Origin of the sequence: Vibrio pelagius, from assembly GCF_024347575.1 — a bacterium.
Taxonomy (GTDB): Bacteria; Pseudomonadota; Gammaproteobacteria; order Enterobacterales; family Vibrionaceae; genus Vibrio; species Vibrio pelagius.
Map to the genome: position 1 here is coordinate 980416 of NZ_AP025504.1, position 57671 is coordinate 1038086.

Here is a 57671-nt window from a genome sequence, read left to right on the forward strand (position 1 = left end):
CACAAGTAGCACCATCTAGTAGATCCCAGGTTTGCGTACCAAACTGCGTGATGTAGCGAAGCAGTAGACCTTTTGAAGCCCAAGGATACTTAGAATTCATCATCTCAGCTAGCTGCTCACGACTGCAGCTAAAGTTACCGCCTGGTAGCGTATCGGTTGCAGTCCATGCTGGCCCCATATTCGGTAGGAATGGCTCTAGCTTTTTCAATGCTGCTTCACCGAGCTTACGGTAAGTCGTGAGCTTGCCACCAAATACTGAAAGCAGTGGCGCTTGATCAAGTTCAGCATCAAGCTCTAGCGTGTAGTCACGCGTGATCGCTTGTGGTGAGTCAGACTCGTCATCACAAAGTGGTCTCACACCGCTGTATGTCCAAACCACATCTTCGGTAGTTAGCTGCTGAACAAAGTGCTGGTTAACAATATCGATTAGGTAATCGACTTCATCATCTGAGATTGCAACTTCGCGAGGATCACCTTTGTATTCAACATCTGTTGTCCCGATGATCGAGAACTTGTCTAGATAAGGGATCATGAAGACGATTCGATTATCTTTGTTTTGAAGAATGTACGCTTGAGGCTCGTCGTGAATACGTGGCACAACAATGTGTGATCCCTTGATTAGGCGAATATTACGCGGTGATTCCTGTTCAAGACCATCATCAAAGAACTGTTTTACCCAAGGGCCAGCGGCATTCACTAGGGCTTTGGCTTTGCGTTCAAATGTTTGATTTGTCATCACGTCGCGAATCGTTACTACCCATACGCCGCCTTCTCTGCGTGCTGCTTCTACGCGACAGTAGTTACGAGTTTCTGCGCCATTTTCTTTCGCGGCAAGCACATTCAATAGAACCATTCGAGCATCATCTACCCAGCAGTCTGAGTATTCGAACCCGACTTTCATTTCGGGTTTTAGTAGACCTGATTGCGCTAAGTTAACTGTCTTACTTGCTGGAAGTGTGGTTCGTTTACCCAAGTTATCGTAAAGGAATAGGCCACAGCGAATCATCCACGCTGGGCGCAAGAATGGGCGATGCGGTAAACGAAAACGCATTGGTCGCGCGATGTGTGGCGCTTTTCTTAACAGAACTTCACGTTCTGCTAGCGCTTCTGATACTAAACGAAACTCGTAGTGTTCTAGGTAGCGTAGACCACCGTGAATGAGTTTTGAACTTGCTGATGACGTGGCTGATGCGTAGTCGCTCGCTTCGTACAAGCCTACCGTTAGACCACGTCCTGCTGCATCTGCTGCGATACCTGCGCCATTAATTCCACCACCGATAACGATCAAATCTAAAGTGGAGGATGAACCATTATTTGTATTATGTTGTTGAGCACTCATGATTTTGACCTCTTGGTGAGCGAACGAGCATTTTTGAAACTCATTTAATCCTACTTTAACTTTCGTTTTTGGTCACTATTTATTTTCGTTTATGAGCGTTTAATGTGATTTGAACATAAAAAAACCTCTATTCGATATTGAATAGAGGTTTTTATTAACAATTGATTAAAGTATAGATTGGTTTTTTGCGTAAGCGAACATATCTGAGTGCAAATGATAGGTTCGCGAAATCAAAACCTATGATGACGGTGTTGAGCGTGTTTCAATTACTTCCAGTGGGATTTCAGCTTCTTTGAGAATAGTGTGGATCTCTTCTGGCGGCTGTTGGTTGGTGAAAACCATGTGTGCTTGGTTAATATTGCCTAATTTCACCATCGCGTTACGACCAAACTTTGAGTGGTCGACAGCAATGAAAATGCTACGACTATTCTCGATGATGGCCTGTTTTACTCGCACTTCATGGTAGTCAAAATCGAGCAGTGAGCCGTCGAAGTCGATGCCACTGATACCTAAGATACCGAAGTCTAAGCGGAACTGCTTCACGAAATCGAGCGTTGCTTCACCCATGATTCCACCATCTTTATTGCGCACTTCTCCGCCAGCGAGGATTACCTTGATTTCAGGGTTTGCCAGCAAGATGGTCGCGACATTGATGTTGTTTGTAACAACACGCAGCTGTTTGTGGTTTTTATTGAGGGCGCGGGCGACGGCTTCCGGTGTCGTTCCGATATCAATAAATAGAGTGGCGCCATCTGGAATGTGTTTGACCACCTCGTCAGCAATGACGTCTTTTTCATTGAAGTTGAGTGTCTTACGCGTGTTGTAAGAGGTATTTTCAGAGCTTAAAGGGATAGTGGCACCACCGTGGTAGCGGCGGATTTTGTTGCTGTCTGCGAGCTCATTAAGGTCGCGTCGAATGGTTTGTGGGCTTACATCAAACTTCTCAACCAGTTCGTCTGTGCTGACGTATCCCTGTGTTTTCACCAGATCGACAATCTGCTGGTGCCTTGGTATCTGCTTCACTTACTGCTCCCATGTGCCTAGATCTCGCTCTAGAACACCAATTTCGAAAATATATACTCGCTCTATTCTGCGCGAATTGGCGCAATGTGAGAAGTTTCTATGCTCAGTTATCGGGGCTAAAACGCAAAAAGAGCACGACAGGCGTGCTCTTTTGAGTTTCGTTTGGTGATTTTGGTTAAATCACACGCGATTTACAACGAATTAATCTTCGTTTTCTTCATCATCGTGAAGTTCAGACCATACTTGTGCACACTTGATTGCACGTTTCCAGCCTTTGTAACGACGGTTACGCTTCTCTTCGTCATGGTGCGGTTCGAATGTGCGATCAAGAACGGCTTTGTCTTGAAGCTCATCAATGTTGTTCCAGAAGCCAACGGCAAGGCCGGCAAGGTAAGCTGCACCTAGCGCTGTCACTTCGGTGACTTCAGGACGGTGAACTTCTGTATCCAGAACGTCAGATTGGAACTGCATTAAGAAGTTGTTCGCTACCGCACCGCCATCAACACGTAGGTTTGCTAGCTTGATGCCAGAATCTGCTTGCATTGCGTCTAGTACGTCGCGAGTCTGGTAAGCGATGCCTTCTAGCGTCGCACGAATGATGTGGTTAGAGTTAACACCGCGAGTTAGACCTACAATAGTACCGCGAGCGTAAGCATCCCAGTATGGTGCGCCTAGACCAGTAAATGCAGGAACAACGTAAACACCGTTCGATGTATCTACTTTTGTTGCGAAGTACTCAGAGTCTTTCGCATCAGCCAGTAGCTTCATTTCGTCACGTAGCCATTGAATTGATGCGCCACCCATGAATACCGCACCTTCTAGTGCGTAAGCAGGTTCGCCTTTCGGACCACATGCAAGTGTCGTTAGTAGGCCGTTTTTCGATGTTACTTTCTCTTGGCCTGTGTTCATCAGAAGGAAACAACCCGTGCCGTAAGTGTTCTTCGCTTGACCCGCTTCAACACACATTTGGCCGTATAGTGCCGCTTGTTGGTCACCCGCGATACCTGCGATTGGGATACGAGTACCACCTTTACCACCTAAGTTAGTTTGACCATAAACCTCAGAAGAGCGTTTCACTTCAGGCATCATTGATGCTGGGATACCCATCTCATCTAGTAGTTTTCCGTCCCAACATAGGTCGTTGATGTTAAACAGCATAGTACGTGATGCGTTAGTGTAATCAGTGACGTGAACACGGCCTTGAGTCATCTTCCACACTAGCCATGTATCAACAGTACCGAACAGTAGCTTGCCCGCTTCAGCGTCTTCGCGAGCGCCTTCAACGTTGTCTAGAATCCATTTAACTTTGGTACCTGAGAAGTACGGGTCAAGGACTAAACCTGTATTGTCACGTACGTAATCTTCTAGGCCACGTGCTTTTAGCTCTTCACAGATATCAGCAGTACGACGACATTGCCATACAATCGCGTTGTAAACTGGTTTACCGGTCTCTTTGTTCCAAACAATCGTTGTTTCACGTTGGTTGGTAATACCGATACCAGCGAGTTCGTCACTGCGGATGCCTGCTTTCGCTAGTGCTTCAACCAGAGTGGAACTTTGTGTTGCCCAAATCTCCATTGGATCGTGCTCTACCCAGCCTGCTTTTGGATAGATTTGAGTAAACTCTCGTTGAGAAGAGCTAACAATGTTCGCATCATGGTCGAGAATAACAGCGCGAGAGCTGGTTGTGCCTTGGTCTAGCGCCACAATGTATTTTTGCTCGGTCATGGTAAGAATCCTTTTTATTTCGTTATCTATATTTTAGTAAATGTTGGAAGGCTTAGGGATTAAGCGCGAGCTTGTTCAGCTTCTTCTTCTGTTTCACATTGATTTGGGATAGTACAACCTTGGCCCGTTGCAGGTAGGTATGCAGAAATGGCTTTCGGATATAACCAACCACCAAAACACGCGCCAGCAATAGGAGCCAGAATTGGAACAATAAAGTAAGGGATGTCACGAGCACCGCTCAGTGCGTAGTCCCAACCTGCAAAGTAAGCGAATAGCTTAGGACCGAAGTCACGTGCTGGGTTCATCGCGAAACCTGTTAGTGGACCTAAAGAGCCACCAATCACAGCAATCAGAATACCGATAAGCAGTGGGTTCATTGCACCGCGAGACGCGCCATTGTTTTCATCGCCAAGCGCAAGAATGGCAAACATTAGAACAGCGGTAATCACAAATTCCACAGCAAAAGCGCCAAAGAAAGAGAGGGAAGCGTGTGGGTAAGTTGAGAAAATACCAGCTGTTGCAAGAGCGTCTTGGCTGCTACGTACGAAGTTATTCGCGATTTCGTAGTCAGTAAACAAGTTGCTGTATAGCGTGTATACCAGCGCTGCTGAGCAAAATGCACCAAGTAGTTGAGAGATGATGTAAGGCACAACCTTCGCCTTATCAAATCCGTGGAACATAGCCAGTGCGATAGTCACCGCAGGGTTAATGTGTGCACCAGATACGCCAGCAGTACAGTAAATTGCGATGGTCACGCCGAAGCCCCATACAATACTGATCTCCCATTGGCCAAATGCTGCACCGGTTAGTACGAGTGCAGCTACACAGCCTACACCGAAGAAAATAAGTAGTCCTGTCCCTATAAACTCTGCTAAGCATTCGCCAAATAGAGAGGGGTGTTTTTTTATTGTCATTGTTCGAGTCCTTGTTAGTTTGCTTGTCTAGCACGTGTATTGTGCATATATTTGCGAACTCGAAAACAAACGAACATTAAAAATGAGCGTTTGAGCATGTATTTGTTAATAGAACGAGGTTTTATTGTTAATTAGCGCAACTTTGATCACAAATGAAGCTCATATGAAAGAAGGATGGTTATTTCGATGATTGTTTCGATAACAGTTTCGAATGTTCACTTTGCGGTAAAGCTACTCGTATGCGCGGTAATGCACAACTGGTACGACAAGCTGAGAGTTTGATTTTGTGACGTTACTGCCTTGATGATCGAAATATAATCAAACACCTGTTTAAATTGCATCCCAGGTTACCCTGGTAATGAACAGAATGTACTAAATTTCGTGCAGCCCAGTCCTAAATATAGTTAGAGCGTTGTTTGAAGAGCCTGCTAGATTAAATGTCTGTGCAGCTGTTGAATGATGTTCGGAAATTAAAAAGGCTCATACCTTTCGGAATGAGCCTTTGGTTTTTGTATCAACAGTGATTTAGTGCGCTCACACTAGTTAAGCGTTTTTACTATTTGACCTGAGTAATACTTGTCTTTCATTTTCAGAGCGACGTTTACTAGGTAAATCAGGACTGGTACTTCGATTAGTGGGCCAATAACGCCTGCGAATGCTTGGTCAGAGTTGATGCCGAACACCGCGATAGAGACTGCGATCGCCAATTCAAAGTTATTACCCGTTGCTGTGAAAGCGATCGATGCGTTCTTGTCGTAATCGATGCCCATCTTTTTACCGATAAAGAAGCTGATAAAGAACATCACTGTGAAGTAAATTGTCAGCGGAATCGCGATTAACAGGACATCCATTGGCAGTTCAACAATCATCTCACCTTTCAGGCTGAACATCAGAACAATGGTTGCTAGTAGTGCAATCAAAGTCATTGGAGAAATGCGTGGAATGAACACCTCTGTGTACCACTGTTCACCTTTCATCGAAACCAAGATCTTACGGCTTAGGAAACCTGCTAAGAACGGGATACCCAAGTAGATCAGTACACTATGGGCGATATCAATCATAGAGATATCAACCATCATACCTTCGTAACCAAACACAGGTGGCAACACGCTGATGAATAGCCAAGCCATAAAGCTGTAGCTCACAACTTGGAAAGCGCTGTTGAGAGCAACCAAAGCCGCACCGTACTCTTTGTTACCGCCACCGATGTCATTCCAAACCAACACCATTGCTACACAGCGAGCAAGGCCGATTAGGATAACGCCAACCATGTAACCTGGGTGGTCACCCAAGAATGTAATTGCGAGAACAAACATCAAGATTGGACCAACAATCCAGTTCATGATGAGTGACAGTTTGATCGCTTGTTTATCTTTAACCACGGTACCCAATAGGCTGTAGTTTACCTTAGCCAGTGGCGGATACATCATTAGGATCAGACCAATGGCCAATGGAATATTGGTGCTGCCTACTGACATCGATTCATTCCACTGTTCAATTTGTGGAAACATGATACCCAAAAGGACACCCAGTCCCATGGCGATGAAGATCCAGAGTGTTAAGTAGCGATCTAGAAAACTCAACTTCGGTTTCATACAATTCTCTCTATTTTATCGCTAATCGTCGAAAGACGATTAATTAAGGCAAAAAAACACACTAATGGAAACAGACTATATTTCGGCCTATCGCTTAGTGTGATCGTTGTTTTCTAGCCAATAATGGCTGTTACTTCAATATGTTATTAAAGATAGATTCAAAGCGCTGAATATTGTCGCGGTCAATGCGGTAACACATCTTAGGTGGGATGGATTCCGCTGTAATAAAACCGCTGGCTTTCAGAATTCTTAGGTGCTCAGAAACCGTCGATTGAGCCAGACCCAATTCGCTAACCAAGTCACTATTCAAACAACCACCGGCCTTCTCTAAAGCAGAGAGAATACTCAAAATACGTATTCTTGCAGGATGAGCAAGTGCTTTGGCTAGGGCTGCCATCTCTTGTTCCGCTTCACTGTTACCAGGTGGTAGCGTGCCGCAGTTACCCTTCGCTTCGCATTGTGCTGTCATGGTGATGTTTCGCTTACTACTAATCGTTAAAAGACGATTAATAGTAGGCCGATTTACTGGGTCGGTCAAATTTATCTTTCTGACTCGTACGCTAACCGTGATCTCATCGTGCTTTAAGCAACTAATCATGTGCTTATTGGTTTTTCTCACCAAGCCAATAAAGTGGCCATGATTGTTCTTCATTACTGTTGTTTAACAGAGCGCCAATAAAAACAAGCGCTAAACTGCCACTTAGCACCGGTGTGATCAGAAATGTCCAATCAATATTGGTGGTGCCAGCAAGTGCTATCACAATGGGATTCGCTCCCGCGGGTGGATGTACCGATCGGAAGTGCTGCATCAACATGATGGCAGTGCCTACTGCGATTGCCATGACGACGTATGAATCGCCAAACATAAACAGAGCCGATAACCCTACAGCGGCTGAAATCAAGTGGCCGAATACGATGTTTCTCGGCTGTGCAAGTGGCGAAGTGGGCACGGCAAAAAGCAGTACACACGTGGCCCCGAATGGTGCCATTAGCCAAGGTATCCCTGAATATTCCCCAAGCAGACACAACACTAAAATTCCCGCAGCTCCTCCGATAAACCCTCTTAATTTTTGCATTGCGCCAGCTTTGGGTGGCAGTGCGCCTCCACCTGATAGTCGATTTCTCATACTCATTTCCTTATTTTAAGTTAGTTAGATGTTTAAAGTGTACAGATCTGTACTGTTTGATTTGAATGATACAGATCTGTACACTTCTTGCAACGGCAGATTTCAAACTGTGTTTTTGAATGTATCTAACGAGTTGAAAGTTATGAGTAAAAAAGAACTAATTCTAGACGTGGCAGAGTCTCTCTTTAATCGGCTCGGTTACACTGCAGTGGGCGTCGATATGATCCGTGACGAAGCGGGTGTTTCAAAGACTTCGATGTATCGTCATTTTGGCTCCAAAACCAAGCTCATTGAGTCTGTATTAGAAAGACGTCATCAGAGGTTTGAAGAGAGTTTAGAGGACTGCATAGCGGTAGCTCATAGTTCGGACAATAAGCTATCTGCGCTGTTGGAGTGGCATTTTAACTGGTTCGCGCAAAACGATTTTAAGGGATGTATGTTCATGCATGCTCTGGCTGAGTTTAAGGAGTCAGAAAGCGAGGTTGTGCGCTTATCTCAACAGCACAAAACTTGGATAAAAAACCTACTTGATCAAGTGATTGGGACATCATCAAACGACGATGTTCGCTCAGAAATGATGATGGTGTTTTTAGAAGGTCTTATTGTTAGAAGCGAATTTGAAAGATTGGAAGCAGACAAAAAGCATTACCACAAAACTTGGTTGACGCTAGCAGGTTGCTGATTCTGTCATGAAAGAAAGACATGTTTAGGACAAGAAATTATTCTCTTGGCTAGCATAACCCAACCCACCATCCAAGACGAAAACGATTTGAGCGGCTACACAATTAATTGTCGTAGCCTTGTGCCTAAATCTCAGTGCAAAAAATTGCTAGGTGGGAGATTCCGTGTAAGCTTAGGAAGTTACAGTACTCAAGTAAATGAGACTTAAACTATGATCAAGCGTTGAATTAGCTTACAGATTAGCTAAGTTCTTTACCTGAATTTTTCAATTTCTCCCCCTTAACTTATCGATGTAAAGAGCATCGTCTGCTCTAGCTATAGCTTGAGATATAGATTCATAAGCTTCTAAATGAACTGCACCACAAGAAATTGACAATCCAATACCACCTATAGAGTGTTTGTTTACTTCCAATTTTACTTTGTCCATAAGTTCGATAGTTTTTGGTGAGCTGCACCCAGGTAAAATTGCGAGAAATTCATCACCGCCTAACCTAAACAAATAATCACTTTCTCTAAAAACAATCTTCAATGAGTTAGCCATGGTTTTTATTGCTTCATCACCAAAAGAGTGACCGAGCTGATCATTTATTTTTTTAATATGATTCCCATCAAATGCTATAATTGCTGTCCCTTCATTTGTATGAGTATCAATAAAGTCATTGTCATTTAATAGCTTTCTATTATTTAAACCTGTTAGCTCATCAGTTATAGCATTTACTTTTGCTTCGATAAGATCTTTCTTGTGTCGTAAAAAATCTAACCACTTGTAAGATAACAATAGTAAGAATAAAAAAACAAAAATGAACACAAAGTAATAATCTATATATTTGTTTGATTTTGAGATCATCAATTTTATTTCTGTTAAGTTATCTAAGTTGTAATAATACTCTTCATACACATCTAAGATTGAATTTTCAATTATAAGATTAACTTTTTTATTTTTATTCAAGTAACTAATGAAATCAAAATTAATAAATAATGGATTGTCTATCACCATATCCAATACAAAATCACCAATAATTTTTTTGGTTTTTTGATCTATTACCGGTGATGATAAAGATATTGTACAGTCTTGATCATCCTGGCATCCAAAAAACAGAGAGAAAACTACTCTATCTTGAATTTGCTCTGAGGTAGAATACAAAGTGCAAGATTCATGTATAGCGCAGTTGTCTACGTTTGAAATTAAACCACTATAGTCATTATTTTTGGTATCGTAGTGTAGAACTAATTTATTTTGATTTGATCTGTAATAAAACTTGGATTTATTACTAGCGAAAAGATCAGGCAAAAAATTAGCACTAAGTTTCATAATTCTAGATATTATTAACTCATCATCTGTAATGCTATAATTTTCATCACTTGAGTATTCGTATACATTAACATCAGTTATCTCATTTTTTGAAAAAACAGGCAAATGTATCTCAGTTTCTGCTAGTAAACTTAGTAATATCAACTTTTGTTTATTAGCTTCTAGTTGGTTTATTATTTCTTCAAATTGAAGAATTTTATTCTCTTTAACTCCTTCATAGTAACTATCTATTGTATAATAAAATACGAATGAAGTAAGACAAAATGACATTAATACTAATCTATATATACTTATCATTTACGAAACTCTATTTCTAATACAATCATTTATGACAGTGTTAAATGTATCTCTTATATTATCGTCAGTAGTTTTTATGGAAGAACTAACCTTTACTTTAACTTTATGATTTTCTATGGAGAATTCATATAGTTCCAATATCTCATTGAGATTATTTACTATAATTTTTGCACATTCCTCTTCTTTTGTTTGAGGGACGCAAATCATGAATAGCCCAGAGCCCAAGTAAATGCTTAAATCTGACTTTCTCATATTTTCTTTAAGAAAGTTAGAAAAGCAAGATAGTAATGTGTTAGTCGCTTCTACACCTAATTTATGATTGTAACTCTTTAGGTTTTTGATGTTTAAAATAACAATTTCAAAGATTGAACCATACCGTTCTATTTCATTTTGCTTTACTTCAAAGAAATCATCAATAGTTCTTATGTTTGGTAAACCAGTGATAAGATCAGTTTTTGATATATGTTCGACTTTGTCAAAATCAACTTTAAGATCTTTAATTGCTTCGTTGATACTCAGACACACACCATCAAACTCCGAAGGAAGATTGTGCGGAGTTGCATTATCATCTTTTTTGTTGATAACACTTTTTATCCAATAAGAAAATTCTTCAAAACTGATTTTTAAAGCATGTCTGAATTTAAAAATACTAATGCAAATAAATGTTAGTAAAGATAGCTCAATAAAACCGTTAAAGTACATCAAGTAATGTATTATTTTTTTAGTGTCACTAATCTCGGTAGCATGTCTTGCATTTATATAATTTTCAGCTGTCTCTCTTTGCTTGATGATTTTTAGCTTTGAGTAATTATATTTTTCATTTTGCAAGCCAATATTATCGTTAGGATTTTCAATTTTTGTGTTAAATGCTAATAACTCAATATTAGACAATTCCTTAGAATCATCTTTTGCTGAAAATAAAAAACTTATCTCAGGGTTGTCCTGTGAAAGATAATTAAAATATTCTTGAATATTTTGATTCTCTGATTGATAGTTATGGTTGTAATTTGGAATGCTTAACTTCTTTGATAAGAAGCTATGGTAGCCACTTGGTAGGTTTAACTCCCCATCTCTTATCTTGACTATCTCATCATATACGTATCTATATTTATCATCATTAGTCAATATGAACATATTAGATAAGTAGCTCAAGTCATCAGATATTTTCTGAACTATATTGTTTATATGAACGAATTCAAGTTGTTTGTTCTTTATTTCAGTTATGTTTGAGTATAGTAATCCAATAGATAATTGAATCATAAGACTTATTAATAATAAGGTTATCGTGACAATTATACTTGCCGAGATCGATTTAAAAATACTTTTTTTCATGTCATTTTATCAATGTATTGGGACTCATGAATGTACATTTATTCATGATTAATAGGAGATTATGCCATTTAAAATCTTTAGTTGTTGTAATACATTCGCACATTCATTTGTAGGGAAAATCCTATAATTTAATAAATGTTCCACGACGTTGTTGACTAAATTAAAGGAGTCCTCTTTCATTCCTACTATTTGAGCGGCCATACCCATTAATTGTTGTAGCCTCGGGTCTGGTAGATTTGTAACAACTTCATTTATTCACTCATAATTTGGGTGAGCACGTAGAGTTTAGTTGTTATAATTCAAACACTTATTTTAGGATGAAAAATGCCCTATGTAAGAAGAGGGTCCAAGCATGGAATTGCTCCCCTTGTTGGGATATGCTTTCGCTCTTGGCTCGCCTCGGCGGGTAGGTGACAATAATTTTAAGGTAAGTTTTGAAGATGCCACACCACAACATTAAATTTATCGCTGCTGATATGGACGGCACTTTACTTAACGAGCACGGTAAGCTCGATCCCGCATTTTTTGACCTGTATGAGAAGCTAGAAACGCAAGATATTATGTTTGCCGCGGCTTCTGGTCGTCAGTACTACAGCTTGATGGAGACCTTTGCTCCGATTAAAGATCGTATGATGTTTGTTGCTGAAAACGGCACACTCGTGATGCATAAAGGTGAAGAACTCTATAGCTGCACGATAGATAAAGCATCGATTCAAGCGATCATCAAAGAGGCGCGCAAAATTGACGGCGCTCATTTGGTTCTTTGCGGTAAGAAATCTGCGTATATCGAAACGCAAGACGAGCAAGCGACAACTGAATTCGCAAAATACTACCACCGTTGCGAGCTAGTGGATGATCTACTGGCGGTTGACGATGAATTCATCAAAGTTGCGATTTGTCATTTCGGTGGCTCGCAAGAATTTGTGAACCCTTCGATTAACGAGAAGTTTGGTCAAGATTTTCAAGTCGTGGTGAGTGCTAAAATCTGGCTGGATGTGATGAATGCGGAAGCGTCAAAAGGTGCGGCGATCAAACATCTTCAGAATACCTTGGACTTCACATACGAACAGACGATGAGCTTTGGTGATTACCTTAACGATTACGAGATGCTTAAACAGAGCTACCATTCGTATGCGATGGACAACGCACACCCACAATTGAAAGAGATTGCGCGTTTCATTGCGCCAAGCAATAAAGAAGCGGGTGTTTTCCAAGTGATTGAAAAGCTTCTTAGTTAATCAATCAAACTCCTCACTCATACGTCGAAAACCAGCTCCCTATATGAGCTGGTTTTTTTATTGCGTCTTCCTTGCAGACCTCAAACACACTGATTAGACAAGGTGCACTCTGGGCTAATCTGCTTAACGAGCTGTGTCATCCAAAATGCTGCGGCTAGTACGATGATGCCAACAATGACAAACCCGTACACAATCGCATCAGTTGAGGCTAAGAAGGCGATCAGCACGTAACTTAAGCTTTGCGTCATAGTGGCGAATAAGGTTAGGCCGCCATCAACGCGTCCTCGATGAGCCATATCCACGGAATGGTGCATCCAGTTAGTTCTTGCGATTCGATTGAGAGCGTTGAACGCCCCTAGTGCTAAGGTTAGCGCGATGATGTAAACCGGATCGCTGAGCTGGCCGATGGCGACTAAGGTTAAGCCTATGATCAGCATCGACAGTTGCATGATGGTTTGATGAGAAACCATGTTGAGTATTTTAGGTATCAACAAACCAATAACCAAAGCTCCTACTCCTAAAGCTATGTTGTAAAGGGCTAACCAATCGCCAGTGATGTCAATTTCAGAGAACCAGATTGGAACCAGACGACTTAGAAAAGTAAGTACCGGATAAGAGAGACACGACGCCATTAAAAAGGCAAAGAAAGAGGGCGATTGAATAACGAGTGTCCTTATCTCAATCAGTTGTTGTTTGAATGGTGTACGAACTGATGATTTTATGCGACGTTGGTAAGGGGTTAGCAGGTAACTAAAAGTGCCTAACAAAGAGGCGACACCTGCAAATAATCCAAACTCAATAATGCTCCACTGCTCCAGCAGAATCACGCCTAAAGCGCCAGCGCCTAGCGTCGTCGATTGCATCACAACTTCTTGATAGCTTGAGATCTTCGCATACTCTGTTTGGTCATAGTTTTCCTGAGTAAACGCATTATTGGTGTGCCAAGCTAAGTTGCTTGATACCCAAAAGATCAATTGCGCTACCCCTAGTACCCATAAGCTTCCCGAACCGATAAGGTAGATGAAAGCGACCAAAAATGCGGTCATAAATTGAATGACCTGCATCCATACCAAAATGTGTTTGCGTGAATGCCTGTCAATCAAGGCTGAGAAATAAGGTGTTGAACAGAAGGTTGTGAGGGTACAAGCCAATGCTGTGAGTGCGACAAACTCTCCTTGACCAGGCTGGCTAAGCATCAACCAGGGTAGCGCCAACATAAATAGACCGGAACTAATGCCATCAAAGAATCGTCCTGCAAGGTAGGGTGGGGTTTTACTTTTCATACTCTGTCCATGTAATTGTGTTCGTTTTGAGCTACTCTAAATCCTAAAGTTAGCTTGAGGTCAACGGCTTTTAGGAGAAAATTTATGCATATGACAGTAGGGCAAGTGGCGAAGCGAGCTGGTGTAAGTGTGCCAACGTTACACTTCTATGAGCAGAAAGGGCTTATTACCAGTACTCGAGATCAAGGGAATCGTCGCCAGTTTGATCGACAAATTCTAAGAAGAATTGCAGTAATCAAAGCAGCGCAAAATATCGGCTTGTCTCTACAAGAGATCATTGATGCGCTAGCAACGCTGCCCACTCATCGAGCACCTAAGAAAGAGGAGTGGGAGCAACTTGCTCTGGATTGGAACAAGCAGTTAGAAGCAAAGATTCAAAGCTTAAAAACACTGCAAAATGAGTTAAGTGGCTGTATCTATTGTGGTTGTTTATCGATGGAGAAATGCAAACTTTACAACCCTGATGATACTAAAGGTGTACATCAAACTGGAGGAAGTTTGATTCAAGGAAGGCCAGAAAGCGAAGAGTAGTTAAGGTGCTTTTCAAGGTAACTCGATGTATATAAGCTATAACTCATTTAAACTTGAACGACTGTTCATAATTATCTATATTGTCTCGACCAGCATAACTGTACGTAGAGTACTAAGTGAAAAACGATGAGTAATAAAATCCAGTTAGATGTAGTTTCCGATGTCATGTGCCCTTGGTGCGTAGTTGGTTACAAGAATTTGGAAAAGGCGATTCAAGAGCTTGGACTAGAACAGAAGGTTGGGCTTACTTGGCAGCCTTTTGAGCTAAACCCAGACATGCCACAAGAGGGTGAAAACCTTCGTGAGCACCTGATGCGTAAATACCAAATCAGTGCGGAGCAGAGTCAGCAAAATCGTCTAAATATCGCTGAACGTGGTAAAGAGGTTGGCTTTACATTCGACTTTTACGATGAAATGAGAATGGTCAACTCCCGTCATCTTCACGTATTGCTTGAATATGCGAATGAGCATGGAAAGCAAACCGACCTAAAACTGCGCTTCTTCACTGCACACTTTAGCGAACAGAAAGACCTTTCTGACCTCAATGTGGTGAAAGCCGAGTTAGAACAAGTTGGTTTAGACGCAGAAAAAGCGCTTGAGCGTTTGAATCAGGCATCTTACATCGAGCAAGTAGAGGCGCAAGAGTTCCAATGGCAAAGATTGGGTATCTCTTCTGTTCCTACGGTTGTGATCAATCGAACCAGCGCTGTGACTGGTGCACAAACGGTAGAAACGTATAAACAGATCTTACTCGAAGAGCTAGAACAAGAGTCATAACCATCTGCATAGCCTATTGAGAGTGTTTGCTGTTTTGTGACTACGTCGTTTTACAGCAAACATATGAATCGATAGGCTATTTTTATTCCCTTCATTACTCTCAGGATCTTTATGGATTCGCTGTCTCTTGCTCAAGCCCGAAAAATTATTCTGCATTCTCAACTGTTGCCACCTAAGCTGGTCAAACAGCCCTCGAAATCAGCCACTTTGTCAGCTATTGAACAGCTCGGTTATATCCAAATTGATACTATTTCAGTGATCCAGCGTGCTCATCACCATACGCTTTGGAATCGAAATGCTCGCTATCAACCTAAAGATCTTGATGTACTGCTCGAACAAAAGCAGATCTTTGAATATTGGTCGCACGCTGCCGCTTATTTACCAATGCGTGATTATCGCTACAGCCTGTATCGTAAAAACGGCTTTAAAACCGGACAGTTGAAACACTGGTATAAGAAAGATCAAAGCTTGATGGACAATGTACTCAAACGCATTGAGCAAGAAGGTCCGTTAATGGCTAAAGATTTTGAGGGTGAACGTGCCAACAAAGGTGGGTGGGGCGGCAAACCTGCTAAACAAGCGTTGGAAACCCTATTCATGCAGGGCGACTTGATGGTGCCCAAGCGAGTTAATTTTCACAAGGTGTATGATTTAACCGAGCGCGTCATTCCTAGCCACATTGATACCAGCGTGCCCAGCGATTTCGAATACGCTCGTTATCTGATCGTCCAATTCTTACAGGCGAATGGAGTGGGGCTTATTTCGGAAATGGGTTACTTACTGAAGAACGTTAAGCCGTTGATTAACCAAGTCTTACAGCAGATGTTGGAGGAGGGAGAAGTGATAGAGGTTGCCATTGATCAGCAAACTTACTATTTACTTCCACACTCAATCGACCTGCTCAAACGACCATTGAGCCGAGGTAAGCTCAAAATCTTATCGCCGTTTGACAATCTTCTGATTCAAAGAAAGCGAATGAATGCCCTGTTCAACTTTGATTATCTGATCGAATGTTATGTCCCAGAGGCCAAGCGTCAATATGGCTATTTTAGCTTGCCTTTGCTGTGGCAGGGCGAGTTGGTAGCGCGCATGGATTGCAAAGCTGACCGTAAACAAGGGTGCTTACACATCAATAATCTAGTGCTCGAAAGTAAGGTTAAACAGCTTGAGGTGTTTATTGAAGCCTTAGTACAAGAACTGCATCACTTCATGGTGTTTAATCAATGTTCACACTGTGTTGTTCATCAGTCTACGCCACTGGAGGTCCGTGATGTTTTAACGCTGCGTATGAAGGAACTATTAGGTTAGGTCTAACTCGTTCAGCAAAAAATCGACAAAAGTTCTGTTTTTCAAAGAGAGTTGCTTAGTTTTGTACAGCAGGTGAACCGGTTTCGGTTTGGGCGCGCATCCTGGCAAAATCTCTTTCAATGTTCCTTTTTCTAACTCCTCTTCAACCAAAATTCGAGGTTGAAGTAATACGCCTACCCCTTGCAAAGCCGCATAGCGAAGTACGTCACCATTATTTGAATGCAATCGAACGTGGTCTGAGGTTCCAGAGTGAATTGCAGTCTGCTTAGTTTGGCTATCACCGCGGCTAGAGTAACTGAAACCTAAAGATGGGTGGTTAGCTAAGTCATCGACCGAGTTAAACTTAGGATGGTTTTCTAAGTAGCAAGGTGACACGGCATAAATCATCTCATAATCGCCCAGATGACGAGCAACCAAACTAGAGTCGGTGAGCTTCCCAATACGCACAATCAAATCGATATCCGTAGAGTAAGGGTCAACCAGGTCATTGTTGAGCATCAGTTCAACGTTAATACTAGGATGCTGGCTCAAGAACTTGGCAATGATGGGAGCCAAAACCTTATTTCCATAGGTGATAGGGCTGTTAATTTTCACCGTTCCTTGGGGCTTGTTTTCGAGTGTCTGAATCAGATTTTCTGCGTTACTGATATCTTCCAATATTCGCTTACACTCGCGGTAATAGAGCTGGCCGGAGTCGGTTAAAGACTGTTTGCGTGTAGTGCGATGAAGTAGTTGGGTATTCAGGCCGGCTTCTAACGAGTGAATGTGTTTGCTGATCATGGTTGCTGAGAGGGAAAAGTGGTCTGCGGCGCGTCGGAAGCTGCCGTGCTCCACCACATAAGCGAACACTTTCATGCTAGTCAGTTTGTCCATGATAAAGCCTTATTAAACACTATTAGTTTACAAATAATAAACGAAACGTGAGTTTATCAATTATTAAGGGGTAATTATATTGGTGAGGATCTAAAACTGTGGAAAGATGAAAATGACGAATTCTATCTTCGTAACGGCTGAACTAAGAATAAAGCCAAACATTGAGCGTGCTGTAGCCATCGAAGCGATTGAGCAGTTCTGCCTAGACATGCAGAGTGAACCGGGTTGCTTACAAGCGATTGCAACCTATGATGAGAAGCAGAGTGATAGAGTTATCTTGCTTGAGCAGTACGCTGATCGTGAGGCGATCAATCAACACTTTGGTATGCCTCATACGCAGGCCTTTATTCAGACGGATATGACTGAACTGGTACAAGCATTTGAAACTCAGAAGCAGGAGAAGTAAGCGATGAAATGGGGAATTCTAGGGACGAGCTTTATTTCGGGTGTCATGGCAGATGCAATCAAAGGCGATGCTCAAAGTGAGTTGTACGCAGTTGCAGGGCGTACAGAGAAAACACTGAACGAGTTTGCTGCGCAATATCAGCCAACCGTCACTTTTAATAGCTATGACGCGCTAATCGAATATGAATCGGTTGATATAATCTATATCGCACTGCCAAATCATGTTCACCATGAGTACGTGATTAAAGCCGCTCAAAAAGGCAAAGCGATTCTGTGTGAGAAATCGCTGTCGGTTGATATGGAGAGAACAGACGCAGCGTTAGCGGCGGTTAAAGAAGCGGGTATCTTCTTTGCTGAAGGCTTGATGTATCTAAACCACCCACTTATCGCTTCGCTTCATAAAGAGTTAGCAAGTGGCGAAATTGGTGAAGTACGCTCGATTCAAGCGTCATACATCGCGGCGATTGATCAGTTTGTGAGTCCAGAAAGTAAAGGCGCATTGTACAACCTAGGTTGTTACCCGATGTCTCTGATTCACTCTGTCGCGCAACAGCAGTTTGGCGAGAGTGTGTTTGAAAACCTACAGATCTCTGCAATTGGTCGACGCGGTCACGATGGCAACATCTGTGAATCGTCAGCGATGATGCGTTTCAACGATAGTTTTACTGCGCAAATCCACACTGCAGAAGACCATGGACTAAAGCATGGTTTTACGATTCTAGGTAGCAAAGGCTGCATTACGCTCGATACCAACCCATGGTTACCGACTGAAGAAAATAAATTCACGGTTGAGATCTATGAAACGTCTAAGCGTGAAGTGAAAGTTGAAGCGCAAGGCGATGGCTTCCATTATCAAGTGCGCAATATCCGTCAAGCGGTTGAGCAAGGTAACAAGGAACTTGCAGCGCCAATGGCAACTCACCAAAACTCACGCGTAATCATGAAGTTGCTGACGGATTGGGAACAAGCCGCGAGCGCTTAACCCTCAGACTTGTATGTACGACTCATGCTTGATTACCTTGCTGTATAGCTCAGCTAATCAACGTGGGTCGTTCTTCCTCATATATTCCCCCAAATATTTTCCCTTTTGATTCCCTATAATTACTTTGCAATTCAAACCGCCGCAGTGTCCAATATGGCTTAACAAATTTTAGTTTTAAAAACCTTATATTTCAAGGTGTTAAATAGGAAGTGCTCTTCATGCGCAAATCGGATAAGAAAATTGACAACCAAATCAGAGACGTACTCACCGACGTTTGTGAAGATACGTTGAAAGGCTACGATGGTTTTCTGTGGGTGACTCATACGGTCAACTTCTCTTCTTTTCCCCAGAGCCTGAAAATTGTTGGTGTATTCGATACCAATCAAGACAGAACCCATTTCTTAGAGAGTGGAGGCCAACAGGAAGTCGCTACGGTCATTCAAAATGCATTCAATCAGGTTGGGATTAAACTAAAGAATGCGGATAAGCACATAAGTTACGACACTCAAGAAAACTGCGAACGTGACCACCAAGGTAAGTGGAATTTGAGACTCAGCTGATTAATATCGGATTATGGATATCCATGACCTATGTTGCTAGCTTAGTGACCTTCTTTGCGACTCGTATCGTGAAGGTGCTTCGAAGGGGCTAGAAGAGTACCCCAGCCCTTAATGCGAGTGATTCAATCAGTAAATAACTTCAATACCTTTATCGTTTAACTCTTCGATTACGCTCGCAGATAGATTGCTATCGGTAATAATTCCGTTGAGTTCTTCTAGATCGAGTGCGTGGAAGCTTGCGACTCGACCATACTTGGTTGAATCTGATATTAAGTAGTTAGTTTGTGCCGCGCGCACTATGGCTTGTTTGACCGAAACTTTATTCTCATTGGGGGTGGATAGCCCTTTTAGGTTCCAAGATGAGGAAGAGATGAAGGCCACATCGATGTTTACTCCGTTGAGAAACTCTGCAACTTTCCCTCCTACGCTCGATTGGTTTTCACGATCGATTTTGCCACCTGTATGGTAGATGTCACAACGGGTGTGATTCATTAAGTAAGCCGCGATTGAAAAATCATTTGTAATGATCAACAGATCGTTTCGACCTGCTAATTGATGAGCAATTTCTAGCGACGTTGTTCCTGCATCTAAGTAAATGGTGGCTTCCGATGAGATCAAGCTAGCCGCTACCTTACCTATCTGTATTTTCTCTAGCGCTTGTTGTTCAGCTTTTGCATCGTGTGAAAGTTCACTGTGAAGAGCTTGTGCAAGTTGAACACCACCAGACACAGAAATAACTTTTCCTGAAGACTCCAACTTTACGATATCTCGTCGAATTGTCATGTGTGAAACACCAAGGTGTTCTGTTAATTCAGAAATGCTGATCACTTCTTGATGTGATAAGAGCGATAAAATAGTGCGTTGGCGTTCTGCTGGAATCATGGATTTTCTTCTATGTCTTTGTTTTTCAAATATTCTATCAATCTTTGCTGGGTTTGTGAATATATGTGAATTTGTGTTCTGAATGTGGACATAGCTATGTGGTTTGACGTTTGGAGTCTAGATTTTGTGCATCAAAAGGGATGAATCAGCAAATAGGTGTTAATTTTTGTTAAAAGTGTGACTTATCACTAAGTAGGAAGTACCACCTTCACATATAATCACAAACATAAACAAGAATTAACAAAATCTACTCATTTTTTCCAAGAAGGCATTGTTGTTATGAATGAAGTTCGATCTGTCGGTGTTATCGGTTTAGGTTCCATGGGTATGGGCGCGGCAAAATCATGTGTGCGTGCAGGCCTTGATGTATATGGTTTCGACCTTAACCCGCAAGCTCTTGAAGAGCTGGGTTCATTTGGTGCGAAAGCAGTTTCTACCAATGCAGTTGAGTTCGCAGGCCAGCTAGATTCGGTTCTTGTTCTTGTTGTGAATGCAACTCAAGTTAACACAGTGTTGTTCAAAACGGGTCTCGCTGCGGCGCTCAAGGCAAATACGCCAGTCATGGTTTCTGCAACTATCTCAGCTGAAGATGCAAAACAAATCGAAGCGAAGCTAGCAGAGCACAATCTCGTCATGCTAGATGCACCGGTTTCTGGTGGTGCAGTGAAAGCGGAAGCAGGTGAGATGACCATCATGGCGTCTGGCGCGCAAAGTACGTTTGATGTACTTGAACCAGTACTGAACGCAACTGCCGCTAAGGTTTACAACATCGGTGAAGCGATTGGCCTTGGTGCAACGGTGAAAATTATCCACCAATTGCTAGCGGGCGTTCATATCGCAGCAGGTGCGGAAGCGATGGCACTGGCGGCACGTGCAAACATCCCTCTTGATATGATGTACGACGTGGTAACCAACGCAGCGGGTAACTCTTGGATGTTTGAGAACCGCATGAAGCATGTCGTAGATGGTGACTACTCACCAAAGTCTATGGTCGATATCTTTGTGAAAGATCTAAATCTCGTATCGGATACAGCTAAAGATCTGAAATTCCCACTTCCTCTATCAAGTGCAGCGCTCAACATGTTTGTAAGTGCAAGCAATGCAGGTTTTGGTCAGGAAGATGATAGCGCTGTTATCAAGATCTTTGATGGCATCGAGCTTCCAGGTGTGGAAAGCAAACTGAAATAAGAGCAGGAACATCGGAGAATAAATTATGTTATTAGGCGTTATCGCAGACGACTTTACTGGCGCGACCGACATTGCCGGTTTTCTAGTAGAAAACGGCATGCGCACAGTTCAGCTTAACGGTATTCCAAAAGAAGAGATTGAAGTTAACGCAGACGCGGTCGTGATCAGTCTCAAGTCTCGCTCTTGCCCTGTTGAGGAAGCAATCGAGGATTCAGTCGCAGCACTGAAGTGGCTTCAAGCAAACGGCTGTCAGCAGTTTTACTTCAAGTATTGCTCAACGTTCGATAGCACAGCAGAAGGCAACATTGGTCCTGTAACGGATGCACTACTTGCTGAATTAGGTGAAGACTTCACCATGGTATGCCCTGCACTGCCGGTGAATGGTCGCACGGTTTACAACGGCCACCTGTTTGTATTCCAAGACCTACTGAGCGATTCAGGCATGCGTAACCACCCAGTGACGCCGATGACGGATTCAAGCCTTGTTCGCATGATGGATGCTCAATCTCAAGGCACCTCAGGTTTGGTGAATTTCCAAGTGATTGAGCAAGGCTCACAAGCGGTCACTGAGCGCTTCAAAGAGCTAAAAGTACAAGGTAATCGCTACGCAGTGGTTGACGCATTTAATGCAGAGCACCTTGTCACACTAGGCCAAGCAGCGAAATCGCTAAAATTGGTCACTGGTGGTTCAGGTCTGGCGGCAGGCATTGCGAAGAACTGGGTTGAACATCTAGAAGACCAAAGCGATGCGAAGCAAGCAGGTAATCCTGCAAAAGCGCCGACGGTCGTGTTCTCTGGTTCTTGTTCAGTGATGACGAACCAACAGGTTGCGGTTTACAAAGAAAAAGCGCCGCATTTCACGATTGATGTGAAAGCGTGTCTGACGGATGAAACTTATTCAAACCAAGTGCTTGATTGGGTGATGACAAACATTGAAAGCGAGTTTGCGCCACTGGTTTACGCAACTGCTGATGCAACAGCACTAAAAGCTATCCAACGAGAATTCGGCGCGCAGGCATCGAGCCATGCGGTCGAGCAATTCTTTAGCCACCTAGCCATCAAACTTCAGCAGCACGGGGTGAAAAACTTCATTGTGGCTGGTGGTGAAACCTCCGGTGTGGTTACTCAAAGTCTATCCGTGAAAGGCTTCCATATTGGTCCTCAAATCGCACCGGGTGTGCCATGGGTTAAGTCGGTGGAAGGTGAGCTTTCACTTGCTCTTAAATCGGGCAACTTTGGCGATGAAGACTTTTTTGCTAAAGCTCAATCGTACTTTGTATAAGTGAGGCTGTGATGAGTATTAATGTTATGACAGAGCAACAACTGCGTGAGCAAATGGTTACCCTGGCTCGTTCGATGTTTGAACGTGGTTATGCAACAGGCGGTGCAGGTAACCTTTCTCTGAAACTGCCAAATGGTCACTTTCTGGCAACGCCAACCGGCTCATCGTTTGGTCGTTTGGTTGCTGAAGAGCTTTCGGTCGTGGATATTGATGGCAATCATATCTCAGGTAAAAAACCATCAAAAGAGGTGGCTTTCCACCTAGCTATTTATCGCAATAACTCAGAATGCAATGCGATTGTGCATCTGCATTCGACTTACCTGACAGCGCTCTCTTGCCTAGATGGTTTAGATCGGGAGAGTGCTATCAAAGCCTTCACACCTTACTTTGTAATGCGCATTGGCGAACTACCAGTGATTCCTTATCTGCGTCCGGGTGATCCGCAAATCGCAGAAGAGCTTGCACAGCGAGCAGGGGATTATCGCGCTTTCTTGCTGGCGAACCATGGTCCAGTAATCACAGGGACTGATTTTGAAGATGCAGTCGATAACGCTGAAGAGTTGGAAGAGACAGCAAAACTGGCGTTCATTCTGAAAGACAGCAACATCCGTTACCTAACGGATGCTGAGGTTCAAGACCTAAAAGGGAGAGGTAAATAATGGCTAAGTTCGCGGCAAACCTGACCATGCTATTCACAGAAGTTCCGTTTTTAGAGCGTTTCGAGAAAGCGCACCAAGCTGGCTTCAAAGCGGTGGAATACCTTTTCCCATACCCATTCGAAGCTCATGAGCTCGCAAACCAGATGGAGCAGTTTGGCTTTGAACAAGCACTGTTCAATATGCCTCCAGGCGATTGGGATGCGGGGGAGCGTGGCTTTGCGGCTATCCCAGGCCGTGAAGAAGAGTTCAAAGCGAGCGTCGAAACTGCGCTGATGTATGCCAACGCGCTGAACTGCAAAAAGGTTCACGCCATGTCTGGCATTGTTGATGCGCGTTTCAGTCGTGAACAGCACATTGATACCTTCATCTCGAACATTCGCTATGCAGCTGACAAATTTGCAGAGCAGGGCATCGAGCTGATGATTGAACCGCTGAACAATCGCGATGTGCCGAACTACTTTGTCGCGCATCAACGTGAAACCGTAGAGCTTATCAAGCAAGTGGATCGTCCAAACGTGAAATTGCAGCTCGACTTATACCACGCGCAAATTATGGATGGTGACTTAAGTACATTGATTCACGATGTCGCGCCATATACCGGTCATATTCAAATCGCATCAGTACCTGAACGACACGAACCGTCAGAAGGTGAGATTAACTACCCGCACCTTTTCACTGTTTTGGATAACTCCGGTTACCAAGGTTGGATTGGTTGTGAGTACAACCCAAGAAACACAACAGAACAAGGTCTCGGTTGGGTCAAGCCGTATCTCTAATCAGTCACTTCAACCAAGAACCGATTAACAGAATAAATAATTCGACGATTTAACAAAGAATAAATCGCTTGCATAGAAAGCACTGTGGGTAGACCGAACTGCCCGCAGTACTTCCCTACAAAATAAGAAACAAAAGGAAATTAAAAATGGACGGAGCATTGATAGGCATTGTGATTGGTATTATTGCCATGATGGGAATGATCATTAAAACGCGTATTCCAGTAGCACTCGCAATGGTTATTTCAAGCATTATCATGGGGCTATTCGCAGGAATGGCACCAACTGAATTAATTGATGCAATCAAAGCAGGCTTTGGCGGCGTGCTTGGCGGTATCGGCCTCATCATCGCGTTTGGCGTGATCATGGGCGCGTGTTTTGAACGCTCTGGTGCGGCGGTTCGTATGGCGAAAACCTTCGTTAAGCTGTGTGGTAAAGGTCGAGAAGATCTCGCACTTGGCTTCACTGGTGTGCTAGTGGCGATTCCAGTTTTCTGTGATTCTGCGTACGTTATTTTACACTCTCTTGTTCGCGCAATTTCACGAGACACAGGTAAATCTGCCGTTGGTCTAGGTGTTACATTAGCACTTGGTCTACTTATTACTCACGCTCTTGTGCCACCTACACCAGGTCCGGTTGCTGTCGCAGGAATTCTAGGTGTCGACCTTGGTCAATATATGTTGTGGGGCTTAATGGTTTCAATCCCTATGATGCTATTGTCGATGATCTACATCCGCCGCGTAGGTAACGAATACTACCGTGTGCCAAATGGTGAAACATGGATCACTAACCAAGCCGATTGGGCGAACTTAGAAAAAGTTGAGGCGACAGATGACAAACAGCTTCCAAGCAACTTCTTATCTTTCGGCCCTATACTGATTCCTATCGTACTTATCCTCATTAATACACTAGTGGGTAAAGGTGACACCGCGTTGCATACTGTTCTATCACTGTTAGGTAATCCTGTCGTTGCAGTGGGTATTGGCGTGCTTATGGCGCTTTATGGCCTAACAATGAAAATTGAACGCAAAGACATGGTGGGTTCAATGGACGACGCACTCTCTACTACGGGTCTAATCCTTGTTGTGACGGGTTGTGGTGGTGCTATGGGTGCAGTTCTTAAAGCATCAGGTGCTGGCCCACAGGTCGCTGACGTTATCGCAAGCAGTGGCATACCACCATTATTGGTACCACTAGCGATTGCCTCAATGCTTCGTTTGATCCAAGGTTCAGCAACGGCATCAATGATGGTAGCAGCCACGATGACACTGCCATTGGTTGAAACACTTGGTCTTGACCCTGTTTTCGTAGCACTGGCATGCGCGGTTGGCCCGGTTGGCTTCTCACACCTAAATGACTCTTACTTCCATATCATTAACCGAACTTTGGGTATCACTGAGTTAACTGATCAAATCAAGATCTGGTCAGTTTCATCAACGATTGCTTGGGCAATTGGTGCATCTATCATCATGATTTTGAACTTAGTGTTTGGTAAGGGCGGCACGATGATCGACCCATTAGTACCAATTGCTGTACTTGGCGCGATTATGGTGTGGTTAAAATCTAAAGAGAAGTCACAAGTAAAAGCTGCAGCAGCAAGCTAACACCGCATCTCTGGTTATACTGCCCCTATCGTTTGATTGGATTATCGATCACTCATAGGGGCTTATTGGATCTACGAATTATGAAAATAGTTATCGCACCCGACTCATTCAAAGAGTCATTAGACGCTGCTTCTGTGGCGAAATGTATTGAAAACGGATTTCGAGAAGTATTTCCGGATGCAGAGTATGTCGCACTTCCTCTCGCCGATGGCGGAGAAGGCACTGTCGATGTGTTACTTCAGGGATTGTCGGGGAACAAGTACACCTCTGAAGTCATGGGGCCACTTGGTGATAGCGTTGCCGCACAATGGGCAATGTTAGAGCCTTCGCACACCAATCCAAAGCGTACTGCTCTTATTGAGATTGCCGCAGCGTCCGGTTTGGATTTGGTCGCTCCAGAAAAGCGTAACCCGATGCTAGCGACGTCGTTTGGTACTGGGCAATTAATGCTTGAGGCGATAGAGCAAGGTGCAGAGGCGATCATACTTGGTTTAGGCGGCAGTGCGACCAATGATGGCGGTGCAGGTATTGTTCAGGCACTAGGAGGGAAACTGCTTGATGACCAAGGTAAGGAGATCGCGTTAGGTGGATTTGCTCTGTCTCAACTAACGACGATCGACCTTTCAGGATTAGATGAGCGCTTGTGTAATATTGACCTGACAGTTGCCTGTGATGTTGCAAATCCACTTTGCGGTGAAAATGGTGCGAGTCATATCTTTGGGCCACAGAAAGGGGCATCGTCTGAACAAGTACAAGCGTTAGATTCGGCTCTTTATCACTTTGCGACCGTTTCAATGCAACAACACTCTAGCATTGCCAAAAGCGACACTTTAGAAATATCAGGCTATGGGGCTGCGGGTGGCACGCCAATGGGATTGAGCTTGCTGTTTTCAATGCAGTTAAAGCCAGGTATTGAGATGGTGCTCGATACGCTTAATGCTGACGAGGTCCTTAAAGGCGCTTCACTGGTTGTGACTGGAGAAGGGCAGATGGACAATCAAACCCTGCAGGGCAAAACCCCTTTCGGTATTGCGCAGCGAGCACAAAAACAGGGTATTCCAACGATAGGAATCGCTGGATCGCTGGGCACTGAAGTTGATGAACTCTACTCGGCGATAGGAGCACTTTTCGGTACTGTGCGCTCTCCTCAGCTTCTAGAGCAAGTGTTGGGAGAGGCAGAAGTTAATTTAACTCGAACCGCACGAAACATAGCAGCGACGCTAAAAGTCGGGTCTAAGATCTTTAGCTAAACTCACCAAGCGAGCTTCTCTAAGTCTTTGTTGCCGCTGATGATCTCGCCAGCGGCGTTTTAGGCGATAGATTTTGCCTATCAAATCTATAAATTTATCCCATTATCATTTGAGGCTAGCGAGCTTTACTATTACTTCTATCGGTTTTAGATCAGCAAATAGAGTAGAAAAATGGGTAAGAAAGCACTGATTGTAGAAGGCGGGGCAATGCGTGGGATTTTCGCAGCGGGTGTATTAGATGCATTCATGGCGGAAGAGTTTAAGCCGTATGATTTTGCAGTTGGTGTGTCAGCCGGTGTTTCTAATTTAATCGGCTACCTCTCTAATGCGCCTCGTCGTAGCCTAGATGTGATCACCACCATGGCGACAGACAAAGCCTTTTTTAACCCAGCGCGTTTTGCCAAAGGGGGAAATTTGGTTGACGTGAAATGGTTGTGGGAAGAGTCTAACGTGCGTTACCCATTAGATTACAGCCGTTTGTTTGGTGAGACCCCATTTTACGCTGCTGTGACTAATGTTGAAACAGGCAACGCAAATTACTATCAGCTGAAGCCAGAAAATCTATCCAATGTCGTAGAGGCGACCACCGCTCTGCCTATTGCGTATCGAGAAACACCGTGCTTTTCAGGTGGTTGTTATACCGATGGTGGTGTGGCAGATTCTATTCCCGTTCGAGAAGCTTATCGTCGCGGTGCGCGTGATATTACGGTGATCTTATCGCATCCATTGAGCTATCAGATGAAGCCACAGAAATATCAGTGGGTGATCAAAAAGCTACTTTCAAAGTACCCCAATATTGCAGAATCGATGGCGGTACGTGCTGAAAACTATAACCAGTCGCTAGAGTTTATTCGTAACCCACCGAAGGATGCCAAGATCAAAGTGATCGCGCCACCAGAGAATTTTGCAGTAAAAAGGCTAACTATGGATCAATCTTTGTTGAGTGAGGGTTACCAAATGGGTATCGATGCGGGTAATGAACATTTAGCGATTAGAAATGGAATGCATGGTTTGGATACAGAAAACTGCCATTTTTGTATTTAGACCATTTTAATGCACCACGAGCCTTTGGGTGGGCTCGTGGTAAATAGGGCATAGCTCTATCGATTAGAGTTCGACAAGCTCATTGCCACTCTTCTCATGGTTGAAGTAATCCGTAATGCTGCCAAGTGTGGTGTTGGCAATGTTCGATAGGGCATCTTTGGTCAGAAACGCTTGGTGTCCAGTGAATAGCACGTTATGACACGCGGACAAACGGCGGAACACGTCGTCGACAATCACATCATTAGACTTATCTTGGAAGAACAGCTCTTTCTCGTTGTCATACACATCAAGGCCTAGTGCGCCAATCTTGCTCTGTTTTAGAGCTTCAATCGCGGCTGTAGAATCCAGCAGTTCGCCACGACTGGTATTCACGATCATTACGCCATCTTTCATTTTACTGAAGGCTTTCGCATCAAGTAGGTGATAGTTCTCTTTGCTCATTGGACAGTGCAGAGAAATCACGTCTGAGTGTTGGTATAGCTCATCGAGCTCAACATATCTTGCACCCAGCTCTTCAGCAAGTGGGTTAGGGTATGGGTCGTAACATAGAATGTTCATTCCCAAGCCTTTTAGGATACGCATGGTCGCGAGGCCAATCTTACCTGAGCCGATGACACCGACGGTTTTACCGTAAAAGTTGAAACCAACCAAACCCTCGAGAGAGAAGTTCGCGTCACGAGTACGCTGATACGCCTTATGCAGTTTTCGGTTTAGACACATCATCATGCCGACGGTGTGCTCAGCCACGGATTCTGGTGAGTAAGCAGGAACGCGAACAACCTGAAGTCCAAGATCTTTTGCTGCCTCTAGGTCAACTTTGTCGAACCCGGCACAACGCATGGCGATCAGCTTAGTGCCACCTTCGGCCAGTACTTGCAACACTTGGCGAGACAAGTCATCGTTTACAAAAGCGCATACGACTTCACAATGGTGAGCCATTTTTGCTGTCTTGGTTGTTAAACGAAAATCGTGAAAATGAAACTCAGCCTTGAGTTCACCCTTTGCCAGTGTGAATGACTTCTCGTCGTATGATTTTGAGCTAAAAAAAGCAATGTTGAGCATGGCTTCCTCTCTTACCTTAAACATCAATAATAACTATCAAAATAACCATTTCACGCAGTGTGCGCCACTTTAGATGTGTTGTCTATCATGATTAACCATTGTTTTTATTATGGTTATTGGTCGATTATGTATGCTGCTTGCTAGTGGAGACCTTAAGAGAGCATTGTTATTTTCGAGTATTGAATCTCTTCTTGGTCTCCTTATTTAGATCGTTCAATCGCTCAGTGGCTTGGTATGCGTAAATGGGTCATAGAGTATGTTCATAGCTATTGCGTTTTAAGACGCGATTTCTGGTTACCAGTAATTTTCGCTACTGAATTGACCGGGTTTACGACGTAGGTGCTTTTCTAATCCGAGCTGATTTAAGGCTGCACTGGTGTCGCGAACCATTTCTGGATTGCCGCAAAGGTAGAAGAAACTACGCTCTTTATCGATAGTGACAGACGTGGCTTGCTCAAGGTCGCCTCCAAGTAACAGACTTGGGATTCGTCCGCGCAAAGTTCCGGCAACGGATTCTCGTGAAATAATTGGCACATAATGAAGTGCTCCTTGAAAGTGTTGGATGAATGTTTGGATGCGCTCTTGATAAGTAAGATCAGCTTTCGTTCTTACTGCGTGAACGAGGATAAGGTGCTCAAACGGTAGAGGTGTCTCTTGTTGTTGAAGCTGTTCTAAAAGCGATAGAAAGGGGCCAATTGCTGTACCTGTTGACAACATCCATAGATCTTGAGCGGTCGAAGGGATCTCTTCGAGTGTCATAAATCCACTAGGACTTCGTCCAACAAACACCTCATCACCTTGTTGGAGCTGGTGGAGTCTCGGAGACAGTTGTCCGTCAGAGTCTTTCACTATCAGAAACTCTAAATGTTGATGGCCCTTAGTATGTGAAGGCGCATTCACCATTGAGTAGGCGCGTCTAACTAGCTCTCCTTGATCGTTTTCGAGCCCCAGCTTGGTAAACTGGCCTGCTAAATAGGGCGATATAGGCGCTTTCACTTCAATTGAGAAAAGTTGATGGTTCCAATCAGTTCGGTTAACGACTTTCCCTGCGACTAAGCCATGTGGAAGTTCTGTCATCGTTTTGTTCTCCTATAAGATCCTCTAAGCATAATCAAAGATTCTCATATGAGAGTAGCAGATTACATGCCAAGAATGAGAATTGTTATCAAATAAGATCTGAAAACCAATTATCTCACTTTTGATGTCATATTGACTGGTTTTTTATGTGTCATTATGACCGTATGGGTGTTTTTTTAATTAAATTGATTTGCTTGGAGCCTGAAGAATGGATCTGAGTGAAGGCTTTATAGCATGCGCTTTTTGAGTCTCTTTGCGAGCTGTTTTTTTGATTCTTTTTATGAATAAGTTTTTGGGTGGATATTTAATTAATATTGTCGCTTGGAGATGTTTTTGATTTAAAAGCCGCCAGAAGTGGGCTGGCGGCTACCTATTCCTAGGGTTTTTGAAATATTCAGTTCAAAAAACAAGAGTTCAGTGAACATTTGTGAATAATACATCGGTACTTTATTAAAATAAAGCATAGAAAAGTAAAGAATGTAAATGAGATGAATTATCATTTTCATCGTGTATTATGCACCGTTCTTGTTGTTGTTTATAAAATATAAGTACCATTATGAAACTGAAGTCACTCTCTGCAGCGATTACCGTTGCACTTACTACTTTTGCTGCCCAAGCTGCCGATGAAACCGTTGTTGTTGTTGGCTCTGCCCTAGATCAACACGTTCAAACGGAGATCAACTCTGATACTCTGGAACAGAAACAAGCGTCAGATATTAAAGATGTTCTGAATACCATGCCGAGTGTAACGGTAGATGGTAACGCTCGATACTCTCGTAAAGTCTTCATCCGTGGTATGGAGGATAAGTTCTCAGTTGTTACCATCGATGGCGCTCGCCAAGAAGGTCAACTGTTCCATCACTCAGGTGACCAGACGTTTGATCCTGCAATGCTGAAATCAGCAGAAATCACCCTAGGTGGTAACTCTGTACTTTCTGGTGCGGGTGCGATTAACGGCTCATTCAGCTACGAAACAAAAGATCCGAGTGACTTACTACGTGGTGATGAAACGATTGGGGCACGTGTCAAGACTGGCTACCAAACGGCTTATGAGCGTTTCACAACTAACGTGGCGGTTTACGCAAAGCTAAACGACAAACTGCAGTTCATGGGTATCGCAAACTACTCTGAAGATGGTGACTTACATATCCCTGGTGAAGATGATGTAACTTCTAAGCAAGGTGAATTAAAGTCTGGTTTAGCAAAAGTGGTCTTTATTCCAAACGACGCCAACGAATTTAAGCTGACATTCAACAAATACGAAGATGGTGGTAAGCGCCAGCTATCAGGTGAAAAAGCGGGTGCGCTATACGCAGATGATGAGCACAACTATCACGCAATTAGTCGTGACACTGTAACCTTAAACCATCATTACGATAATGGCAGCGATCTTGTAAACCTAACAACTGACCTATACTACAACCGTCAGTACATGGACCGTGATGCTGTAGTTTCTAATACCAGTAGCGGTGACCTATCCATTCCGGACCGAGAGTACAATGTGACAACCATTGGTGGTGATATTCGCAATATCTCATGGATCGGCGAGCATGAGTTGACTTACGGTGTTGAAGGTTACAAAGCCAAACAGTGGATTGATTCTGGCTTAGGTGTGTATACGTCTGGTACTAATATTGGACAGACTAAGAACTACGATATGGATGGTGGTACGGTTACTGCTTACGGTATCTATGCGCAAGACGCTTTTGAAATCAGTGATTTCCGTTTTGTAACAGGTCTGCGTTATGACATCCATGAGCTAGGTGGTGTGTTCTCTGGTAAGTACGATCAACTTTCACCTAAGTTCCAAGGTGAGCACCAAACAACAGATAACCTAAGATTACGTGTTGGTTACGGTCGTCTATTTAAAGGTGCTGCACTTCCTGAAACGCTAACGATGAAAGCTGCGAGCGATGTAAAGCAAGCGGATACAAAGGCGATGACAGGTAACAACTACGAAGCGGGCTTTGATTACGATCTGTCTGATTTGCTTGCAGCTGATCATGCCATCTTAGGTTTCACCGTTTACCAGTATGATCTTGATAATCAGATGCACCCAACTAAGAACAACACAACACTGGCAAACCAGTACGATGTTGAAGTATGGGGTGTTGAGACAGTATTAACATACAGCATTGATGACTTTGCGCTATACGCGAACCACTCGTTCTCTGATGGTGACCAAACCAGTCTAAAAGATGGCACAACAAGCCATATGAACAAGACTGGTATTCATAACATCAAAGCGGGTTTCAACTACAGCCTATCGAACGAGCTAGTGTTTGGTTGGGATGCGCGTTTTGTTCCGGGTAATGATTACACAGATGAAGATGGCGTGAAGATTGAACGTGCTGGCTTCGGTACTCACAACATTTGGGCGGCTTACGTTCCAGATTTTGCTAAGGATCTGTCGGTTAACCTTGCTGTCGATAACCTATTTGATAAGAAGTACGCTGAGCACACAGGCTTTGGTATCTCTTGGGGTTCTGAGAAATACACCAGCTACGAAGCAGGTCGTAACTTCAAAGCTTCTGTTGCTTACAGCTTCTAAAAAAACAGACACTGCCTAGAGCAAGCCCCGCATTACGCGGGGTTTGTTCTTTTTGGAGACAGAAATTTTGACATCTTGAGTCAATGCCTCGTATTTAAAACTCTAACGTTTCACCATCTTCAGGAATCAACACCTTGTCAGCTAATTGATGATGCTCAAGCGTCTGCTTTAATGTTGAACGTTCGATAGGGCAGTGATTCAACGCTTCCATATGATTGGCGATCACTTTACCTGGAGAAAGGAGGATAAACTCCATCACTTCATCGGTTGGCATCAATAAAGGCTGTCCCACATCCATTTGAGCTTGACCAGTTGCCACTACAGTAATGTCGGGCTTTAGCTCGGTTAGCGCACGCTTCACGTCGTCAGTCAGTACCGTATCACCACTGATGTAAATTGAGGGTTCATTTGGAAGCTCTAAATAGAATCCACAGCCATTTGCCATCACTTTATGGATCCAGCCATGACCATGTTGCGCAGGCACCGCGGTGATTTTCCCCTCTAAATAATCGGTCTCGACCCAGTTGTCTAAACCGTGACTCACGGTAATCCCATACTTCTCTAAGTAAGCTTTGTCTTTGCTTGGTGTGGCGACTGCAATACCGTTATTAACCAAGAAAGCCTCACCTGCCGTGTCTAGGTGGTCACCATGTTGTAGGGGTTTGAAACCAAAGGTTTGACTGTGTGTGATTAAAGCGTGAGTCACCGTATCAAGTAATGGCCCTGCATTGGCGGGTAAGTCTACGGTTGGGTTCTTGGCTGCTTTGAAGCGCAGTACAGAGAACGGAGGCAGTGAGCCTTTTTCACCTAGCATCGGATCAATCAGAATACGGTATTGGCCTGATTCAATTATAAAAGTGGCACTGCGAAGGTGATGAATTTTCATGATGTTTGCTCCGATGAATTAATGTCCAACAATTATGGTGCAGAGTGAAAAAGTGTAATACTGTGTTTAAGGTAATCTATCGCTCAAATTGGGCCATTGTTCTATTGAGGTCATTTTTATGCTTTCGTCTTCTACTGAGCCTGTAAAAGTCGCTGTGATCGCGTTTGAAGGGATCAGCGCATTTCATTTGTCGGTGCCCTGTTTGGTTTTTCAAGATGTATTCATTGAGCAGCAACCCAAGTTTTCAGTGAGCTTGTGCAGTGTCTCTGGGGCTGAGTTTCCTTCGGGATCAGGCTTTGGTATCAGTATAGAAGAGGGGATTGAGCGTGCTCACGATTGCGACATTATTGTAGTGCCGAGTTGGCCTAACTCTTTACCTCAGGTGCCGAAAGCTCTAATTGATGAGCTGATATTGTGTCATTCGCAAGGTAAAACCATTGTCGGGCTCTGCTTGGGTGCATTTGTGTTGGCAGAAGCGGGGTTACTCGACGGCAAGAAGGCGACGACTCACTGGGCTTTTAGTCCGCAGTTCAAGGAGCGCTTTCCTTTGGTCGAATTCGATGAACAGCCTCTGTTCATTGATAACGAGAGCACGATTACTTCAGCGGGTACCGCAGCTGCGTTGGATTGCTGCTTACATATTGTGAGGAAAGTATGTGGGACTGAGGTCGCGACTCAACTTGCGCGTATTATGGTCACGGCCCCGTATCGCTCTGGTGGTCAACAGCAATACATTCCGACGCCGATACAAACTAAGCCAACTCAGGCAATTAGCTTTGAAGGTGTGATTCAGGAGATAGAGCAGAACCTAACTAAGTCATACAACCTAGATGAAGTCGCTTCATTGTGTGCAATGAGTCGACGTACGTTTACCCGTCAGTTTAAAGCGGCGTATGGGTGTTCGTTTGGTGAATGGTTACTGCAACAGCGTTTGAAACTTAGTCAGCGATTGTTAGAGTCCACCGACTACGCAATTCACCAAGTGGCAGAGCAAGCAGGCTTTGGGTCTGAGAGTGTCTTTCGCAAGCACTTTAAAGCGACTTTTAACTTGGCTCCCACCCAATGGCGTGACAAATTCACTAAAGTCTAACTGCTATGACCACTCGGTAAATATGTCATAAATATTTCAATCGGTAGATAGAGAGGCTGTGAAAAAGGTATAATATGCGCTCCTGTTTTATACCGAATTTCGTTAAGTTACTGTTTACCAATATGTTAGATAACTTCCGTTTAGTCATCAGTGTTACCTTGGTGACTATCAACACTGCCGTGATAACGGTGCTGATCTCTTTGCTTGCCTTGATTAAACTGCTCATTCCTGTTGCCTCGGTAACAAAATTGTCTAACCGTGCGTCTGATGCTGTATTTTGGCTTTGGGCGACGGTGAATCTCGGTATTTTGTCTTCGATGAACCGTATCGATTGGCAAATTGAAGGGGGTGAGGAATTATCAAAAGAGCAGTGGTATTTGATGATGTCGAATCATCGCAGTTGGGCAGATATTGTGGTTTTAGCCTCGGTGATGAAAGACAGAATGCCAATGCCGAAGTTCTTCCTTAAGCACGACCTTCTTTATGTACCGTTTGTGGGCTTGGCGTGTTGGGGCTTGGATATGCCGTTTATGAGAAGGCATTCGCGCGAGTTTCTGCTTAAAAACCCAGAACGCCGCAACGATGATTTCAATGCGATTCAGAAATCTTGTCAGAAGTTTCAAAACAACCCGACGACTGTAGTGAACTTCGTGGAAGGTACGCGAGTGAATGCTGATAAGCTGGCGACAGTGAAAACTCCTTACCAACATCTACTAAAGCCAAAAACGGGTGGTGTGGCGTTTGCTCTTTCTAATATGGGCCATATGCTCAATGGTGTCGTTGATGTGACACTGGCGTATCCAGAGAATCAAGAATCACCATTTGAGGATATGCTCAAAGGCAAGATGACCAAAATTGTGGTGCGAATTAAGGTACACCCAATGGATGAAAATTTAGACGGCAACTACTTTGAAGATAAAGTCTTCAAGCGTCGTTTCCACGGTTGGTTAAATGGAACCTGGGAAGAGAAAGACCAGTACCTTGATGGCGTGTATAGCAGTAAGCAATAGCCTACGTCATTGATGCCAGAGACAAGAAAGCCGATTGATTTCAATCGGCTTTTTCTTTGTCTTCGATTTGCAGTTCTAGATATTTAAACGGCTTGGTATTGCTCAATGATATGAGCCACAGAATTGGGCTTTCCTTGCTTTTCTAAACCAAAAGAGATGCGCTGATAGTGCTGTAAGGTACGCTGCTTGTACCTCTCAATGACGAGCTGCTCTTTTTTATTGTTAGGTAACCAAATCTTGTTACCAATCGGAGACACTTTGTGTTGGTGTAAGTGAGTGTTTGCTAACCCGATAGTGCCTGGTTGATAAGTTACATGCAGTATTTCATAGAAGCGTCGATTCTCTTCGACGAGCTTTTCATCGATCATCGAGAAGTCACCTTTCCCGAGATACTCACGTAGCTCAAACAGTTGATGGACTGGGCACAGTAGAAAATCAAAGGAGATATTTGGGTTATTTGAAATAACGGCTTTGATTAACGTCTGCGTTAGCTCTCCGCCGACACCCGCAATCACAACCAGATGTTTGCCGCTGTGATCAGATAGCGGTAACTGACTCATGTCCATACAGTGAACATGCCACTGTGGAGGAGTCTTGTTGTCTAGGGTATTCAGCTTATCTGAGAAAAAATGCTGACTCAGTGTTGCTTCCAGCTCGGTCATTAGGCTGGGAACAATATCAACAAAGTGAATATTCGGCGCTTTTTTATCAATCAATAGGTGTATACCTAAGTGGCCATGATCGCAGCAGCAATCCCAGATGTGATCATAGGGTTGAGTGATGAGGTCACTGATAGATTGAAGTCGATGACTGAGCTTTATCATAAGAAGGTTCTTTCTATTGATTGAGTGAATGACTGCGTTGGATATGACCGGAGAGGCATTGTAGTCGGTTTCAGAAAAAACAAAAGCATCGAAGAGTGGGTTCGATGCTTTTGTCGGTTTTATCTCTTTATGCGGCAGCGATGGAAGCTGAGTCTGTCGGTGATAACGGTTTAAAATAGCCTTCGACGCGGTTTCGACCAAGTTGTTGGGCTATCACTTTGGCTTGCTCTGCCAGCGCCAATGCTGGTTCCGATTCACCTTCGAGTGAAGAAAATCCGATGCTAACACTGGCTGAAATATCAATATCCGGCGTCTTAATCATGCTTGATGCAATAGATATTCTGCACTGGTTTAGCTGGGCTCTTGCATCACTTTCATCGTTGGCCTTAAAAAGAATCGCGAACTCTTTAGCGTCAATCCGAGCCAAACTCAAACTCTTAGGTTTTGGAAAATGGGCGCGAATTGCTTCGGCAGTATTCTGAATTAAACGATCGCCAATCATCTCCCCGTAGGCATTCTTCAGGTGCTCGAAATGGTCAATATCTAGCAGAGCAACAAACGTATCTGGTTCACTTAGGTGAGCAGATAAAGCCGCATTAAAGTTGTTCTTGTTGTCGAGCTGAGTCATCAGATCTTTGCAACCTAATTGATGATGCAACAGAAGGTTTGCTAATGACGTTTCAGCTGCGCTTCTGATCATACGTAGAATAGAGTGACTAATAGGGAATGTACTATTGATGTAGAGTACGGCGATCAGCTGTGTTCGCGAGTGCATTGGAATACAGTAGTGACGTTGACTGATTTTAAGGCTTCGAGCGAGTGAGTCAGCATAATTTCCATTGCGGTAGATTAGAGTGTCGGGATGAAGTTGTTGCGCAAGTGATTGATTATTATGCACAACGCACGTGTTTCCGTGGTAGTCAATAGTACTAAACACATAGTTGGTTGAATCATAAAGACAAAACTGAATACCGTTGTTGTAGCAGAAGTTGTTGATTATTGATTTAAGCTGAAGCTTAAAAGCAACGGTGTCTTCTACTTGATTGAGTAGAGAAAGCGCAAGGTGGAGCCTGTGAAGTAGATAATTGGCCACGACCCAAAGTAACAGCAGTGAACTCAGCACAATCGCGGTTAAGGTAAACTGATGCGAGCTCGTCAGTATGTCTTGGCGATCGGTACCGGCAATGAATACCCAATTTAAGCTGTTATCTGCGTCGTAGACTGACACTTTGAAGTGATCTTGGTAGTAATACTCATGTTGTCCAGAAGTTTGACCTTGTGATAGCTGGTGGCTGATCCCTGCATGGAAACTGATCGACTTTGTGCCTATTCGCGCTGGGTCAGGATGGAATATCAGTCTTTCCGTGGAGCGGTCGATTACAAACATATAGCCATTGTTGAGTGTTTTTAGATCACGTAAGCCTTGAGTTGTATGAAGAAGATCAAACTCAATCCAGATCTCTTTTGAGTGTTCTGAAATGGCGTGTTTAATCGCGACTACCCAACGGCCACCGGTTTTTTGATAGACGGATGAAACATAAAAATCTTCAGTGACACTATCGATTCTGTGCCATGTCAGGTTGTTAAGTGTCGACGAGGGGAGAGATAAGCCGCGGCTTGAAATATATTGTTTGGTATCTGGGTGATATAAAACGATGTCGGAGAAGTTAGGTGTACGTTTGAGGATGTTTTCACTTAACTCGATGAAGGCATTTTTTGAAGCGGTTTGAACCTGCTGTAAGCTCTCTTCAAGCAGGTGAAGTTTACCAAATGTGGCCTCAATATTAGACCGGATAATAGAGTTACCAATTCGGATATTGGAAGCTGACTGCTCCCTTGCCGAGTTTTCCATACGCTCTAACTGAGCTGCAGCTAAATAGATCATACCTCCTGTGAGTAAAACGATATAAGGTTTGAAAAGACGAATTAATGTTTTAGGTAAAGCCATGATATCCAAAGACGTTATAGATTCATTTTTATAGTGGCAGCATACTAAACAGTTTTCTTACTCACATCAATGCAAATGATTCCATATAAAAGCATCGGATTTGTGATATCTACCCAATAAAAAAACCAGTTATAAATATAACTGGCTCTTATATAACTTATTCTTTTACTGAGTTTTTTCTATGTGTCCGCATCTTTAGCTTGATTAGGCGCTGTAAAGTGCAGAATGGCCATCGAAGTCGGTGACAGCAGCATTTCGCCGTCCGCAGAGCCTGGTCTTACATTGTGAGAATTGGTATCACAAAGCGTTACCCAGTTTTGTTCTCTGTCATTTGGCAATTTAAAGCGAGCAGGTGCATTGGTTTGGTTGATCAAGTAGATCATTTCGTCGCCGTCTTCACCAATCCCTAGATGCAGAGCGACAGAGCTGAGCCGATTCCAATCATCGTGCTCCATTAGCGTGCCATCTACTCGGCTCCAGAAAATTCGATTCGAGTTACGCTGTTCGCCACTAAATGCTCTGATGAATGGCACCATATACTCTTGGCGAGCGGATACCATATCAGAGAGCCACTGTTTAAAGTCAGATTTACGCTCGCTCGGGTCCCAGTTTAGCCAACTTGTCTCACTGTCTTGGCAGTAGGCGTTGTTGTTGCCATTTTGGGTATGAGACAGCACATCCGCTGTTAAAATGTGCGGGATACCAAAGGCAAACAGTAAACTCGCCATGAAGTTGCGCTTCTGCTTCTCGCGAGTAGCGATCACTAAAGCATTTTCGGTTTCACCTTCTACACCATAGTTCTTCGAGCGATTGTCACCGTGGCCGTCTCGGTTGTTTTCGCCATTCTCTTCATTATGCTTATGTTTATAAGAGACAAGATCTTGCATGGTGAAGCCGTCATGGTAAGTAATGTAGTTGACGGTTAGCTTGTAAGGCCAGTGCGCGGCACTATAAATATCGCGGGAACCCATCAGGCGTGTTGCGAACTCTTTTAGATAGCCTTGATCACCACGCCAGAAGCTGCGGGTAATGTCTCGCAGTTTGTCGTTACACTCATTCCAACCCAATGGGAAATTTCCAACCTGATACCCGTTCGGACCAATATCCCACGGTTCCGCAATCAGTTTGGTCTCTTTCAATACTGGGTCTTGAGCGACCGCTTTGAAGAAGGCTGCTTCTGGGTTGTATTGATCGCCTTGGCGACCCAAAGTTGCAGCAAGGTCGAAACGGAAGCCGTCGACCTTAAATTCAGTCACCCAGTAGCGAAGCGTATCCATCACTAAGTTAAGTGATGCCTGGTGGGTAAGGTCAACGGTATTTCCGCAACCAGTGAAGTTTGCGTAGTGGCAACCGTGCTTAATGTAGTGACGATGATCGAGCGCTTTTAGGTTGAAAGTACAACCGCCTTCACCGCCTTCCGCAGTGTGGTTGTAAACAACATCCAGAATAACTTCAATGCCATTGCGATGAAGCTCACGAATGGCCGTTTTAAGCTCAGTGACAGCGTCTTGTTCTGCGTAGCGAGGATCTGGAGCCATGAACAGGTAGGGGTTATAGCCCCAATAGTTGACCTTGCCCATGTCTAAAAGATGCGGTTCGTGCATACAAGCCGCAACCGGTAAAAGTTGCAATGAGTTGATGTTCTGTTCTTTGTAGAATTTAAGCATTTCAGGGCTGACCAACCCCATGTAACGCCCTTTACTGCTGCTTTCTATTTCTGGATGCAGATTAGTGAGGCCTTTGACGTGGGTTTCGAATAGAACCGTCTCTTCTCGGGAAATCTTTGGCCCTTGAATGCCTTGCCAATCGAAGCTGTCATCAGTCACCACACACTTTGCCATACCAAAACTCTTTTCCGGCGTATAAGGCGTTTGATAATGCAGCGGCTCGCTGAGTGCTTTGCCATAAGGATCAGAGAGGAGCAATGAACCTTCTTCAGTATCAACGATAAAACCATACTTTTGACCTGCAGAGATCCCCTCGATATAGGTGTACTTAATGCCGGCGTACTCGCTTTCTAATTTATAAGTGACAAATTCATCATTCTCATCAAAGAGGGCGAGTGAGAGATTGGGGCAGTCAGGGGAATAAATAGAGAAGTTACAGCCAGTGTCATCTAGCGTTGCACCGAGTGGATATGGGCGTCCGAGCGTTCTAGTCATGCTTGATTTCTTATTCGTTAAACAGCTTTGGTGAACTATTAGTAAAAAGCTTTGTTTCTTTAAGGTCAAGCAACTTCAAGAAGAATTTATTGTTAAAAAAATAATCTAGCGATTAAGTTCAAACAATATATTTGAGCTGGATCTCATTTGATATGAATAATTAGATCTGTGTACTGTCTACTCCTCCTAGATTAAGTGATCTAACTCTTTTAAACACCATTCTGTAAATTTTCTACTCCCTTCTCATCCCCCTTAATTTAGTTAGGGGTGGAGGAAGTCAAACTCGTGCGCCCCCCTTAGTATTGACCCCGTTGAAACGAATCAGGGGAAACCCTAAACCTCTCTATCTTACGTCCGCCATTACTGCCTTTGGCTGTCGCAAGAGAGCAAAAATATAAAACCTAAAATAAATCGTCCTTAATGGAGTTAAGAATGAAAAAAGTAAGTTTGATTGCTGCAGCAGTGGCGACTACGCTGGCTGCGGGCTCTGCGTTCGCTGTTGACTTTAATGGTTACATGCGTGCTGGTACTGGTATTAGTGGCAATGGTAATGGTGACCTTTCTGTTAACAAAGCTGGTGTTGGTCGTCTAGGTAACGAAAACGATAACTACTATGAATTTGGTCTAGCGGAAGAACTGAAAACGGGTGAGCAAACGTGGCGTGTAGAGTCGATGATTGCGCAGGGCAACAATGGCTCAAACGGTTGGGAAGATGGTGACTTCAATGTGGCGCAGTTCGCTGTTAAGGCGAAAGGTGTTATCGCTTCTGATAAAGAAGCAACACTTTGGGCTGGTAAAACTTACTACCAACGTAAAGATATTCACATCACGGACTTTTACTACCTAAACACTTCAGGTACTGGTGGTGGTATTGAAAACTTATCGCTTGGTGACCAAAAACTATCTTTAGCGCTGATTCAAGACGGTGATCACGACGATTCTACAGGCTACATCTTTGATGCACGTTTAGCGAATATTAGTCTTGGGGAAAATACTTCTCTTGAGTTTGCACTAGCATATAACTTTGCGACTGACTCGGATGATAAAAGTGAATCTGCTGATGATGGTGTGTTGGCTTCTGCAATCCTTCATCAAGGTATGAGTAATGGTTTCCACCAAACTATTTTCCAATACGGTACTAATGGCTACGGTGTACAAGCTGCGAACTTCTGGGGAGCAGGCACATACTACGCCCGTGGTACTGAGGCTTATAACAACACATCTGGTTTCCGTGCTATTAACTGGGGTGTAATGAACCTAGGCGAATCATGGGAAATGGGTCACCAAGTAGCCTACTTATCTGGTAGTGATGTAGGTGGTAGTGATGCAAACGGAGATTACACCAGTAAGAATTTTGACATTGACCAATACTCTGTAGTTGTCCGTCCTATGTACAAGTGGAATGACACAATGCGTACGATCTTTGAGGTTGGCTATAATGCTGGTGAGCGTATCATTAGTGACAAGAATAATCCGTTGATGGGGTTAGATACTGAAGACTTTGGTAACGCTAAATTCACAGTAGCTCAAGCTTGGGCTATGGGTGATAGCTTCTGGGCTCGTCCTGAAATCCGTGTATACGGTTCTTACATCCTAGATACTGAAGACAAAGATGCATTTAATGGTGACGATACAGAGTACGTATTCGGTATCCAAGCTGAAGCGTGGTGGTAAACACATAGCTTAACCAAATCCTAAACTGCCCTAATTCATAGCCGGCTCGCGTCGGCTATTTTTTTAAGGAATGTACGATTAAGTAGATCGTTCCCTAGGTGAATAGTTTTCTTTGTGGTAATTAAAGTTAGTAAATTTCTTAAAAAAATAACAAAAAGGAAGGGTTATGTATTTTAGAGCTCTTATGTTAAGCGGTTGCGTTGCATTGGCTGGTTGCCAATCTGCGCAAGTAGTCGAGCAAGTGCAAGTGGCACAAGCTGATCAAGTTCACTCTATTGCTGGTCTTCAATTTGCTCCTATGAAGCTTCCTAGTTCAGCAGTTTTTGATGTAACACCCGAAAGCCAAATATTAAATTACAATGGTATCAATAGCCCAGTAGTAGCTATTGAACTTCCAGCGGATCGCGGTGAATACTCTATTAAGATTACCAGTATGATCGGAGACACAGCGTTTGTTCCTAATGCTGTAATCTATGACAAGAACGGTCGTGAGCTGGAGCGCTATAGTAAAGATAGTTTTGAGTATACAAAGCCAAGGTTACATTTAGGTAACCGCCTAGTCGCGGAAAACGATTTCTACCCACCCACGACATCGGAATCTGTTTACTTGGTTATTTATACTGAGCAAGAGGATCTTGGTGGCTTTACTAACGTGATTCACCCTGCTCGCTTAGATGCAGAAGGTCGAGGAAACTACTTACCTGAAATGGAAGATATCCCCGTTCCAAATGCGAATGTAGGTAAGATTGAAGTGACACTTGATAGAGTGAGTTTTTTCTCATTTGGTTCGAGTTCTAGCTCAAATGCAAAACCAGTTGTAGGAACTAAGGTAGACTCTGTTCAACCAGAAACACAAACTTACTACCACAATGCGATTCAAGCGGCAGTTAAAGAAGATAACCTTCCTAAAGCGTTGAGTTTATTGGATGAGGCCAAAGCACTGGGCATTGAAGGCGCACAAGAAGTCTTTGTTAAGGCTGTTAATACTAAAAAATAGTCAATTAAATAGACCCCTAACACCTAGAGTGAGAATCAGTTATCTTGCTCTAGGTGTTTTCATTTGTGTCTCAAAACCTATTCTCTGATCTCAAATTTCTCAATTACACTCAATAGCGCATTTCGCTCAAATAATACAATAGTGCTTGCTGTCGCCGGTATCATGATAGCCTTTGACTAAGTTTGTTGAAATTGTATTCGTGATAGAAAACCTGTTATTAAATTAATAGTATTTCACAGTTATCCAAAAGGTTGTTATTTATATTTAGAAGAAATTTAAATCATGCTGGTATAACACGTATCTAAGGAGCGAAATAAATAGACTGGTTGTTGTCTTAGATCGCTACTGGTGACAGTTGATTCAAGATTAACAGCAATCCAAATTCTCGTATTAGTACAATCAAATAGCTAAAATGAGCCGAAATGTTATTTGATATTAGGGTGAGCTACTGTTTACTCGATAATAAATGTGATCGAGTTATTAACAGGTGTTTGGACAACAAAAAACGCTGACCTGAGTCTAATGCCACTCGCTTAAGAGCGAGTGGCATGTTTATTAGGATATCTAGCTGGCTTTTTTAAAACTGCACGGGGATATGGCTTCAGGTTACGTTTCTTTGGAAGAATAAGCCGTTTCCCATTGTCTCTGAGTGCCTTTAAATTTTTTGGTATTGCTCCAGGACTCCGGGTGTCACTCGCCCAAATCATCTCGTCCATAATCAAAAACAATGCATTAATGAAACTGATCCGCAGAGGCTCTATTTTGTGTTGTTTCGCTATCTCAGCCATTTCTAGCCTCACGATGTTATAGCTGGTTAAGATCCCCCATAGCTCTTTGTATACCCCGACTTTTTTCTTACTTCGTAATGTTGGTTTGTTTTGTAACTGATACTGCTTGAGTTCACCGTAACTACGTTCGATTTCCCAACGTTCCCAATACACTTTCACTAAATCATCAAACGGATAGCGTTTAGGGCATAAACAAGAAGTAATAAAACCTTTGATTTCACCTTTAGGCGTTGGGATAAGAATAAGACGGGCTTGCCATTTTGTACCAAGGTAGGGGGCAAGCTTTTGAGCTTGAGGTGAAACAGGCATATCAATGAGATGATCATGCTCAGTATAGCTCTCAACTATGTCATAACGCATTTTAGCTTTGATTGGTGTTAACCAGTGACTGTTACTGCTAGCGCCACGCCAACTAGTAAATAATTCTGCAGAAGTGAATCCTCTATCAAAGAGTGTTAATGAGTCATCTGGTGCTGAGCCTACAAGTTTTTGAGCATAGGAGATCTCACTATTTGTTACTGGTCCAAAAGCAGCGTCAGATAAAAGATGACTACGTGTTGACATCAATGTTACGGCCAGCACGCTTGGAAGCGATGCTCCTTTTTGAGCAAAGCCAAAATGTTGATTTTCCTCTGTATTATGAGTTTTGAAATGTGTGCCATCGACACTAAGAAGTTTCAAGCCACAAACCTCGTCAAACTTTGTTTTCTGCTCCCACTGCTGGGCTGTCGTTTTAAACAAATAACGCATTGGTTTATTACCAAGGCGCTCTTTTCCTTTGATAATACTACTGGTTGCCATAGGCGTAAGTTCACCACTTACGTCAGGGAATGCCAACTCTAGCTTATCGCAAACATCTTGAATGGAACGATTACGTTGAAGCCCAATACCTAGCACTAGCCAAACAGCTTGTTCAGCTGGTACACGACGTTTTCTGAGCGATACTCGCCCGGTTTGCTGAACAGCTTCTTCGACCCATTCCAAAGGAATATGCTTATTAAACACATCAATGGGGCGCTCGTGACAAAACTCTGCGGTAACTTGTAATTCTTTTGAAAACTCAGACATAAAAAATCGGCCGTAACTTACGTTACGACCGATTATGGAGCCTCTGTAGGATCGTTCAAGTAACTAAACGATCGGCATTAGACCTGAGTCAGCGTTTTTGTAGGCTTTGAACGAGCGATTACTTACTTATTCGCTGCGATGTTCACCTGTTTAGAGATGATGTCGAACGTCACTGTGTAGGTGCCTTCACTTGCAGGCGTAAAGGCTAGATTGCCACTATTGTCAGTAACGGCAAGTGAAGTTTCAGCAACCACGACATCACTGTAGCCATGCTCACACTGTCCCCAATCCCCACAAGTAAACTTGAATTGGAACTCCTGGTTTGCAGCCAGCTCCGCAGTGGTGAAGCTTACCATCGTTTCGTCTTGTGCATTCGTGGTCATCTTCTGTGCATCGTCGTGACCCCATTTACCAGAGATACTGCCTGGGATATACCAAGTTTTGTCTTGGTAGCTTTCAGCAAGTTTAGCTTCGACAATGACTGGGTTTTCCACATCAGAGGCATCCAATGAGAACTCATACATACCTATATCAGAGAAGTTTGAGTTACAGTTCTCACCGCCGCAGCTAATTTGAGAGTCCCAGTCACCATGCGTGAACTTATAACCTGTGTCAGCAGCCAAGCCTAACTCGATAGTGTACAAACCGCTGTTGGTGTAAGGCACTTCAATCGCTGCTGGATCCCAGCTAGCTTGCTCGAAGCCGCCTGCAATGTAGACCTTAGTTTTACCAAACGGCGGTAAGTCTGCTTTCTTCTGTGCAACTGGTAGGCCTAGGCCACGCTCAGAACCTCGCGGTTGAACGAATACCGCGGTAGACCAAGCCGGTACTGAGAACTTGCCTTCTGTGAATGATGCATTTCCAGCAATACCGTTGTCTTCGTGTGCAGCACTCAATTCAAAGCCAGACAGAACAATTGGCTTGCTTTCGTGGTCAACGAAATCACCAACTGTTTGTGTCTCTGGTGTTGCATTGATGATGACTACAACAGCATCAACTGAGCTGTCGATATCCGCAGTTTGGGTACTGCCGTTATCGATGGTCATTGCGATCACACCGGTTGTTTGGCCTTTACCCGTATTACGGAAGTCAACACGGTTGATGATCTCTTGTGCGCTTGGTAGCGTCATCAGATCGGAGGCAGAACGGAGCATCAACAACTCTTTGTAGTTATTGTACATGCGCTCCATGTGTTCAGCTTGAGGCTGAGAGTTTAGATCCGCAGTTGCACGAGCGATTTGGGCGTAGTTATCCGCATCCTTATCTTTCGCTGGCAGACCTTTGTTCCAGTTACTGTCGGTAAGAGTGAAATCAACGAGGTTGTACCAATCGCCGTAGTCGTACGAGTCACGTTGCATCGATTTTGAACGCAGCAGCTCACCACCCATGTGGTTGAACGGCATCGCTTGACCTAGTAGTACAGTAGACATGCCAATGGTCTGCATTTGAACACGCACATCTACGCTAGCATCTTCCGATACCTTGTACATGTTGATGTCCCAGAAAGTTTGGTTATCGTGTTTTGATACGTAGTTCTGTACTTCCCATGGTTGCTCTGCGTAACCCGCTTCTTGGCCGTTGTAGTCAATGGATGAACCTACTTGGGTGTTGCCTTCGAAGTCGACCATCTTGAAGTCTTTCAGGTTACCCGCCATACCCAAACGAGTCAGGTCGATTTGGTGTAGAGCGCGCTCCAGCTCGACGTCAGAAACATTACCTTCATCATCGGCCATTAGCTCATTTGGCAGTGTTGCTGCGCCCGTTGCGAAGCCTTGAGTCTTACGAATCGCTTCACCACCATCGAATGGGCTACCGCCTCGAACAGCATCTCTGAGTCGGTCCGAGAAAGAACCGATGCCTGTGCCACCTAGGTTAGGCTGTGTTGCTTGTGTAAAGCGACGGTTGTTTTCAACTTCACCAAAGTTCCAACCTTCACCGTAGAAGTACACCTCTGGATTGACTTCACGAGCTGCAGCGAGCGTTTGTTGCATTTGAGATAGTGGGTGGTGGCCCATCAAGTCCCAACGGAATGCATCAATCTTGTACGCTTCAACCCAAGTTTGGATGGAATCGTCGATCAGCTTCGCGAACATCGCATGCTCTGGCGCCGTGTTTTCACAACAGGTTGATGTTTCTACGAGACCAGAATCTGGCACTAGGCGCTGGTAGTAAAGCGGTACGACTTTATCGAGTACCGATTTGTCATTCATGCCCGAAGCGTTAGTGTGGTTGTACACTACGTCTACTACTACGTTCATGCCAACATCTTGCTTGACCGATTTAACCATTTCACGGAATTCAAGAATACGTGCGGTACCTTCTGCATCTGTTGCGTAAGAACCTTCTGGCACAGTGTAGTGGAATGGGTCATAGCCCCAGTTGTAAGAGTCGACAGAGCGGACGTACTCGTTAAGACCTTCTACCACTGCGTTGTCTTTGGTATCAGTCGCTTTAAGCTCTTCAAAGGCTTCGGCGATTGTGCCACCGCTAGTGCAGTATTCGCTGTAACGGCTGTCGTTCTTAATTGATTCATTCAAAGAGCAAAGCTTGCTGAATGGTTCGTCGATATCTGCCACTTGGCTTGGATCTTCGTTGATGGTTGCGATATCGAATACAGGCATTAAGTGCAGGTGTGTCATGCCCGCGTCACTAAGCTCTTTAAGATGATTCACTGGTACTGAGTTTTGCTCAGTAAACGCTAGGTATTTACCCTTGTTTTCAGTACTCTTATCACGAGCTGAGAAGTCGCGTACGTGTGACTCGTAGATCACCATATTCGCTAGATCGCCATTGTCTGGGTTTTGTGAATGTGGAGCGTCTAATCCATCCCAACCTGCTGGCTTCAGTTCATCGGAATCTAGATCCACAGCTTGGCTGTAGAAAGAGTTCATAGATAAGCTGACAGAGTATGGGTCTGTCACTTCGTAGCTGTAACCTTTCTGCTCTCTTGGTTGAAAGACCTTCATCGCATAGCGGTAGAACTTGTTATCCACTGAATCAGTTTCGACTTCAACGCTCCAACTGCCCGTTGCGCTGTCTTCTTGCATGGTGTGGCGAGAAGCTTCTGATTTGTCACTGTTGTAGACAACCAGCTCAACCTCAGAGGCGGTTGGTGCCCATAAGCGGAAAGTGACACCGTCATCACCATAGATAGGACCGTATTCAAGATCGGTTGCTGCCTCGGCAAAGATTGCATCCAGTGCACCTGCGTATTGAACCGCTGTTGAAGAGCGCAGTGCTGCTGGTTCACCTTCAGCACCATCAGAAGAAGCCAGTGCAATTAAGCTGCCCTTCATTAGTGAGCTAAGTGATAGCTCTGCTGGTAAGTCAGGAAGTTCGAATGCTGGGTAATCGGCTAAGTGTGGGAATTTGGCTTTTTGAGCGTCTGTCAGTGTTGCGCTTGAAAGAACGATAGACGCACCGCTAACGACGCCATCTTCTGAAACTTGATAGTCACCATTGGAGCTAAACATGATTTGAACTTGATCTGCATCTTTACCTGCACTCCAAACCAGTGTTTGGTCGTCAATCAGGATCGCGCCAACACTGTCGATAGTGAACTCAGAAGATGGACCTGCAAGCTCAAATGCTTCACTGCGAGTCGTGTAAGACGTTGAACTACCAGCCATGTAAGTGACAGCTGGGTTTTCTGCTTGGCCAGAAATGTCGATAACAAGGTCAGCACCAATCAGTTTGTCTTTGTTGGCATTACGTAAGATAAGATTGAAACATTGGCTTGCATCATCGGTGACCGGAACATACCAAACTGGGCCGAACTCGTCTGAGTCATCTGGTGTGACACTGATGTCTTCCCAGCCATCGTTGAAATAGCTTGGATCGCCAGCTGCACACTTTGAATCATTCCAGATGTGCAGGTTAAGGTTGCCGTAACCGTCTTTGTCTGCGCCTTCTTCTTTCTTATCGCCTAGAGGGTCATAAAGGTGAACGGCGAAATGATTAGCTGGTGGAGCAGGCAACTCACCTGGAGGCTGTGCTTCAGGAAGTTTTACATCGGTGCCTTCTTGGTCAAGCCCGTATCCCTTAAGCATGGTGTCCTGACGTGAACCTGAAACCTTTTCACCCGTATGGGTTACACCAACAGTGCTACCCGCATCAGAAGCATCAAGGTTAACCGACGCTTGCTCAGTGGTGCCATCGGTGATCTTACAGCTTCCGGTTGCCTCGCTTGCCGCGACTAACCAAGTTGGTCCAAATTTATCTGAAGATGTCGCAGTAAAGGACTTGTCGCCACATACCAGAGTCCATTTACTGAAATCTGTCGTGATAGTGGACATGCGCGCCACGGATGACGTGGTATCCGCGATGTAGCTTAGCGAAACTTCATTGGCACTTGGAGTTGCAGCTGCGGCTGGCAGATCAACGTTAGGTGCAAGTTCTACTTCACCCGGTACAGAGGTGCCCGGTGTTGGTGCGGTGTAACTGCTGTCATTGTCATCTCCACAGGCACTTAGTGCACTTGCAGCAAGGATTGGCAGCATTGCTTTTGCAAGGGTAGAGAGTTTAAAGTTTTTTGTATTCACGAGTTATATCCATATTAGTTTTATTCTCGATGAATATCGTAATGTTGAATATGGTGATCTATTTGTGAGCCTTATATACAAAGTTATTTAAAATTCGGAAATTAAGAATTATTAGTGACAGAATCACATTTTGTATTAGGTCATTCGATAATTAATTGGATCAATAACACATATAATTAACGATTGTTTTAAAAAGGCGTAGAGGGGAGGATGAGTAAATAGGATGAGAACTCAGCCTAATTTTTGTGAGATTACTAGCGCTTTATGTGTCACTTAATTATCATCAAAAAAAAAGAGCCGTTTGGCTCTTTTATAATCGGTCATAAATATCGAATTACTTGAGTTCCAACACCCAAGCTAATGCGGCTAATGGTTTCAATTCACAACTGAAATACCCGATGCCGTTATCGACCGTGAGTGATTGCGTTTCTAAACCGTCAATTTTCTCTTCCAAAGCGTAAGTTCCGTCAGCGAGGTTCATCGCTGAGATGTGCTCTTCAGAGATGGTCACTTTAATCGAATCATTACCCTGCGTTGCAAAGCGACTGGTCGCGATAACGAGCTCATTGGCGTCGTATCGTAGAAAGGCGTGGGTAGTGTCAGAAAACTCGCCGTTGGCAAAGAGATCGACGTATTCACCTGTCATCGATGAGTGCTCTAACGTGAAGTTCATGATGCGTTTATAGAAATTACGCAGTGCGATTTCACTTTCGTTTAGAAGACCACCATCAAACTTGCCGTGGTTCATCCATTTCTGGTGTTGTGGCACACCAATGTAATCAAAGATTGAGGTGCGTGACGGCTGGCCAAACCCAGCGTTCTCAGCGCCGGCTTCACCGACTTCTTGACCGAAATAGAGCATGGTCGGAGAGCTACTGATTAAAGCACTCACTAACATTGCAGGCTTTGCCATTTCAGGGTTACCAGCAAACTCAGGCGACGCGACACGCTGTTCATCGTGATTGTCTAAGAAATGCAGCATGTGGTGCTCAATGTCCTGCATTTTACCTTGAATCTCAGGAATGATCGCGGTGGATGCTTTTCCCTGCATGATCTCTTTTAGACCATCATAGAGATCAACCTTGTCGTAGAGGTAATCCATTTTACCGAGGCGAATGTAATCTCGGTAGAGGTTCGGTTGGTAGACTTCTGCCATGAGGAAGGCATCGGATTTGCGCATTTTAATAGATGAGTTCAAGTAGCTCCAAAACTCGACAGGCACCATCTCTGCCATGTCGTAGCGGAAGCCATCCACACCTTTAGCGATCCAGTACAGCGCTATGTCGCGGAACTTAACCCAAGAGCTAGGCACATCAAATTGCTGCCAGTAGTGGTAATGCTCGACGTAGTCTTTATCTTCATAACCATGCGGAAGTTCAGGGAAGTCTTTGCTGCCGTCTGGCTTGATACCGTAGTTAATTTTGACCGTTTCATACCAATCGTCGAAGTTAGGTTTAGCCAAGCGCGAGCCGTTTCCAGTCCATTTTGCGGGCTTTTCAACGAACGGTACTTCTAGGCTAGGGTGCGCTTCTCCACCAAGGGGCGTAAAGGCTGGGTCGATATCCGGCAGCTCAAACTGGGAATCTGGGATGTAGTAAAAGTTATTCTCTCTGTGATACTCAACACTGGTATCGTCACTGGCACCGAAGTCTTCAACGCCAGCTGGATTGCGGTTACCGCGATACTGACGCGCAACGTGATTTGGCACGATATCAATGATAACTTGTAACCCATTTTCGTGGCTGCGCTTAATAAGATCCTCAAATTCTTCAACGCGCTTCACCGGATTATCTGCCAAATCTGGATTGACCGAGTAGTAGTCTTTGACCGCGTAGGGAGAGCCAGCTCGGCCTTTGACTACGCTCGGGTGATCTTGGGTGATTCCCACTTCTTGGTAGTCATTGATCACCGCGTGATGCGGGACCCCGGTATACCAGATGTGAGTGATGCCTAGGTCTTTAATTTCAGACAGTGCTTTGTCGGTGAAATCACTGAATTTACCAACGCCGTTTTCTTCAATTGTTCCCCAAGGTTTATTATTGGCGTTTTGGTTGCCAAACAGCCGTGTAAAGACTTGATAGATGGTATGTTTTTTATTGTACATGGTTATAATTCCTTAACTTCCATCATGTTATGTAGGGGTGAGGCGAGTAGGCTAGCGCAAATAACGGGCTTATTACTCATCCTTTCTATAAGAATTCAGGGCGTAGTTATTGAGCTTCGTGAGCTGCTACGCAAAAGGGGATAACCTTGTCGTCATCATTAAAAATTGTGTTTACCTATCTCTTTATCGTGAGTCTTTCGATCGCGTTTTATTCAAGCTCAAAGTTGATGCTTGGAGGTTATTTATTGATAGGACTGATGACTTATTTCACTTACGCAAAAGATAAGCGAGCGGCAATAAAAGGTGAGTGGCGTGTCCCAGAGAATACACTTCATCTGCTTGCGTTATGTGGGGGCTGGCTAGGCGCGTTGATAGCCCAGCAGCAGTTGCGACATAAGACTCAAAAGCAGCCCTTTAAAACGCTGTTTTTCATCTGCTGTGGTCTAAATATTTTGGGGTTTGCGTGGACATTAACGCCTCATGGACAGTCGATATTGACTCTGCCTCTAGAGGCGATTTCGAATTGGTTATAAGCGGATTCGGATTCTGGGATGTGTTTAGATCATTGGCACGGTCGACACTAACAGCAACAATGCCATCGCGTAGTTGAAGCCTTTAATTCTTAAGGGAGTCGTCAACCAGTGCTGGAGCTGTTTCCCCGCTGCGGTCCAAAATGTCACGGATGGCAGGTTAGCAAGTGTAAAGATAGCGGCGATGATCGCGAGCTCAACCCAAGAGCTACCAGTGCTATATACAGAAATTGCCGTCAATGCCATTGACCATCCTTTTGGGTTTACCCATTGGAAGCTTGCAGCGGCTAGAAACGACATCGGTTTGTAGCTCTCTTTCTCTTCTGCTTTGCCGCTGGTGGCAATCTTAATCGCTAGATAAACCAAATACGCCAAGCTCAGGTACTTCAACACTTGATGAATAATAGGGAAGCTGTGGAACAAACCCATCAATCCAAAACCGACCAATAGCAGCATAATGGCGAAGCCAAGTGCGATACCCAACATGTGTGGAATGGTCTTGGTGAAGCCTACATTGGCACCTGAAGTCATCAACATGATGTTGTTTGGGCCCGGCGTGAAGGTCGAGACAAACGCAAATAACGCGAGTGCGGTAAGTTGTTCAAAAGGCATGGCGTTGTTCCTAAATAGTGAAAATTACAGTTGTGTCTGACCGGTCACTATTCATACTAAGTGGAAACTTGGGCAATTATGTGCTTTTATTCGAGTTAAATTCATTAATTGCACAATTAAATTTACCTATGGATAGATTTGACGAAAGGATATTGCTTGAGCTGAAAGCAGACGGCAGAGTCTCCAATATTGAGCTCTCGGAGCGCATCGGTTTATCTCCGTCTGCGACCTTGCGTCGCGTTCAGGAACTAGAGAGACAAGGCATCATTCAGGGCTATCGAGCTATACTCGATAACACTTTAATGGGGGTTGGTTTTGTCGCGTATGTATCGATTGGCTTATCAAGCCACAGCAAAGCTGCACAGCAAGAGTTTGAAGACCATGTCAGTTTGGAAAAAGAGGTCGTTGAGTGCCATAACATTACAGGGGCGAACGAATACCTTTTGCGAGTGGAGACTCAAGATTTATCCAGTTATAAAAAGTTTCATGCCGATGTGCTGGGTGAATGCGCTCAAGTACAGTCCATTACAACCATGGTAGTGATGGATACGCCTAAAGACGAACGTTAATCGAATCTATTCTCTAGAGAGAGTCATGTGTTAAATACTAATCAACTATTGCTATTTCTCGATGTGGTCCAGCAAGGATCTTTTACCAAAGCGGCGGCGCTTCATGACATGGACAATTCGTCTCTGTCTAAGCAAATTAAACGTTTGGAAGTTGACCTTGGTGTACAACTACTCAACCGATCTACACGATCGTTTTCACTGACTTCTGCGGGTGAAGAGATTCTAGCGCAAGCCCGTGTTCTGCAAGACACCTTAAATCAGATTCAAGGGATTGCCGATTCGTATCAGTCTGAACCCAAAGGTGTGCTTCGGATCACCTCACCAATCTATTTTGGACAGCAGTATTTGCAACCGATCGTCACTCAATTTATGCGTCGCTATCCCGATGTTCAGATCGTACTCTCTCTGGACGATAAGATTGCCAATATCATTGCGGGAAAAATCGATATCGCTTTCCGTTTCAGTAAGTTGATTGAGTCGAACCTTATTGCAAAAAAAATAGCAGATAGCCACTTTATGTTGGTGGCATCGCACGATTTTATCGCTGAGCATGGCGAGCCCCAAACGCCACAGGATTTGTTGTCGCTACCTGCGATTATCTATACCAACGGTGATATGACGCTCGATCAATTGCGTATTAGTGAACAGCCGAATGGCGATACCTACCAAGTATTGTCACTGCAAGGCAACTATAAGGTAAGTGATGTACGTACCATTGTCTCGGGTGTCAGTGATGGCTTGGGTTATGGTTTAATGGATCAGTCCAATCTCCATGCACCAATGAAGGACCTTGGACTCGTTCAGTTGTTGCCCGAGTACCGCATTTCAACCGAAGAGACTGCTATCTATGCCGTGTACCCTCATCGCAAGCAGACAAAGTTGGTAAAAGAGTTCATTAGCTGTGTTCAAGATTACATTGGGTCACCGACTATCTGGGAAAGAATGCAGGGTGAAAAGTAGTAAGATTGATAAAACAGTGAGTTTGGGCGGTTTGAGGCATGGGTTTCAAGCCGCTTTTTTGTATTTGGTGTTTGCCGAGGAATTTTGGTGCCCCCGATTTACAATGTAAAACTGAGCAAAAAAGTGGCGTATAAATGAGGTGACCAGAGGGAGTTTAGTTACCATATAGTTACAGTGTAACTATTGTGGGTGCAGGTTATCCCTACAACTAGCCTGGCCTTGCTGCTAAACGAAACGATAGCACAGTAACAGTTTCGTGATGTTGAGTAGGGAAATATGCCGAGAGTGAGTATGATGGTTAACAAGATTAATACCAATCACAGTAAGTAAGTGATCAGAAATAGCGCAGGAAAAAGGCTTGAGAACAAGGCAGAATTTTTTGGTAAGTAGTTATTCTACAATCAAAAATTCTAACGCAGTTATCGAGCGTTTTAACAAGCTAGGGTGAGCAATTATTTACTACGATTGGTATAAAGGGCGAGATGACTGTTTTCTGCAGTGGTACCAAGTGAAGAGCTTAGGTTGGAAGCAGTATCACATCACTCACTAGCATTTCATTCTGAACAAGTCGGTTTAGCTTCTTATGGCACAAGAATCCTGAGATACTAAACTCATGATGGCTGTAGATTTTTTCTTTGGCCTACTTATCTCCATTTATCGACTGGTATCGATACAACACTAATACTAGTTGAACAAAAAACAGTTGGGACGTTATGAGCACAATGGGCATCGCTATCGGTGCAACTGCACTTTCTCTGATCTTAGTCGTCGTTTGGCTGCTCTCTTTATCTCTGAGAAAGCAACGATTGGAGCAGGAGCGTAAGGCTAGGGAGGTCGCTTATCGAAAGGCGATTGAGAAAGCACGCCTCCAAGAGAAGAAAGATCGTCTTTTTAAAGCCGAGACCGGCCACATACCTTCAATCTTGTATCTCGCCAAAGAAGCCGAACGGAATAATATTAAAGAGGCGCTCTATTGGTATGAGAAAGCGGCCCAGCAAGATAATGTCAATGGCATGTATGGCATCGTGCGATTGAGTATGAAACGCAAAGAAGACTTGATCTTAAAAGAGCAGGCTAACTTTTGGCAATTAGCGATTGCTGCTCTGGATAACGATTCCGATGCTAAGTTCAATATGGGGCAAGCCTTGATACATGGTCGAGGCACTACTAAGAACATACCGAAAGGTTATGCGTTGATTGAAGAAGCCGCCACCAGTGGGCACACCGAAGCGATGTTGTTTATGGGTGATTGGTGCCTTGACAAAGATAATTCAGATTACTCCCCAGAAAACGCTGTAGAGTGGTTTAGAATGGCGGCAGATAAACACGACCTCAATGGTAAGATTAAGCTTGGCCTGAGTTATCTGAATGGTTTAGGTGTTGAAAAAAATCACGGTCTCGGCTGTTATTGGTTAGAGTGCGCTGCGGAAAAAAACAATACTGAAGCCATGTTCCATGCTGGTGAAGCTTGGATTGATCAGGGGGAGCACGGCAACGCTATCGCCTACATCTGGTTGTTTTTATCGGCTCATTTTGGTTATGAACCTGCAAAAGCGTTGCGTGATAAAGTTGGGGGGAACCTTGGCGTTGATTCGATCGTCGGATTACAGGCGTTAACCAAGCCTATAATGACCAAACTCTCTCAAGAATCCGTAACGAAACACTCGGTTATTAAGGCGCTCAATAAACTTTATAAACGTAAAGTGCCAGTGCCTAAAAAAACAGAAGAGGGGATCGATGTTTTGCCGGAAGAGATAGCAGAAGACTCAGCGTTGGAACAGCAGTCAGCAAAGGACGTGAGTGACTACACACATGTGCCGTTTGATTCATCACCTAACAAGCCAAATAGTGGTGCTGCTAGTCTCGATTTTAGTCAGTCGACCGTTCAGCCTAGTTGGAAAAGTTAGCTCAAAAACAATCATTGAATTTCAAACATGAATCGATAAACACTGTGGTGTAGGAATTGAAGTAAACAAAAAGGGGGCAGCCAATGGCTGCCCCCTTTTGCAATCTTAATGTGAGATTAAGCGTCAGACTTTTGCTGTTCAGCCTTACATACAGCGGCAGTGAATACCACGTCTGTAGAGCTGTTCAATGCTGTCTCAGCTGAATCTTGAATTACACCGATAATGAAGCCTACCGCGACAACTTGCATTGCTACGTCGTTCGAGATACCGAATAGACCGCACGCCAGCGGGATAAGCAGTAGAGAGCCGCCTGCAACGCCAGAAGCACCACATGCAGATACAGCAGCAACCAAGCTTAGAAGGATTGCAGTGAAGATATCGATTTGAATACCCATAGTGTGCACTGCAGCAAGTGTTAGTACGGTAATCGTGATTGCCGCGCCAGCCATGTTGATGGTTGCACCTAGTGGGATAGATACAGAGTAGGTATCTTCGTCTAGATTAAGCTTCTTACATAGGTTCATGTTTACAGGGATGTTTGCTGCACTTGAACGAGTGAAGAATGCTGTAACACCTGACTCACGTAGACACTGAAGAACCAGCGGGTAAGGGTTCTGCTTAGTCTTAACAAATACGATGATCGGGTTGATAACCAGTGCGATGATCAGCATAGAGCTTAGCAGCACAGCAAGAAGTTGGCCGTAGCTTGCTAGCGCTTCGAAGCCGGTAGTTGCAAACGTTGCAGATACTAGACCGAAAATACCGAAAGGTGCTAGACGAATAATGAAGCGAACAATGTGTGAAACACTGTGGCTTAGGTCTTCGAATACCGCTTTGGTTGTCGCTGAAGCGTGGTGCAGAGCAAGACCTAGACCGATTGCCCAAGCCAGGATACCGATGTAGTTTGCGTTCATCAGTGCATTTACTGGGTTATCAACCAGTTTGAATAGCAGAGTTTGTAGAACCTCTGTGATGCCCTGTGGAGGGTTTGCGCCTTCAGCACCTGCAACCAGAGTTAAAGTGGTTGGGAACATAAAGCTCAGAACTACCGCTGTTAGTGCAGCCGAGAAAGTACCAATCAGGTAAAGCACAATGATTGGACGCATATGGGTATGCTGACCTTTCTTTTGGTTGGCGATAGAAGCAGCAACAAGAATGAATACTAAAATTGGGGCTACAGCTTTTAACGCACCTACGAACAGACTACCAAGCAGACCTGCATCTTGAGCCGCCGAAGGCGAGAACATGGCTAGAACGACACCGAATACAATACCAGCAAGGATCTGAAGAACAAGATTTCCACGAGCGATGCGGGCGAACATGT

General features: G+C 44.0%; 47 protein-coding genes (2 of these 47 only partly in view). 24 read left to right on the forward strand and 23 right to left on the reverse strand.

What is annotated here, in order from left to right; translation table 11 throughout:
• The 7 genes from glpD to vsple_RS18585 form a co-directional block, all read right to left on the reverse strand.
• Positions 1-1339: the 5' portion of a glycerol-3-phosphate dehydrogenase gene (gene glpD, locus vsple_RS18555; protein ID WP_255232197.1), read on the reverse strand. Its footprint begins 221 nt before the window's first position; 1339 of the gene's 1560 nt are visible here — the first part of the coding sequence; its start codon is at positions 1337-1339; the stop codon falls past the left edge of the window.
• A 237-nt stretch (positions 1340-1576) separates the two neighbouring features.
• On the reverse strand, positions 1577-2362 hold the full coding sequence (locus tag vsple_RS18560) for a DeoR/GlpR family transcriptional regulator (protein ID WP_255232196.1): 786 nt from the start codon (positions 2360-2362) through the stop codon (positions 1577-1579).
• Between the two features lie 201 nt (positions 2363-2563).
• A complete protein-coding gene (gene glpK / locus vsple_RS18565; protein ID WP_261883362.1) occupies positions 2564-4090 on the reverse strand; it encodes a glycerol kinase GlpK in 1527 nt (508 codons plus the stop codon).
• A gap of 59 nt (positions 4091-4149) precedes the next feature.
• Positions 4150-5004: an MIP/aquaporin family protein gene (locus vsple_RS18570; protein WP_255232194.1), complete on the reverse strand. Its 855-nt coding sequence runs from the start codon at positions 5002-5004 to the stop codon at positions 4150-4152.
• Between the two features lie 539 nt (positions 5005-5543).
• The gene (gene arsB, locus vsple_RS18575; protein ID WP_261883363.1) at positions 5544-6599 is read right to left on the reverse strand and encodes an ACR3 family arsenite efflux transporter; all 1056 of its coding nucleotides are present in this window, start codon (positions 6597-6599) and stop codon (positions 5544-5546) included.
• 130 nt (positions 6600-6729) lie between these two features.
• Complete coding sequence (locus vsple_RS18580; RefSeq protein WP_032550585.1) at positions 6730-7068, reverse strand: ArsR/SmtB family transcription factor; 339 nt, start codon at positions 7066-7068, stop codon at positions 6730-6732.
• Between the two features lie 133 nt (positions 7069-7201).
• Positions 7202-7726 carry an HPP family protein gene (locus vsple_RS18585; RefSeq protein ID WP_261883364.1) on the reverse strand — a complete coding sequence of 175 codons (525 nt, stop codon included), beginning with the start codon at positions 7724-7726 and terminating at the stop codon, positions 7202-7204.
• A gap of 142 nt (positions 7727-7868) precedes the next feature.
• Here vsple_RS18585 and vsple_RS18590 point away from each other — a divergent pair, with 142 nt between their 5' ends.
• Positions 7869-8408 (forward strand): TetR/AcrR family transcriptional regulator, encoded by a 540-nt coding sequence (locus vsple_RS18590; RefSeq protein WP_261883365.1) that lies wholly within the window; start codon positions 7869-7871, stop codon positions 8406-8408.
• A 264-nt stretch (positions 8409-8672) separates the two neighbouring features.
• Here vsple_RS18590 and vsple_RS18595 read toward each other — a convergent pair whose 3' ends face one another.
• Positions 8673-10016 carry a GGDEF domain-containing protein gene (locus vsple_RS18595; protein WP_261883366.1) on the reverse strand — a complete coding sequence of 448 codons (1344 nt, stop codon included), beginning with the start codon at positions 10014-10016 and terminating at the stop codon, positions 8673-8675.
• Complete coding sequence (locus tag vsple_RS18600; protein WP_261883367.1) at positions 10017-11276, reverse strand: GGDEF domain-containing protein; 1260 nt, start codon at positions 11274-11276, stop codon at positions 10017-10019.
• Positions 11277-11788: 512 nt separating this feature from the next.
• On the opposite strand from vsple_RS18600, the gene vsple_RS18605 reads away from it, so the two are divergent.
• A complete protein-coding gene (locus vsple_RS18605; RefSeq protein ID WP_261883368.1) occupies positions 11789-12586 on the forward strand; it encodes a Cof-type HAD-IIB family hydrolase in 798 nt (265 codons plus the stop codon).
• An 80-nt stretch (positions 12587-12666) separates the two neighbouring features.
• Here the strand turns inward: vsple_RS18605 and vsple_RS18610 are convergent, their stop codons facing one another.
• Positions 12667-13869 carry an MFS transporter gene (locus tag vsple_RS18610; RefSeq protein WP_261883369.1) on the reverse strand — a complete coding sequence of 401 codons (1203 nt, stop codon included), beginning with the start codon at positions 13867-13869 and terminating at the stop codon, positions 12667-12669.
• An 84-nt stretch (positions 13870-13953) separates the two neighbouring features.
• Between vsple_RS18610 and soxR the strand changes: the two genes are divergently transcribed.
• The 3 genes from soxR (at position 13954) to vsple_RS18625 (ending at position 16485) form a co-directional block, all read left to right on the forward strand.
• A complete protein-coding gene (gene soxR / locus vsple_RS18615) occupies positions 13954-14400 on the forward strand; it encodes a redox-sensitive transcriptional activator SoxR (protein ID WP_255232187.1) in 447 nt (148 codons plus the stop codon).
• A gap of 126 nt (positions 14401-14526) precedes the next feature.
• On the forward strand, positions 14527-15177 hold the full coding sequence (locus vsple_RS18620) for a DsbA family oxidoreductase (RefSeq protein WP_261883370.1): 651 nt from the start codon (positions 14527-14529) through the stop codon (positions 15175-15177).
• A gap of 111 nt (positions 15178-15288) precedes the next feature.
• Positions 15289-16485, forward strand: coding sequence for a winged helix-turn-helix domain-containing protein (locus vsple_RS18625; RefSeq protein WP_261883371.1), 1197 nt, complete (start codon positions 15289-15291; stop codon positions 16483-16485).
• Here the strand turns inward: vsple_RS18625 and vsple_RS18630 are convergent.
• The gene (locus tag vsple_RS18630) at positions 16477-17358 is read right to left on the reverse strand and encodes a LysR substrate-binding domain-containing protein (protein ID WP_261883372.1); all 882 of its coding nucleotides are present in this window, start codon (positions 17356-17358) and stop codon (positions 16477-16479) included. The genes vsple_RS18625 and vsple_RS18630 overlap by 9 nt on opposite strands.
• A 106-nt stretch (positions 17359-17464) precedes the next feature.
• Here vsple_RS18630 and vsple_RS18635 point away from each other — a divergent pair, with 106 nt between their 5' ends.
• The 3 genes from vsple_RS18635 to vsple_RS18645 all read left to right on the forward strand — a co-directional run bounded on the left by vsple_RS18635 (position 17465) and on the right by vsple_RS18645 (position 19305).
• The gene (locus vsple_RS18635; protein ID WP_261883373.1) at positions 17465-17764 is read left to right on the forward strand and encodes a putative quinol monooxygenase; all 300 of its coding nucleotides are present in this window, start codon (positions 17465-17467) and stop codon (positions 17762-17764) included.
• A 3-nt stretch (positions 17765-17767) separates the two neighbouring features.
• The gene (locus vsple_RS18640; protein ID WP_261883374.1) at positions 17768-18745 is read left to right on the forward strand and encodes a Gfo/Idh/MocA family protein; all 978 of its coding nucleotides are present in this window, start codon (positions 17768-17770) and stop codon (positions 18743-18745) included.
• Between the two features lie 218 nt (positions 18746-18963).
• A complete protein-coding gene (locus vsple_RS18645) occupies positions 18964-19305 on the forward strand; it encodes a Fis family transcriptional regulator (protein ID WP_261883375.1) in 342 nt (113 codons plus the stop codon).
• A gap of 126 nt (positions 19306-19431) precedes the next feature.
• Here the strand turns inward: vsple_RS18645 and vsple_RS18650 are convergent, their stop codons facing one another.
• Positions 19432-20187: a DeoR/GlpR family DNA-binding transcription regulator gene (locus vsple_RS18650; RefSeq protein WP_261883376.1), complete on the reverse strand. Its 756-nt coding sequence runs from the start codon at positions 20185-20187 to the stop codon at positions 19432-19434.
• 279 nt (positions 20188-20466) lie between these two features.
• On the opposite strand from vsple_RS18650, the gene ltnD reads away from it, so the two are divergent.
• The 7 genes from ltnD (at position 20467) to vsple_RS18685 (ending at position 27987) form a co-directional block, all read left to right on the forward strand.
• The gene (gene ltnD / locus vsple_RS18655; RefSeq protein ID WP_261883377.1) at positions 20467-21375 is read left to right on the forward strand and encodes an L-threonate dehydrogenase; all 909 of its coding nucleotides are present in this window, start codon (positions 20467-20469) and stop codon (positions 21373-21375) included.
• 25 nt (positions 21376-21400) lie between these two features.
• Positions 21401-22657 carry a 3-oxo-tetronate kinase gene (gene otnK, locus vsple_RS18660; protein WP_261883378.1) on the forward strand — a complete coding sequence of 419 codons (1257 nt, stop codon included), beginning with the start codon at positions 21401-21403 and terminating at the stop codon, positions 22655-22657.
• An 11-nt stretch (positions 22658-22668) separates the two neighbouring features.
• A complete protein-coding gene (gene otnC, locus vsple_RS18665) occupies positions 22669-23316 on the forward strand; it encodes a 3-oxo-tetronate 4-phosphate decarboxylase (protein ID WP_261883379.1) in 648 nt (215 codons plus the stop codon).
• Positions 23316-24092: a 2-oxo-tetronate isomerase gene (gene otnI, locus vsple_RS18670; protein ID WP_261883380.1), complete on the forward strand. Its 777-nt coding sequence runs from the start codon at positions 23316-23318 to the stop codon at positions 24090-24092. The genes otnC and otnI overlap by 1 nt, the downstream gene beginning before the upstream one ends.
• Before the next feature lie 146 nt (positions 24093-24238).
• Complete coding sequence (locus vsple_RS18675; RefSeq protein WP_261883381.1) at positions 24239-25693, forward strand: GntP family permease; 1455 nt, start codon at positions 24239-24241, stop codon at positions 25691-25693.
• A gap of 80 nt (positions 25694-25773) precedes the next feature.
• The gene (locus tag vsple_RS18680; RefSeq protein WP_261883382.1) at positions 25774-26943 is read left to right on the forward strand and encodes a glycerate kinase; all 1170 of its coding nucleotides are present in this window, start codon (positions 25774-25776) and stop codon (positions 26941-26943) included.
• A gap of 171 nt (positions 26944-27114) precedes the next feature.
• A complete protein-coding gene (locus tag vsple_RS18685) occupies positions 27115-27987 on the forward strand; it encodes a patatin-like phospholipase family protein (protein WP_261883383.1) in 873 nt (290 codons plus the stop codon).
• A gap of 63 nt (positions 27988-28050) precedes the next feature.
• Here the strand turns inward: vsple_RS18685 and vsple_RS18690 are convergent, their stop codons facing one another.
• Together vsple_RS18690 and vsple_RS18695 are read right to left on the reverse strand one after the other, a co-directional pair.
• Positions 28051-29049 (reverse strand): 2-hydroxyacid dehydrogenase, encoded by a 999-nt coding sequence (locus vsple_RS18690; RefSeq protein WP_261883384.1) that lies wholly within the window; start codon positions 29047-29049, stop codon positions 28051-28053.
• Between the two features lie 294 nt (positions 29050-29343).
• Positions 29344-30126, reverse strand: a complete 783-nt coding sequence (locus tag vsple_RS18695) for a ferredoxin--NADP reductase (RefSeq protein WP_261883385.1) — start codon at positions 30124-30126, stop codon at positions 29344-29346.
• A gap of 556 nt (positions 30127-30682) precedes the next feature.
• On the opposite strand from vsple_RS18695, the gene vsple_RS18700 reads away from it, so the two are divergent.
• Positions 30683-32677, forward strand: a complete 1995-nt coding sequence (locus vsple_RS18700) for a TonB-dependent receptor (RefSeq protein ID WP_261883386.1) — start codon at positions 30683-30685, stop codon at positions 32675-32677.
• 94 nt (positions 32678-32771) lie between these two features.
• Here the strand turns inward: vsple_RS18700 and vsple_RS18705 are convergent, their stop codons facing one another.
• Positions 32772-33563, reverse strand: coding sequence for an MBL fold metallo-hydrolase (locus vsple_RS18705; RefSeq protein ID WP_261883387.1), 792 nt, complete (start codon positions 33561-33563; stop codon positions 32772-32774).
• A 118-nt stretch (positions 33564-33681) separates the two neighbouring features.
• Here vsple_RS18705 and vsple_RS18710 point away from each other — a divergent pair, with 118 nt between their 5' ends.
• Together vsple_RS18710 and vsple_RS18715 are read left to right on the forward strand one after the other, a co-directional pair.
• Positions 33682-34653, forward strand: a complete 972-nt coding sequence (locus vsple_RS18710) for a GlxA family transcriptional regulator (protein WP_261883388.1) — start codon at positions 33682-33684, stop codon at positions 34651-34653.
• Between the two features lie 122 nt (positions 34654-34775).
• On the forward strand, positions 34776-35663 hold the full coding sequence (locus tag vsple_RS18715; protein WP_261884015.1) for an acyltransferase: 888 nt from the start codon (positions 34776-34778) through the stop codon (positions 35661-35663).
• Between the two features lie 83 nt (positions 35664-35746).
• On the opposite strand, the gene vsple_RS18720 is transcribed toward vsple_RS18715, so the two are convergent.
• From vsple_RS18720 to glgX, 3 genes are all read right to left on the reverse strand, one after another.
• A complete protein-coding gene (locus vsple_RS18720) occupies positions 35747-36484 on the reverse strand; it encodes a tRNA (adenine(22)-N(1))-methyltransferase (protein ID WP_261884016.1) in 738 nt (245 codons plus the stop codon).
• A gap of 130 nt (positions 36485-36614) precedes the next feature.
• Positions 36615-38372, reverse strand: coding sequence for a sensor domain-containing diguanylate cyclase (locus vsple_RS18725; RefSeq protein ID WP_261884017.1), 1758 nt, complete (start codon positions 38370-38372; stop codon positions 36615-36617).
• Between the two features lie 242 nt (positions 38373-38614).
• Positions 38615-40597, reverse strand: a complete 1983-nt coding sequence (glgX, locus tag vsple_RS18730; RefSeq protein ID WP_261883389.1) for a glycogen debranching protein GlgX — start codon at positions 40595-40597, stop codon at positions 38615-38617.
• Positions 40598-41029: 432 nt separating this feature from the next.
• Between glgX and lamB the strand changes: the two genes are divergently transcribed.
• A complete protein-coding gene (gene lamB / locus vsple_RS18735) occupies positions 41030-42271 on the forward strand; it encodes a maltoporin LamB (RefSeq protein ID WP_261883390.1) in 1242 nt (413 codons plus the stop codon).
• Positions 42272-42437: 166 nt separating this feature from the next.
• The gene (locus vsple_RS18740; RefSeq protein ID WP_261883391.1) at positions 42438-43268 is read left to right on the forward strand and encodes a MalM family protein; all 831 of its coding nucleotides are present in this window, start codon (positions 42438-42440) and stop codon (positions 43266-43268) included.
• Between the two features lie 533 nt (positions 43269-43801).
• Here the strand turns inward: vsple_RS18740 and vsple_RS18745 are convergent.
• From vsple_RS18745 to vsple_RS18755, 3 genes are all read right to left on the reverse strand, one after another.
• Positions 43802-45124 (reverse strand): IS4 family transposase, encoded by a 1323-nt coding sequence (locus vsple_RS18745; RefSeq protein WP_261883392.1) that lies wholly within the window; start codon positions 45122-45124, stop codon positions 43802-43804.
• 122 nt (positions 45125-45246) lie between these two features.
• On the reverse strand, positions 45247-49665 hold the full coding sequence (gene pulA, locus vsple_RS18750) for a pullulanase-type alpha-1,6-glucosidase (RefSeq protein ID WP_261883393.1): 4419 nt from the start codon (positions 49663-49665) through the stop codon (positions 45247-45249).
• 334 nt (positions 49666-49999) lie between these two features.
• Positions 50000-51769 carry an alpha-amylase family protein gene (locus tag vsple_RS18755; protein WP_261883394.1) on the reverse strand — a complete coding sequence of 590 codons (1770 nt, stop codon included), beginning with the start codon at positions 51767-51769 and terminating at the stop codon, positions 50000-50002.
• A gap of 146 nt (positions 51770-51915) precedes the next feature.
• Here vsple_RS18755 and vsple_RS18760 point away from each other — a divergent pair, with 146 nt between their 5' ends.
• Positions 51916-52302 (forward strand): DUF1294 domain-containing protein, encoded by a 387-nt coding sequence (locus vsple_RS18760; RefSeq protein ID WP_261883395.1) that lies wholly within the window; start codon positions 51916-51918, stop codon positions 52300-52302.
• 24 nt (positions 52303-52326) lie between these two features.
• On the opposite strand, the gene vsple_RS18765 is transcribed toward vsple_RS18760, so the two are convergent.
• Positions 52327-52911, reverse strand: a complete 585-nt coding sequence (locus vsple_RS18765) for a LysE family translocator (RefSeq protein ID WP_032550544.1) — start codon at positions 52909-52911, stop codon at positions 52327-52329.
• A 128-nt stretch (positions 52912-53039) separates the two neighbouring features.
• Here vsple_RS18765 and vsple_RS18770 point away from each other — a divergent pair, with 128 nt between their 5' ends.
• The 3 genes from vsple_RS18770 (at position 53040) to vsple_RS18780 (ending at position 56347) form a co-directional block, all read left to right on the forward strand.
• Positions 53040-53480 (forward strand): Lrp/AsnC family transcriptional regulator, encoded by a 441-nt coding sequence (locus vsple_RS18770; protein WP_261883396.1) that lies wholly within the window; start codon positions 53040-53042, stop codon positions 53478-53480.
• A 27-nt stretch (positions 53481-53507) separates the two neighbouring features.
• The gene (locus vsple_RS18775) at positions 53508-54440 is read left to right on the forward strand and encodes a LysR family transcriptional regulator (RefSeq protein ID WP_261883397.1); all 933 of its coding nucleotides are present in this window, start codon (positions 53508-53510) and stop codon (positions 54438-54440) included.
• Positions 54441-55162: 722 nt separating this feature from the next.
• Complete coding sequence (locus tag vsple_RS18780) at positions 55163-56347, forward strand: tetratricopeptide repeat protein (RefSeq protein ID WP_261884018.1); 1185 nt, start codon at positions 55163-55165, stop codon at positions 56345-56347.
• 116 nt (positions 56348-56463) lie between these two features.
• Here the strand turns inward: vsple_RS18780 and sstT are convergent, their stop codons facing one another.
• Positions 56464-57671: the 3' portion of a serine/threonine transporter SstT gene (gene sstT / locus vsple_RS18785; RefSeq protein WP_032550540.1), read on the reverse strand. The gene runs 13 nt beyond the window's last position; only the last 1208 of its 1221 coding nucleotides appear in the window; its start codon lies beyond the right edge, outside the window; it ends in the stop codon at positions 56464-56466.

Excerpts from the sequence above, each read along its gene's own strand:
- lamB (WP_261883390.1), top strand. The coding sequence starts at position 41,030 with ATGAAAAAAGTAAGTTTGATTGCTGCAGCAGTGGCGACTACGCTGGCT.
- vsple_RS18625 (WP_261883371.1), top strand. The coding sequence starts at position 15,289 with ATGGATTCGCTGTCTCTTGCTCAAGCCCGAAAAATTATTCTGCATTCT.
- otnI (WP_261883380.1), top strand. The coding sequence starts at position 23,316 with ATGGCTAAGTTCGCGGCAAACCTGACCATGCTATTCACAGAAGTTCCG.
- vsple_RS18595 (WP_261883366.1), bottom strand. The coding sequence starts at position 10,016 with ATGATAAGTATATATAGATTAGTATTAATGTCATTTTGTCTTACTTCA.
- vsple_RS18710 (WP_261883388.1), top strand. The coding sequence starts at position 33,682 with ATGCTTTCGTCTTCTACTGAGCCTGTAAAAGTCGCTGTGATCGCGTTT.
- vsple_RS18680 (WP_261883382.1), top strand. The coding sequence starts at position 25,774 with ATGAAAATAGTTATCGCACCCGACTCATTCAAAGAGTCATTAGACGCT.
- vsple_RS18715 (WP_261884015.1), top strand. The coding sequence starts at position 34,776 with ATGTTAGATAACTTCCGTTTAGTCATCAGTGTTACCTTGGTGACTATC.
- vsple_RS18725 (WP_261884017.1), bottom strand. The coding sequence starts at position 38,372 with ATGATCTATTTAGCTGCAGCTCAGTTAGAGCGTATGGAAAACTCGGCA.
- vsple_RS18780 (WP_261884018.1), top strand. The coding sequence starts at position 55,163 with ATGGGCATCGCTATCGGTGCAACTGCACTTTCTCTGATCTTAGTCGTC.
- vsple_RS18630 (WP_261883372.1), bottom strand. The coding sequence starts at position 17,358 with ATGGACAAACTGACTAGCATGAAAGTGTTCGCTTATGTGGTGGAGCAC.
- vsple_RS18580 (WP_032550585.1), bottom strand. The coding sequence starts at position 7,068 with ATGACAGCACAATGCGAAGCGAAGGGTAACTGCGGCACGCTACCACCT.
- vsple_RS18605 (WP_261883368.1), top strand. The coding sequence starts at position 11,789 with ATGCCACACCACAACATTAAATTTATCGCTGCTGATATGGACGGCACT.
- vsple_RS18610 (WP_261883369.1), bottom strand. The coding sequence starts at position 13,869 with ATGAAAAGTAAAACCCCACCCTACCTTGCAGGACGATTCTTTGATGGC.
- ltnD (WP_261883377.1), top strand. The coding sequence starts at position 20,467 with ATGAATGAAGTTCGATCTGTCGGTGTTATCGGTTTAGGTTCCATGGGT.
- vsple_RS18685 (WP_261883383.1), top strand. The coding sequence starts at position 27,115 with ATGGGTAAGAAAGCACTGATTGTAGAAGGCGGGGCAATGCGTGGGATT.
- vsple_RS18740 (WP_261883391.1), top strand. The coding sequence starts at position 42,438 with ATGTATTTTAGAGCTCTTATGTTAAGCGGTTGCGTTGCATTGGCTGGT.
- otnK (WP_261883378.1), top strand. The coding sequence starts at position 21,401 with ATGTTATTAGGCGTTATCGCAGACGACTTTACTGGCGCGACCGACATT.
- vsple_RS18590 (WP_261883365.1), top strand. The coding sequence starts at position 7,869 with ATGAGTAAAAAAGAACTAATTCTAGACGTGGCAGAGTCTCTCTTTAAT.
- vsple_RS18690 (WP_261883384.1), bottom strand. The coding sequence starts at position 29,049 with ATGCTCAACATTGCTTTTTTTAGCTCAAAATCATACGACGAGAAGTCA.
- vsple_RS18640 (WP_261883374.1), top strand. The coding sequence starts at position 17,768 with ATGAAATGGGGAATTCTAGGGACGAGCTTTATTTCGGGTGTCATGGCA.
- vsple_RS18700 (WP_261883386.1), top strand. The coding sequence starts at position 30,683 with ATGAAACTGAAGTCACTCTCTGCAGCGATTACCGTTGCACTTACTACT.
- glpK (WP_261883362.1), bottom strand. The coding sequence starts at position 4,090 with ATGACCGAGCAAAAATACATTGTGGCGCTAGACCAAGGCACAACCAGC.
- vsple_RS18765 (WP_032550544.1), bottom strand. The coding sequence starts at position 52,911 with ATGCCTTTTGAACAACTTACCGCACTCGCGTTATTTGCGTTTGTCTCG.
- vsple_RS18705 (WP_261883387.1), bottom strand. The coding sequence starts at position 33,563 with ATGAAAATTCATCACCTTCGCAGTGCCACTTTTATAATTGAATCAGGC.
- arsB (WP_261883363.1), bottom strand. The coding sequence starts at position 6,599 with ATGAAACCGAAGTTGAGTTTTCTAGATCGCTACTTAACACTCTGGATC.
- vsple_RS18600 (WP_261883367.1), bottom strand. The coding sequence starts at position 11,276 with ATGATTCAATTATCTATTGGATTACTATACTCAAACATAACTGAAATA.
- vsple_RS18645 (WP_261883375.1), top strand. The coding sequence starts at position 18,964 with ATGCGCAAATCGGATAAGAAAATTGACAACCAAATCAGAGACGTACTC.
- otnC (WP_261883379.1), top strand. The coding sequence starts at position 22,669 with ATGAGTATTAATGTTATGACAGAGCAACAACTGCGTGAGCAAATGGTT.
- vsple_RS18695 (WP_261883385.1), bottom strand. The coding sequence starts at position 30,126 with ATGACAGAACTTCCACATGGCTTAGTCGCAGGGAAAGTCGTTAACCGA.
- glgX (WP_261883389.1), bottom strand. The coding sequence starts at position 40,597 with ATGACTAGAACGCTCGGACGCCCATATCCACTCGGTGCAACGCTAGAT.
- vsple_RS18745 (WP_261883392.1), bottom strand. The coding sequence starts at position 45,124 with ATGTCTGAGTTTTCAAAAGAATTACAAGTTACCGCAGAGTTTTGTCAC.
- vsple_RS18635 (WP_261883373.1), top strand. The coding sequence starts at position 17,465 with ATGAAAATGACGAATTCTATCTTCGTAACGGCTGAACTAAGAATAAAG.
- vsple_RS18585 (WP_261883364.1), bottom strand. The coding sequence starts at position 7,726 with ATGAGAAATCGACTATCAGGTGGAGGCGCACTGCCACCCAAAGCTGGC.
- vsple_RS18650 (WP_261883376.1), bottom strand. The coding sequence starts at position 20,187 with ATGATTCCAGCAGAACGCCAACGCACTATTTTATCGCTCTTATCACAT.
- vsple_RS18770 (WP_261883396.1), top strand. The coding sequence starts at position 53,040 with ATGGATAGATTTGACGAAAGGATATTGCTTGAGCTGAAAGCAGACGGC.
- vsple_RS18570 (WP_255232194.1), bottom strand. The coding sequence starts at position 5,004 with ATGACAATAAAAAAACACCCCTCTCTATTTGGCGAATGCTTAGCAGAG.
- vsple_RS18675 (WP_261883381.1), top strand. The coding sequence starts at position 24,239 with ATGGACGGAGCATTGATAGGCATTGTGATTGGTATTATTGCCATGATG.
- soxR (WP_255232187.1), top strand. The coding sequence starts at position 13,954 with ATGCATATGACAGTAGGGCAAGTGGCGAAGCGAGCTGGTGTAAGTGTG.
- vsple_RS18620 (WP_261883370.1), top strand. The coding sequence starts at position 14,527 with ATGAGTAATAAAATCCAGTTAGATGTAGTTTCCGATGTCATGTGCCCT.
- vsple_RS18755 (WP_261883394.1), bottom strand. The coding sequence starts at position 51,769 with ATGTACAATAAAAAACATACCATCTATCAAGTCTTTACACGGCTGTTT.